Genomic DNA, 57,671 nt, shown 5'->3' with positions numbered 1-57,671 from the left:
ATCAATACCAAGGATGAGAAAAACCTGGAGAAATCTATAGACATTATGGCGGACTGGGCATTTGGAGTAACTTTCGACAGCCATGAAATAGATAAGGAACGAGGTGTGGTAATTGAAGAATGGCGCAGCAAGCAAGGGGCAGCGAACCGTTTAAGAGAGCAGTACTTGCCCGTACTATTTAATAAATCAAGATATGCCGAACGCTTACCTATTGGTAAAGTAGATATACTGAAAAGCTTTAAGCGCCAGACTATCGTTGATTTTTATGAGAAATGGTACCGTCCGGATCTAATGTCGATTGCCATTGTAACCGATATTGATCCTAAAAAAGTAGAGGAGTATATTAAAACCGAATTTAACCAGTATAAGGCTAAAAGCAAATCTCCAAGGCTTTATTACGAATTGCCTGCACACCGAGATACCTTGTTTTCTATTCTTACAGATAAAGAAGCCAATGCAATAGAACTAAGTGTCTTCAATAAGATCAAATCATTTAACTCCATTAAAACCGAGCAGGATTACAAAGATCAATTGATCAGGACATTTTTTAATGCTTTGGCCAAAAGTCGGTTTAGCAGAGTATCCCAATTGCAAAATGACTTTAAAGAGGGCAGCTTCTCGGTTAGCAATATTGTATTAAAGAACGGCATCGTCTCGGGTGGAGCATCCTTATACCATGATAAGGTTAAGGAAGGAATTGCCCAATACTTAACCGAAGCCCAACGGATATGCCGTTACGGTTTGACCAACGATGAGGTTAACAAATATAGAGACGAATACATTGCTGCAATTAAACGCTCAGTAGCTGCAGAAGATAAAACTGCTGGCGAGACCTATATGAACGAGATTCATGATGTCTTTTACAATGGAAGTACCATGCTGGCAAAAGAAGAGCGCAACAGACTTGCTTTAAAATATGCCCCACAGATTGATTCACTTACTTTATTGAATTTCTTAAGATCGGTAAACAAAGCCGGCAATACAGTAGTCTTACTTACAGCTCCAGAAAAGGATAAGGCAAATTTACCTAGCCAAACGGCTTTAAAGGCTATGTTTGCTAAAGCTGCCACTGAGCAGGTTGCTTCATGGACAGATCAGATTACTGTTCCCGCTAAATTGCTTGCACAAGAACCCGTAACAGGAAAAGTAGTTAAAGAAGAACTGCTTTCGGCTATTGGTGTCACCAAATGGACTTTGGCCAATGGCACCATTGTTTACCTGAAACCAACTGCAGAGCGAAAAAACTATATTTCCTTATCCGGTTTTAGGAAAGGTGGCATTTATGCACTTGACTCTTCACAGTATGTAACGGCACAATTTGTTAAACCGGTAACCGGTTTAAGTGGCGCTGGTGATTTTAGTCGCCGTGCCTTGACTCAGTTTCTTACCGGAAACTCAGCCTCCGCTACATTGGTTCTTTCCAGTTCAAGGGAAGGTGTAGTGAGCAGTGCCGACTGGAAAGATGCTAAAACTATGTTTCAGTTGATATACCTGAAATGGATGTACCCAAATGCCGATCCAATCACTTTTGAACAAGCAAAGCGTCAATCGTTGGAGCAGCTTGAAAATAACAAACTATCACCAAATTACACTTACACCAAAGCCATTAGCGAATTATTAAAAGGTGATGATGATTATGCATCAGAGATGTCCGCAGAAAGGCTAAGCAAGGAAGCGCACTTAAAAAACGTTATTCCTATTTTTAAAAGCCGTTTTGGTTCTGCTAAGGACTTTCAGTTTGTAATTGTTGGGGGCTTTAACCTGGACAGTATTAAACCTTTAATAGAACAATACATTGGAGGGTTACCTGCCGGGGATTACAACAATAAGTTCGAGTATAAAGGCCCTGTTGGCGGCAGTTCTGCAAAAGATATATTGATCTATGCAGGTGCCGCTCCAAAAAGCACAGTAAACCTTTTCCACCAAAGCAATAAGGTAAATTATGATTATCCAGATATTTTGGTACAAACGATGTTACAAGAAGTTTTAAAAGTAAAGTTACGTTTAAACCTTCGCGAGAAAAACTCAGGTGTATATGGAGTAGGTGTATCTATTTCTTCAACTAGCGTGCCCAATCCTTTAATCCGTGCAAGAATTTCTTTCAGTTGCGCTCCTGAATCAACAGATTTTCTGATTAAACAGGCACAAATTGAAGTTAAAAAGGTTGCCGATAATCCAGCTTATTTTGCCAGTGACCTAACTAACATCAAGGTACAGCAAATCGACGGATACAAGAAACAAGCAGATAAAAATCTCTTTTGGAGTTCGGCCCTAAGAAATCAGTTTTATTTCGGTTTTAAGGACTACAGCTATTTCAATGATTTCGAAAATATGATCAATAAAATCACTCCGGCAATGGTTGCTGATTATGCTAAAAAGTATCTAATAGATACCCCTGGGATTAAAGCCGTACTGTTGCCTGAAAATTTTAAGACACTAAACTAATTGTTATGAAGACTATTAAAAATATCACAACCCTATTCCTGCTTATTGTAGTTGGCCTTAATAGCGGTTGTAAAAAAGATCCTGTTATGTATGGCAAAGGAATCGAATCTTTTAAATTCATTGTTAAAGGTGCATCAAATACGGAAACGGAATACCCAGGTGTAATCTCAGGTGACGAAATTATAGTAGCACTGCCAACTGAAATTGATGTTACGAATCTGAAAGCCAGCTTTACGATAGATAACCCACGTACAATTGTACAGGTTGACGCTAAAGTCCAGGAATCAGGTATTTCTGAACAGGATTTTAGTCAACCTATATCGTATAAAGTAAAAGCTGAAGACAAAAGCACAAGAAGTTATTCAGTTCGGATAGAGAAGAAAATTGCCCTTCAATCTTTCGGATTCTTTAAGGCTGATAACCCAGGTGTCCTTGAAGAGGATTATCAGGCTGTAATCAGAGGCTTAACCATTGACATTTCCGTTCATGAAACCATTGATTTAACAAAATTGGTAGCAAGGTTTCAAACTACAACTGGATCTACCTTAAAAGTAGGCCCCATAAACCAGGAAAGCAAAGTAACATCCAATAATTTCGGGAATCCTGTGGTATATAGCTTTACTGATGCAGGCCTACCAGCCCCACTAAATTTTAATGTGCAACTTTCATTTATAGGTCCAAAATGGTGGATAATCGGTGAGAAAAGCATTGTTCCTTTCAAAACAAACGGAATTAAACTGGCAATACACCCTTTCAGCAAAATGCCGTATGTAACCTATTACAAGGGACCAAGCGATGATGCCGGCGTAACTGTTCCAGACTCATTAAGAAGGGTTGGTGTCATCAGTTATAACGGAACAGGATGGGAAAATCTGGGCAAAGTGACAGGAATTTCTCCCGGTAAAGCTGATGAACCAGTCATAGATTTTGGTGAAGAGGGCACCCCATACTTAGGATACAAAGACTATTTCAATTCTGACGAGAGAGCTACCGTAAAAAAATATGTAAATGATACATGGATAAATGTGGGAACAGAAAGATTTACACCAATGAAAGCTGACAAATACTCATTTGCAATTGGTGAAAACAATCAACCTATCATTGCACTATCTATTCAGACTACCCCAGGATTCACAAGGAGGTCCTTGTATGTGTCCAATTATACAAACGGAATATGGGGCAACGTAACTCCTGCTACCGCCAATCCTTTGTTAATAGCTTGTAGGATATTTAGAGGATTAAACGGGAAAACATACCTAGCTATCCTCGATAGAAGCTCCAACGTAAGCATGTTCAAGCTCGTGGGCAACACCTGGCAGCCCGTTGGCCCCGTAGGATTCAGGGCTTCCGATGGACTACCTGGTTACACCTCAGTAATAGGAGCAGTGGCCACAGATGGCACAGCCTATATTGGTTTTCAAACTGTATCCTCCAGTCAGCGTTTAAACAGGATTATGAAATTCAACGGTACAAACTGGGTAGAAATAGGATCAGCCGGAAGCAGTCAGGATCAGGATGAAAAATACGCACTCGCTATAGCTCCAGATGGTAAATTATATTTCGCTTATGCCAATACAACGGGACTTTACATGAGGACTTTAAACACCATCACCAATAACTGGAATACACCAAGAATTGTCATTTCCGGAAAGGTTAATGCATTCGACATGAAGGTGGCATCAGATGGCATCCCTTACCTTGCCTTAAGCGCTAACAGTGACGGTAGAATATCCGTTTATAAATACACAAATACGAAATAATATCTCTGCTTTTCATGGGTGCCTAAAAAACACCCATGAATACTTTTAAATCCTATTTAAATGAGAAAATTTAGTTTCTTCATTCTTATACTTACATCCTTCTCCCTACACGCCCAAACCACAGCCTCTGGCTACGTATTTAACGACACAAACGGAAATGGCAAAAGAGATCAAACAGAAAAAGGTATCCCTAACGTCTCGGTAACCAACGGACAGGAAGTTGTCCGCAGCAATAGCAAAGGTTTTTACCAATTACCTATTGGCAACGACAACATCATTAGCGTAATTAAACCTACCGGTTATCAGGTGCCATTAAACGCAGATAACCTACCTCAATATTATTACATCCACAAACCACAAGGCTCACCAATTTTAAAATACAAAGGAGTGCCACCTACAGGCCCTCTGCCAAAATCTATTGATTTTGCCCTAAAACCATCAACAGAAAAAGACAACTATACTGCACTTATTTTTGGCGACCCACAAGTATATAACCAGGAGCAGGTAGATTACTTTGTACGCGATGTAATTACCGAAGTGGAAGGCATTAAAGATGTCTCCTTTGGTATCAGCATGGGCGACGAAGTAGGCGATAAGCTTGATCTGTTTCCGGCTTATACTGCCGCGGTAAAACGCGTAGGGATCCCATGGTACAACATGATGGGTAACCACGACCTAGATGCTGATGCAACTACTGATTCTTTATCTGATGAATCTTTTGAGGCTCATTTTGGTCCCACCACCTATGCTTTCAATTATGGAAAAGTACATTTCATTGTACTCGATGATGTATTATATCCAGACCCACGTGACGGACGTGGCTATTACGGCGGTTTAAGAGAAGATCAACTGAAATTTGTAGAAAATGATTTGAAGCATGTCCCTAAAGACTACCTGATTGTAATGACGATGCATATTCCCATGAGTGAGCCTGAATTTCTTTTCAGTTCGTCCACCAGAAAAAGATTATTCAATGCCATTAAAGATTTCCCAAATACACTTTCCATTTCCGCACATACCCATATGCAGCGTCAGGATTTCTATGTGAAAGGTACAGAATGGCTTCAGGATAAACCCCACCATCATTTTAATATCGGAACAGCTTCGGGAGATTTTTATTCCGGCCTTAGCGACAAAAACGGCACACCCATTTCTACCATGCGTGATGGAACGCCTAAAGGCTACGGCTTTATTCATTTTAAAGGAAACCAATATGTAATCGATTATAAAGTCGCAGGTAAAGATGCTGCAGAGCAAATGAGAATCACAGCACCTGAAAAACTAAAACGGAATAGTGATACGCTAGCCTATGTCTATGTGAATTTTTACACGGGTGCTAAAAATGACAAAGTACAATACCGTATAGATGGCAACCAATGGAAAAATCTGGAACAAAGCACGGAATTTGATCCATTTTATCTTTCAGAAGTGGCGACATGGAAAAGCATAACCGATAAAAAACTGAAAGCCAGAAGACCTTCTAACCCTGCAAAAAGCACACACTTATGGAAAGGTCCAATTCCAACCAACTTATCAGCTGGTGAGCATACCATAGAAGTAAAAGCTACCGATATGTTTAACCGCCCCTTTACACAAAAAAACAGTTTTGTGATTACAGAGTAATCATAAAATAAGGCGAGGGTATAAACAACTACTTACACCCTCGCTTTATTAAAACAATCCCAGCAAATCCTTTTTGGAAAGTGTCTTATAGATTGACGTTTCCGTTTTGATCAGATCATCTACCAAATCCTTCTTGGTATCTTGTAACTTCATGATCTTATCTTCAATCGTATCCGGACAAATTAACCGAACAGCAACCACATTCTTTTCCTGCCCTATTCGGTAAGTACGGTCAATAGCTTGATTTTCTACCGCAGGATTCCACCATGGATCCACAATGTAAACATAGTCGGCCTTAGTTAAGTTTAAACCCACCCCACCTGCTTTTAAGCTAATCAGAAATACCCGAACCTCAGGATTGTCTTGAAATGAAGCCACTGCTCCCGCTCTATTCCTGGTTTGCCCCGTCAAGTATTCATGGGCAATCCCCCGTTCATAAAGCTCCTTCCTGATCAAGTCCAGCATTCCCACAAACTGCGAGAAAACCAATATCTTATGGTTTGGCGATTTATTTTCAATCTGCTCCAGCAATGTCTCCATCTTAGCGGAAGCATTACCATAAAACTTATCGTCTTTTAACAACTCGGCCGAATTACAAATCTGTCGCAATCTGGTGATGCCCTGCAAAATATGCATACTGCTTTTTTGCAACTCATCCTCCGCAACACCTTCTATATAATCTTTGATATCCTGCACCGCAGCCTCATACACCGTTCGCTGCTCAGTACCCATTTCGCAATAAATCACCATTTCCGTTTTATCCGGCAATTCTTTTGCCACCTGCTCTTTCGTTCTGCGCAGAATAAAAGGGCTAATCCTCTGCTGTAATTCCTTTGCACGCTTCGTCTCCTTAAATTGGTCAATAGGTACAGAGTACAATTCTTTAAACTGCTGCTTGCTCCCCAGTAATCCCGGACAGGCAAACGACATCTGTCCATACAAATCAAAAGTATTATTCTCTATCGGCGTACCCGTTAAAGCTACTTTGTTCCGAGACTGTAAAAGCCGTACTGCCTTGTAACGCTGCGAATCAGGGTTTTTAATCGTCTGCGACTCATCCAAAAACACATAATTAAACCGATAGGCTTTCAGAAAGTTGATATCAGCTAATAAAGTTCCGTAAGAGGTAAGGATCAGTTCGTACTGGTCAAATTCATGACTATTTTTCAACCTATCTGCACCATAAATGGTCCGTATTTTAATAGAAGGGGCAAATTTAGCAACCTCTGCCTGCCAGTTAAAAATTAAAGAAGCTGGCACCACAACCAGATTGGTGTTATGTGCCGATTTCTCCCTTTGAGTAAGTATAAAAGCAATGATTTGGATGGTTTTACCCAATCCCATATCATCAGCCAGACAGGCCCCGAAATTAAAATCATCCAGGAAGTTAAGCCAATTTACCCCGTCGTGCTGGTATCCCCGCAACTCTGCATTTAACGTATCTGGTATTTTTACCGGAATAATACTTTCCGGCCCAGATAATTTCCCACGATACATCGCCAGCTGATCTTTTACCGCTTCATCAAAAAGCTGCTCTTCATACAGCTCCGCGATCATATTGTAATTGATCTTATGTGTATGAATAGTATCATCAACCACCTCTCCGGCACTAAAGTAACTGGTAAATTTCTCTACCCACTCATCCGGCAAAATCCCCATCGTTCCATCATCCAGCTTGATAAATTTACTCTTGTTGCGGATAGATTTGTGTAGGTGTTTTAAAGAGATGGCCTCACCATTATATTCAACTTTTGCAACCGTTTCAAACCAATCAATACCACTAATCACCTTAATCGATATATCAGCTTTAAACTGACTCAGGTTATTATTATTCAACTTATTGAAGCCCATAATGGTAATACCTTTACTTCGCCAAGCCTCAAAAGCATCTAAAAACCATCCTATATCCAGGAAATGTTTGCGGTGCATATAAAAGCAATCCATTTTCATTTCCTCATCCAATTGTTCTTCAAAAAAGGGATGTTGTTTCGCAATATTGGATATAAACTGCAACTCCTCCTCTTCGTCTCTGCGCAGCTTAAATGTATTGCCATATTTATCCTTCCCAATGATTTGTTTTCTAGAAAGCACAGGGATTTCGGTATTGCTGTAACGCATTACAGGCGTAATCAGCACAAAATCTTCCGACTCGGATAAATAAATCAGTTGCTCATTTTCCAGGTCATACCCCTTTTCTTCGATCTGCGTTTTTGTAGCTGGTTTTAAATACGAATAATTGATTTTAACCTTCTCTTCCAACTTCGAAAGAATAGTTTCATAAAACTCATCAAACTTCGATTTATGAATCAGCATCTTATCATAATGCTTTTTAAAGAAATCAATTACCCGTAAAAAAGCAGGATTATCAATCAGGTATAAGTTGTTATCTAACCGAATAAAATAATGGTGCTTAATCACCAAATCCTCGATGGCTAGCGACTGTCCATCCAACATCAACCTACCCGACACCTCATAAAAATCCCCCTTTTCATTAACAGACAAAATCAGGTCGATACCGAGTACATTAAGTTTTACCCTAGTGATGGAACTAGCCGATATATTGGGCGACACCTTGCTGTCGTGCATGTAGATATCCAACCCTAGCGGATTTTTAGCCAAGGCCTTTAAGCCTTCCAAATCAGATTCAGAAGCCTCTGCATTATAATTGTTCTGAAACTTTAATATCCCGTTTAGGAATTTTAATTCGCTGCTATTTTCTGATCGCCAGATCATCTCTGATGGATCAAGGCTTTTTAAAGGGTTCTTTATCTTACCATCCTTGCTCGCCAAACCTTCGTAAAGGGATACAGTTAGGTGACTGTAAAAACGATGCTGACTAAAAACAACTATCGTTTTTACATCCTTCTTAATTAAACCGCCTGCTGATATTGGCCATTCTTTAGCTGGCAGCAGCGCCTCGCCGAGTTCCTGCTTCGTTTTTTTATTAATTGGAAATAAGGCTTTCACTTTGGGGCTGATCTCCAGCGCACCTTTTATATAATCGATCTGAAAATGATCATCCAGGTGCCCCTCATTTTCCAGTCCGTAATCAATTGCAAATTCTTTCAGCTTTTTAGACCGCAGAGTTTCATCAAAAAACAAGCGCAAGGGCTGCCGGTTCATGATGTTGTACAATACTTTGGCCTGGTACTCACACAATCCATTACTGCCCGACATACAGGTACATGACAACATTACCCGATCCCTGGTTTGGGTAATGGTTACCACCTGACTAGTCATCGAAACAGATGTATCATTAAAAACCGCGAAGTTTACCGCAATCTCCATTGGCGAAAGCTCATAAAACCCCTTCACTCCTGTATCTGCACCAACTTTACTATGTTTTAATATCTCCGATATGGTTAATGCCGAAATGTTAAAATTCGCTAAAGTATAATCATGTGTTAGGGCATTGATTTCTTTCTCCACCTGCAATTCTTAATGTAATCAATAAAAAAACTAAAATACGCTACGATACTTCTAAATCGATTTAATAATCTGTTTATTTGTATATACTAAACACACAAATATAAACTTCATTGTTATGCTACTGAGTATTTTAAACTCCATTTTTTGCATTGCCTTTATTTTATTCGCTTATGTAAACCTAAATGATAGTGATTCCTGGCTCTGGGTACCGATTTATATGATTGCATCCATCTGTTGTGGATTTGCCGTATTTAATCATTTTTACCCTACTGTGTATCTTGCGGCCATATCCTTCTATGTGATTTATGCTATAATCTTATTTTTTGTTAAAGATGGTGTACGAGACTGGATACTACGCTATAAAAGGCCTAGCCTGGTAGAAAGTATGCAGGCTACAAAACCTTATATAGAGAAAACCAGAGAGTTTTTCGGCTTACTAATCATTAGCGGAGCGCTTGCAATTAACTATTTTGTAGCTGTTAACTAAGTAAAATGCCTGTAATAGATATAAATCTGTATAAACTTTTCCAGCAAATCATTAAACGAAACCTAAGCAGTGATGCCTGGGACTGGCTGGAAAAAAAGATCAATTTAGTAAAGACTGAAGAAAGGTCAATGCAACTGAATCTTAGCTTTTCTCAGCTTTCAAGATTAACAGGAAGGAATATCGTTGAGCTAAATAGTAATGAAGTAATAGAGATCAACCTATCCATGTCCGGTCTGGAGCTTAATAACTGGACAATCGACAGGCTGTGTCGCGTTTGGCTTTTAATGCAAGTCCCGGCAGGAGACAAAGAAAACTATTTAAAAAAGATTAACGGCTTATTTGCGACTGCAGAGATGAATGAGCAAGTAGCGTTATATTCTGCCCTACCCATTTATTGTTACCCAGAAGAATGGATTGCAAGATGCGAAGAAGGGATAAGAAGTAACATAGGAATCGTATTAGAGGCCATTATGTACCACAATCCCTATCCCGCTAAATTCCTATCCACACCTTCATGGAACCAACTGGTGCTTAAAGCCTTTTTTACTGAAAAAGAGGTGGACAAAATCTACGGACTTTACGAAAGAATAAACCCTGCCCTGTCTGAAACCTTAATGGATTATATACAGGAACGTTTGGCTGCGCATAGAACTGTAGCACCAGAGATTTATCAATTGACACAACAAATGAACCCACAAATATAAAATGAACTATGTGCTGTAATGAGAATTTTGAGGAAAGAAACAAGGGCGAAAAAATACAAACTACCCTTGACCTGAACGATATCAGCGGAATGAAGTTCTTCGATCCGCATGTACACATGACCTCCCGAACTACGGATGATTATCAGGCCATGGCCGATGCCGGTATTGTAGCCCTGATAGAACCGGCCTTTTGGCTTGGACAACCGCGAACCGGTGTAGACAGCTTTACCGATTATTACAGTAGCCTGATTGGTTGGGAAAGATTTAGGTCATCGCAATTTGGCATTAAACACTACTGCACAATAGGACTAAACTCCCGTGAAGCCAACAATGAAAAACTGGCTGAGCAGGTCATGGAAATTTTGCCGCAGTTTATTTTTAAAGAAGGTGTAGTCGGAATCGGCGAAATTGGCTTTGATGATCAGACCGCAGCTGAAGAGAAATATTATCGACTGCAACTGGATCTTGCCCTTGAAGCTGGCCTTCCGGTACAAATTCATACCCCACACCGCGATAAGAAAAAAGGAACTCAACGAAGCATGGACATTGCCATCGAACAAGGTTTGGCACCGTACATGGTCATCGTAGACCATAACAATGAGGAAACAGTAAAAGAAGTACTCGACAGAGGATTTTGGGCAGCCTTTACCATTTACCCTTTTACAAAAATGGGAAATGAACGTATGGTAGAAGTGGTTAAACAATATGGATCGGAAAGAATCATGATCAATTCTGCTGCCGATTGGGGCATTAGCGATCCTTTAGCTATTCCTAAAACTGCCGCTTTAATGAAAAGATCGGGCATTAGCCTTGCCGATATTGAGCTAGTTACTTATCGCAATGCCATTACCGCATTTGCGCAAAGTGGACAAATCAATGAAGATGACTTTACTACGATTAAAAATATTGATCAAAGTCAGAAGTTTGCAAGCAACTCCATCCTACGTGGGGGGCAACAACCAAGAGTAGACAAGAATTCAATCATTATTTCATAATCTTATCATGAAAAAACTATTGGGATACCTGAGGCTAATGCGCCCAGCCAATGTGATTACAGCGGTTGCTGATGTAATGGCTGGAATGGCCATTGCAGGTTATTTTATACAACTGGCTCCTGGAACTTTCGGTTGGGGTACTGGGCCACAAATTTCTTTGCTCCCTGTTATCCTATTGTGTATATCTACGATAGGACTTTACAGTGGTGGAATTATCCTTAATGATGTTTTTGATGCAGATCTGGATGCCAAAGAACGTCCCGAACGCCCTATTCCGAGTGGACTAATCTCCAAAAAAGCGGCAACGATTTTTGGCGGCATCTTTTTCTTTATCGGCATTTTTGCAGCGGGCCTTTACAATTCAAATTCGCAATACCTGGCAGTGGCGATCATGGTAAGCTGCCTGATTTATAACAAATTCTTAAAACACAGTGCAATTTTCGGTCCCTTAAATATGGGGTTATGCCGTGGTTTAAATTTACTATTAGGCATAAGCATCATCCCTACAGCCATACAACAGTGGTGGTTTTTAGCCATTGTTCCAATCATTTATATCGCTGCAATCACCATGATCAGCAGAGGGGAAGTACACGGGGGTAGTAAAAAAACACTTTACTTTGCTTCAGTGCTTTATACTGTGGTTATTGCGGCTATTTTAGTCATTGCACAAACCAAGGGCAACCTCCTGTCTGCGCTTATTTTTATAGTTCCCTTTACCTTGATGATCTTTACGCCCCTACTCATCGCCATCCAGTTTCCAGTTGGTAAAAACATAGGAAAAGCCGTAAAATCAGGCGTTATTGCCCTAATTTTAATGAATGCATCCTGGGCCGCAGCCTTTGGTGTATGGAACGTTGCCATATTTATCGTCATTTTATTACCCATATCCATACTATTAGGCAAAGCATTTGCCGTTACTTAGTTCGCATTTTTATGAGTTTTTTAGAACAGTCTTTTAGTGTCAAATTTGACTACAAAATATATTTTACCAATTCCCTTTTCCAAAGCACCAATACTATCCTTGCTGACTTTTTTAAAGGAAGACCGGCAGAAGGAAGCCAAAAAATATTCTTTGTGATTGATGAAGGTGTAGCCATTACGCACCCAAATTTGATCAGTGATATCAAAGCATATTTTAAGAAGTGCAGCGAATTAAACCTGATCAACGACATCATGATCATTCCAGGCGGCGAGGCTTCAAAAAACGATCCCCAGTTATTTGACCAGCTCGTTGAGGCAGTAGATGTTCATGGTATAGACCGGCACTCCTATATTGCTGCCATCGGCGGAGGCGCCGTGCTTGATTTGGTCGGTTATGCCGCCGCAGTATCGCACAGAGGAATTAAACATATCCGTATCCCAACTACTGTATTGTCCCAAAACGACTCAGGAATCGGCGTTAAAAATGGCATCAATTACAAAGGGAAAAAGAATTTCCTAGGAACATTTGCCCCCCCTACCGCCGTATTTAATGACGAACAATTTTTACAAACCCTAAGTGACAGAGATTACCGATCCGGAATTTCAGAAGCCATAAAAGTTGCCCTCATTAAAGATCCAGCGTTTTTTTACTGGATAGAAGATCATGCAAATGAGTTGGCTTCAAAGCATACAGACAGCATGAACTACCTGATTAAACATTGTGCAAAACTACATCTAGACCATATTGCAGGGGCGGATCCTTTTGAAACCGGATCTGCAAGGCCATTAGATTTTGGCCATTGGAGTGCACATAAACAGGAACAGCTGAGCCAATTTACGGTTTTACATGGCGAAGCTGTAGCAATGGGGATCGCACTTGACAGTACTTATTCCTTTTTTGCAGGTTTGCTAACTGAGGATAAATTGCAGCGCATACTATCTGTAATGCTGCAGCTGTCCTTCGAAATCACCGATCCTATCATCCAGATTAAGGATACTCAATCACCTATTTTAAAAGGATTAACAGAATTTCAGGAACATCTAGGCGGTAAACTAACGATTACACTGTTAACAGACCTGGGCACTGGAAAAGAAGTACATGAAATGGATCATCAACTCCTGATTAAAGCGAGTGATTATGTAGCCAATTTTGCGAAAAACAACCTGGTTTTAAACTCCATAAATCACTAACATGAAAGTAAACACAGGCCATTTAACCTATTGTACAAACATTCATGCAGGCAAAAACTGGGAGGAAGATTTTAATGCCTTAAAACAAAACTTCCCGGTTATAAAACAAACCATTGCCCCGAACGAACCATTAGGGCTCGGATTAAGACTTTCTAATGAAGCCAGTCTGGAATTGAGAAATGAGGAGACTTTATTGCAATTTAAGCAGTGGTTAACAGAAAATGACGCCTATGTTTTTACCATGAATGGTTTCCCTTATGGAGATTTTCATCATACCGTTGTGAAAGAGCATGTACATACACCGGACTGGACTACCGATGAGCGCAAGGATTATACCATACGGCTGTTTCATATCCTGAAAGCATTACTACCCCAAGGTATGGACGGCGGCATTTCTACCTCTCCCCTTAGTTACCGACATTGGTTTAAAAATGAGGTAGATTTTAACAATGCAAAAGAAGCGGCTACACTAAATATCATAACCGTCATTGGCCTATTGATGACCATTCATCAGGAGACTGGACAGCTGTTACATCTCGACATAGAACCTGAACCAGATGGGATATTGGAAACGGGAAGAGAGTTTATCGATTGGTTTGAAAACGATCTTCTTGTTTTGGGTACTCCAATCCTGACAGAACAATTCAACATTTCAACTCAGGATGCTGCAGTTCACATAAAAAAGCACCTATGCTTGTGTTATGATGTATGCCATTTCGCCATCGGTTACGAAAACCATGAAGCGGTGCTCGCAGAACTGGAACAAAAAGAAATTGGGGTTGGCAAGATCCAAATCAGCGCTGCACTAAAGGCAGATATAAAGGGATCTATAGCAGAAAAATTAGCTATAAAAACGAGTTTCTCTACATTTAATGAATCTACCTACTTACATCAGGTGGTGGCCTTAAAAAAAGATGGTTCGTTAATCAGATACCCCGACCTGCCACAGGCGCTTGAAGACTTTGACCTCGAAAATATTGAACAATGGCGCTCGCATTTTCATGTACCCATTTCAATTAAAGAAATCGGATTACTACAGTCTACACAGGATGACATTACCACCCTACTTGAGCTACAAAAAAACAAACCTTTTACCAACCACCTGGAAGTCGAAACCTACACTTGGGAAGTATTACCTGAACAAATAAAATTACCGATCGCCCAATCGATCAGCAATGAGCTAAACTGGGTGATTGATACCTTGGCATAGATACAATTTATTTAGATGAAGAAAACTGTAGTTATAGACGTTGTTGGACTGTCCGCAAACCTGATTGGAAAACATACGCCATTTTTAGAGCAGTATATTAAAAATAAAAAACTGAGTACCATAGCTCCTATGTTACCTGCAGTAACCACTGCAGTACAATCAACCTACTTAACAGGCAAGCAACCTACCGAACATGGTATAGTTGGCAATGGATGGTATGACGAAACCGATGCCGAGATTAAATTCTGGAAGCAATCAAACAAGCTCGTGCAAGTTGAAAAGATCTGGGATCAGGCGAAAAAGGAAAACCCCAACTTTACCTGCTCAAATATGTTTTGGTGGTACAATATGTACTCCAATGCAGACTATTCGGTAACACCACGTCCAAACTACCTGGCCGACGGCAGAAAAATGCCAGATTGCTACTCAGAACCAGCAGAACTACGCGATATTTTACAAGAAAAACTAGGTCAGTTTCCTTTGTTTCAGTTTTGGGGACCAGGAGCAAATATAAAATCATCTAAGTGGATCGCCGATGCATCAATGCTAACCGATGAAATTTACGATCCCACTTTAACGCTAATCTATTTACCACATCTAGACTATTGTCTGCAAAAATTTGGGCCCAACTTTGATCATATTGGCAAAGAATTAAACGAAATAGATGCTATACTAAAAGAATTAATTGGCTTTTATGAAAGCAAGCATGCCAATGTGATCGTTCTTTCAGAATATGGCATTACCCCTGTAAACAACCCTGTACATTTAAACCGTGCTTTTAGGGAGGCCGGACTATTGCAAATCCGTACAGAACGTGGATTAGAATTGTTAGATGCCGGTGCTTCAAAAGCATTTGTTGTTGCCGATCATCAGATTGCCCACGTTTACATCAATGATAAATCTGTAACTGAACAGGTAAAAAATATACTTAATCAGAGCCCAGGTATTGCACTGGTTTTGGATGAAGAAGGTAAAAAAGCACATGGTATTAACCATGACCGGGCCGGAGATTTTGTATTGGTTGCCAAGCCAGAAAGCTGGTTTACCTATTACTTTTGGCTCGACGATGCCAAAGCACCCGATTATGCAAGGTGTGTTGATATCCATAAAAAACCGGGTTATGATCCCGTTGAAATGTTCATGTCATCTAAACCAAGGGCTGCCTATAAATTACTTAGAAAAAAAGCAGGCTTCAGATACATCATGGATGTGATCCCATTGGATGCAACACTGATAAAAGGCTCACATGGTAGCCTAAATACCCCTGCAGATTTCCATCCTGTTTTAATTACCGAGCCAGAGTTAAACTCGGAAAATAGAACTGCAACCCAAGTTTACGATGTCATTTGGAAGGCTTTGCAGGGCTAACCATCCTGACAAAAAAATCATATTTTGATAATAAATGCAGCATTTTATTATATAAAGATTATTGTTAAGTTTGGTTTAGCTAACACGATTAAAACCAAATGAACTCAAGAAGGGATTTTCTTAAAAAAGCAGCAATATTATCAGGCGCAGCGGGTTTACCCAATGTAATTCCCATGTCTATTCAAAAAGCCATGGCGATTAGCGCCGATCCGGGAAGCACTTTTCAGGATGCAGAGCATATTGTGTTCTTAATGCAGGAAAATCGCTCTTTTGATCATATGTTTGGGAAGCTTAAAGGTATACGTGGCTTTAACGATCCAAGAACTTTTACCCTTCCCGATCAAAATAAAGTGTGGCTACAAAAGGATGATACAGGTAATACCTATGCACCTTTCCATGTCGATATTAATAAAACCAAAATCACCTGGCAAGGTGGATTACCGCATTCCTGGAACGACCAATTAGCAGCACGCAATACAGGTCGTTATGATAAATGGGTCCCTGTAAAAACTGTAATGTCACTGGCCTATTATGACCGAACTGACGTGCCTTTTTATTACGCTATGGCAGACGCCTTTACCATTTGTGATCATCACTTCTGTTCGTCATTAACAGGTACAACACCTAACCGCTTATTCTTTTGGTCGGGAACCATCAGACCAGAACAAAACGGAACTGCCACCGCAGTTGTAAACAATGGACAAGCCGAATCAAGAAAAAATGTCTATGTAGACTGGCATACTTTTCCAGAACTTTTAGAAGACCATGACATCAGTTGGAAGATCTACCAAAATGAATTGTGGACTTCGGATCTGAAGGGCGAAGGTATAGACGACTGGCTAGGCAATTACGGCGATAACGCCCTTGAATATGTAAAACGTTACAACGTTAAGCTATCTGCTTATTTTAGAAAAAACGGCGACAATACGGTAAATCCACCATTAACGGCTGAACAGGTTAGAGCCAAATACGATAACCTATCTTCCAAAGAGAAGAACCTGATCGATAAAGCATTTGCAACAAACATTAATGCTCCAGAGAATTACCTGGCGCTAACTCCTTTTACTTTTAAAGATGACAATGGCCAGGAACAAACCATTGCCATCCCTAAACACGATATATTTCATCAATTCAGATCTGATGTGGATCATGGAAAGCTACCCACAGTCTCCTGGTTGGTCGCTCCCGAAAAATTCTCTGACCACACCAGCTCGCCTTTATATGGAACCTGGTATGTTTCTGAAGCAATAGATATCCTAACCAAAAACCCAGAAGTGTGGAAAAAGACCATCTTTATCCTCACTTATGATGAGAATGACGGTTATTTTGATCATGTACCCCCTTATGTGGTACCTAAACCAAATGCTGCCGATACGGGAAAAGTTTCTGCCAAGATTGATGTAGCTGTAGATTATGAATTGAAAAAAGATAGTCCAATTGGTCTGGGCTATAGAGTACCAATGCTCATTGCCTCTCCCTGGAGCAAAGGCGGATATGTAAATTCACAGGTGTTTGATCATACCTCATGCCTGATGTTTTTGGAGCAATTTTTAAGTAAAAAAACAGGAAAAACGATCAAAAGTAATAATATCAGCAGCTGGAGAAGAGCGATATGTGGCGATTTAACATCTGCTTTCAGGCCGGCTACTGGAAACCAATCAGGTGTACCGCCCCTATTAAATAAAGAAGAGGTTTTAATCAATATCACCAATGCAAGGAATAAACCGCCTCAGGTTAAACCCAATCCTTTATCACAACAAGACATAGAAAAGATCAACTCAAATCCTGCTTTCTCCCCTTTATCTTCATCCTTAATGCCACAACAGGAAAAAGGTACTAAACAGGCATGTGCACTTCCTTATGAGCTATTTGCAGCTTGCAGTCTGGATGCAAAAAAAGAAAACATAATGCTTCAGTTTGAAGCGGGGAAAGGAAATTTTGGTCAAAAAACTGTCCCTGTAGGCGCTCCATTTTTACTGCACACCTCAAATATTTATAACGGTATTGCAGGAAAAACCTGGAATTATGCGGTGCTGGCTGGCGACAAAGTCTCCGACAGTTTAAAATTATCGGCCTTTAATGACCATAATTACGACCTAAATGTTAATGGACCAAATGGCTTTTTCCGTCGCTTTAAAGGCAGTAAAAATGATCCAGCCATAAAAATCAATTGCGGGTATGAAAATGCCGGGACCTTAAGTAAAAAACCGACTGGCAACATCGAACTATTTCTGGAAAACAAAGAAAACAAAGAGGTTAAACTGGAGATTGCCGACCACGTTTACAAAAGCACCCATCCAAAGCACATTACCTTAGCACCTTTGCAGAAACTAAAGATCATAATCAATTTAAAAAACAGCAATTCATGGTACGATTTTACCGTAACAGCTGTCAAATACGAAGGCTATAGCAGACAATTTGCAGGGCATGTGGAGACCGGAGAAGTTTCTATTACCGACCCATTTATGGGCGGCTTGTTGTAACACTAGGGTCTGTATCTTCTTCATGCTTTTCAGGATCCAGCTGAACTTCTTCAGCATTTATCTTTTTAGCAAAAAAAATGGGGTATACCATCCATATTGCCCCTATTAAAAAGAGTAGACCAGAGAACTGAAGGATGTATACCGCCCAGTCTATTCTATTAGCCTCCATAATTTTATAGGCAATTAATCCTATAACACCCAAAATTATAAGGTATACAGCTTTTTGAAGTCTTAGAACTTTTATCATAATGTGAGGGTTAAGTTAACTTAAAGATAATGAACAAAAATCAAACCAAAATAAATAAAACCCTACAAGAAATATCCGATCATTACATTTACGCTCATATAGGTCATAACGAGTACGATCAGCACACCAAATACCGTTAGCACAATCGGATGTTTGTAATCGCCAACAATTCTGGTTTTATAGGAAGCAAACAAAATTGTGGCCAGTGTAACCGGTAAAATGAAGCCATTTACTACCCCCGCCATAATCAACAAGCTAACCGGCTTACCTACAAATGCGAAAATGAGGGTAGAGACCATGATAAAAATAATGATGACCCTATTTTCATTTTTAGCGATTGCCGGACTAAAGGATTTTATAAACGAGACCGAAGTATAAGCTGAACCAATTACAGAAGTGATGGCTGCCGAGAACATCACCAGTCCAAACAACCTATAACCGATGTTGCCTGCTGCCAATTGAAATATCGATCCTGTAGGATTTCCCGCATCAATAACCAAACCTTTGCTGATTATACCCAGAGAAGCTAAAAATAGAAATATCCGCACCAATGAAGCTACAGAGACACCCATCACCGCACTGGTGCTTACCAGCGGCAAAACACCTTTACCTTTTATACCTGCATCAAGCAAACGGTGTCCACCAGAAAAAGTAATGTATCCACCTACCGTACCACCCACTAGCGTAATGATGGTCATGAGATCAATTTTTGCAGGAAGAATGGTTCGTAATGCCGCCTCAGCAACAGGCGGATTAGTGGTGATCGCGATATAGATAATTACAATGATCATGATAAAGCCCATCACCTGTGCAAACCTATCCATTGCTTTTCCTGCTTCTTTAATCATAAAAATAGCAATAGCTATTGCCGCAGATATCAGAGCACCGGTTATGACCGGAATGCCAAACAGCGCATTTAGACCTAAGCCAGCCCCGGCAACATTCCCAATATTGAAGGCTAGTCCACCGAAAACGATAAGCAGGGAAATAAAGCTGCCTAAGCCCGGCAGCAACAAGTTTGCGATATCCTGAGCACGCTTTTCTGAAACAGCAATAACCCTCCAGATATTCAGCTGCACACCTATATCAATTAGTATAGAAGTAAGAATCACGAAACCAAAGCTGGCGCCCAGCGTTTGAGTAAATACAGTAGTTTGCGTTAAAAAACCTGGCCCAATGGCCGATGTAGCCATCAAAAAGGCTGCACCTGTTAAAACACTCCAGTCAATCTTTCCATTCATAGGACTATGGCGCTTGTAAAGCTATATTTTTCTCTTTAAACAATGTGTGGATTTTCGCTGCAAATGTAACCGCATGTGCGCCATCCCCATGCAAGCATATCGTGTCTGCCTGTATGGATATATTTCTACCACTAACCGCCGTCACTGCCCCCTCCCTTACCATTCGTAGAGACTGTGCGACTGCCCTGCCCTCATCGGTAATCAGCGCGTCAGCAGATCTTCTTGATGTTAAGGTGCCATTATCCTGATAAGTCCTATCAGCAAATACTTCATTGACCACCCCCAAACCAATATGACTCCCGGCCTTTATGAGCTCACTACCCGACAAACCATACAAAACTAGCTGGGGATTTATTTTATAAACAGCCTCTACAATAGCTTCTGCGAGATTTTTATTGGTCGCTGCCATATTATAAAGCGCCCCATGGGGCTTTACATGGTGCAGCACCCCGCCTTCTGATTGAACAAAACCATTTAATGCCCCTATTTGATACATTACCATATCATAAGCTTCTTCGGCGCTAACGGACATTTCCCTCCGGCCAAAACCTTGCAAATCTGGCAAGCCTGGGTGCGCACCTATTGCTACATTGTGTTTCAAAGCCAGTCTTACCGTCTTTTTCATTACAGCAGGATCACCTGCATGAAAACCACAAGCAATATTTGCAGATGTGATATAAGGAAAAATAGCCTCATCATTACCAATCTGATAGGCACCATAGCTTTCACCCATATCACAGTTTAGATCTACTGTATACCAGCCGCTATCCATAAGCTTTATATCTGTTTTAGTGTTATCGTTTGTTTTAATTGTTTAAGCTGCATTTCTGTATGGAGCATAGCCTGGCGGGCTTCTGCTAAAGTAACTAATTTAAAGCGGATTTGTTGTCCGCTTCTCATTTGCGCAAGCTTGGTCAAGTCGGCCGTAATGACCTGTAATATCCGGGGATAGCCTCCCGTCGTTTGGTGATCGGCCATCAACAAGATCGCTGCACCATTAGAGGTAACCTGTATGGTTCCAAATGTAACTGCAGAAGAAAGCATCTCTTTAGGCTCAGTCAACAGTAAAGCTGCCCCCTCCAGTCTATAGCCCATCCGGTCGGCCTCCTTAGTAATCATATAATATTCATTGAACAAGGCGGCTATACTTTGCCCGGTAAACAATTCATATTCCGGACCTTTCATCACTCTGATTTCATTGTCGTTAAACTCAGGGTAAAGTTGCAAACCTACTGACCAGTTAAAAACGCCCCCCTTAGGTTCATATGCTTTTTTAAATGACAATTCATCTTCATTTTTCAGTGCGCGCCCCTTGTAACCGCCAAAACCTGCTTTCAAATAAGTGGAATAACTTCCTAAGACCTTTGGTAAATCAAAACCACCAGAAACAGTCAGGTAACTACGACAACCAGCTACTGCCGACCCAAAACTCAATACAGAACCTCCTGGTATAAAAACCGGACGCCACATTTTTACAGGTTTATCATCCACCATGGGGCTTAGGTTACCACCTGTAATGGCCACCAACTGATCTGTTTCAAAAAGCAATTTTGGTCCAAGTAATGTACACTCCAGACCGGCTTCAGCAGCATCATTTCCAAGCAATAAATTGCCAATTTCAAGTGCCAGCGTGTCCATAGCCCCACTTACAATGATACCGTCTTTCCGGTATCCTTTTCGGCCCAGATCCTGCACCGTCGTGAGTAACCCTCCTTTTATAACTTTAATCCCCATCCGATTGCCTTTTAATTTTTTCAAACTCAGCCGCACTAATGGCTACAAAACGCAATTTGTTTCCAGCCTTTAACAAGGCGGGAGGTTGTCGTTCTACATCAAACAGTTTTAAAGGAGTCTGCCCAATAATCTGCCATCCCCCGGGCGTCTCTATCGGATAAATTCCGGTTTGCGCACCGGCGATACCGACAGCACCCGCAGCAATTTTGCCTCGTGGCGTTTCCTTTCTTGGGACAGCAATTTTTTCATTCAAACCACCCAGATAAGGGAATCCGGGGGCAAAACCGATCATATATACCAGGTATTCACCAGCAGTATGTAAAGCGATCACTTCAGCTTCGGAAATTCCCGCATGATTAGCTACATAGGACAGATCCGGACCTTGTGTCCCACCATATAAAACAGGAATTTCTACTATTGGAGCTTCCTCTTCTTCAATCCCCTCCATAATTTCCTGCAACATCTCCTCTAAGAGGGATTGCACACCCCCATAATCCGTAACCAAGGCATCATAAAATATAGTTATCGATGTAAATGCAGGCACATATTCAATAAGCCCTTCGAAAGAGTAATCTTCCAGAAAGCTACAGATGGATGAGATGTGGTGTTGAATACTTTCAGAAATTTCATTGCCCAATTGTATCACAATGGCATTATCTCCCAGAGGATAGTACTGGATGGGTTCAACAGTTTTCATTCGATTATTTGGTTTGACACATTGTAAAGATATACAATAACCCTACACGAAAAGGACCACATCGTGATTAATGATGCAGTCCTTTTTTTTATAATATTAAACATTATTTTTCCATTACACGTATATCGATTCGACGATTTTGTGCCCTACCTTCGGGTGTCTCATTACTTGCAATTGGATGCTCCGCACCATAGCCTTCCGCATCTAAACGCTTCGCATCTACCCCCATTTTCACCAACTCGTTCTTTGCAACATTAGCTCTTTCATTAGATATCTTTTTGTTTACTGCAGCATCACCTGTATTATCCGTATAGCCTCCTATTTTTAGCTTTACATTTGGATAAGCAACTAAAATAGCATCTATATTAGCTATCTGCCCCTGTGATTCTGCTTTTAACACACTTTTCCCAGGTTCAAAATATAACCTATCAAAAGTAAACCAGGTGGTTTTATCAACAGGTTTATCCTTGTCCTCAATAAACATAATCAGTTTGTTTTCCACCGAATTTTCGGCGACTTTAATTTCTTTACCATCAGGTAGTTTTTTAACAATCACAACACCTAAATCACGTACAAAATCTCCAGCTTCATTTAATTTACCTACAATAGCAACTTGAGCGGCCTCCGCTTCCGTTTTCATGACATCTGTTGCTGAATCCATGGTGCTACCTAAAGAGTCAATATTAGAACCAACAGTATTTTCTACTTTCGGACCGTTACATCCCATTTTACCCATTAACCACCAACCTCCGAGCAGGATGATCAGCAGTGGTATCAACCATTTAAAGATGCTCCCAGACTTGGGCTCCTGAACAACGCCATAATTTACAGGCGGCACTTTCGGTAAGTCCACGTTTGGCACCTCAACCTTAGGTATATTTACACTTGGCATTTTAACATTCGCAAGTCCCAAAGAGTCACTTAAGCCTTGTGGCAGGGCTGCAGCGATATCGGCTTTGCTTTCAAAAATTTTGCCTACCAAATCAGAAATTCCCCATCCTTTACTCGCCATTAATTTTGAAATATAACCGGTAATTAATGGAACAATCATCGCTAATAACCCTGCAGATTTAGTACCACTTAATCCTGTTGATGAGGCAACAGCACCACTAACCGCTTCAGAATCATTACCAAATAAACCGCCCAATAATGACTTTCCTTTCTCTAATAAATCTCCTTGATCACCGTTTAGCACTTCTTCGGGCTTACTGCCCAAACTACTTGCTCCAGATAACATTTTGCCCAGAAAGCCCGAATCTCCGCCGACCCCATTCTTTAGAATACCAGCTAAAACCGCAGGGATACCAGCAGAAATACCAGTCTTTACCTGGTCTTCGCTTACACCTGCTTTCTGGCTTAAAGATGAAATGACATCACTGCCCATTTCATTCTTTATCATTTCAATTAAATTCATGTTTATAGTTTTAGGTTAGAAATCTCAAACAAAAGCCAATTATAAAGGACATAACAACCACGGCAACAAAAAGTTTACGGAGTATCCAAACTACTATAGGCCTGATAATTAAACATAAGCTGGAGCACATTTAAAAACACTTCAATCTTTCATTCTAAAACCTTAACTTTGCATCCTTAATTTTTGGAGATACTTGATTGATGTATAGGGAATTTAAACAACTAGAATTAGCTAAAATAGGTAAAGAGATACTTGATTTTTGGAAGGAAGAAAACATCTTTGAAAAAAGCATTTCAAGCCGTCCTGAATCAAACCCTTTTACTTTTTATGAAGGCCCACCTTCGGCAAACGGAATGCCGGGTATTCACCATGTGATGGCAAGGGCTATTAAAGATATTTTTTGCAGATACAAAACCCTTAAAGGTTACCAGGTAAAACGTAAAGCAGGCTGGGATACGCATGGCTTGCCAGTAGAACTTGGAACGGAGAAAGAACTGGGAATCACCAAAGAAGACATTGGCAAAACCATCTCTATTGAAGAATACAACGAAGCCTGCAAAAGAACGGTAATGCGTTATACTGATGTATGGAATGATCTGACTGAGAAAATGGGCTATTGGGTTGATATGGGAGATCCATATGTAACTTACAAGCCAAAATACATGGAGTCGGTTTGGTGGTTATTAAAGCAAATTTATGACAAAGGCCTCCTTTACAAAGGCTATACCATACAACCTTATTCTCCAAAAGCGGGAACAGGATTAAGTTCACACGAAGTAAATCAACCAGGTGCTTACCGCGATGTGACAGATACCACGATTGTTGCCCAATTTAAAGCACTAGCCGAAACATTGCCTGCATTTTTACAGGGATTCGGCGACATACACCTGATGGCATGGACTACTACGCCATGGACTTTACCATCAAATACAGCACTAACTGTTGGTCCGAAAATCGACTATGTTTTAGTAAAAACTTTTAACCAATATACTTTCCTTCCAGTAAACGTGATTTTAGCGAAAAACCTGGTTGGAAAACAATTCAACAAAGGATATTTTGAAAGCACTGATGTAGCAGATTTTGAAAACTTCGCTGCCGGTGATAAAAAGATTCCTTACCAGATATTAGCAGAATGCAAGGGCACAGACCTTGTTGGTATTAAATACGAACAACTTTTAGCCTATACTCTACCTTACCAAAATCCTGAAAATGCTTTCAGAGTAATTTCAGGAGACTTTGTTACCACTGAAGATGGTACAGGTATCGTTCACACGGCCCCAACTTTTGGTGCTGATGATGCCAGAGTTGCAAAAGAAGCAAGTCCTGAGGTTCCTCCAATGTTGGTACTGGATGAAAACGGAATTGCCGTACCTCTGGTAGATTTGCAAGGTAAATTCACTTCACATATGGGCGACTTAGCCGGAAAATATGTAAAAAACGAATATTACAACGAAGATGAAGTTCCTGAGAAATCTGTCGACGTTGAAATCGCCATCCGCTTAAAAGAAGAAAATAAAGCTTTCAAAGTAGAGAAATATGTGCACAGTTACCCACACAGTTGGAGAACTGATGAGCCGCTGTTATACTATCCACTAGATTCTTGGTTCATTAAAGTTACGGACGTAAAAGACCGTATGTTCGACCTGAACGAGACCATTAACTGGAAACCAAAATCTACAGGAGAAGGTCGTTTTGGAAACTGGTTAAAAAATGCCAACGACTGGAACCTTTCCCGCTCAAGATATTGGGGAATTCCATTGCCGATATGGAGAACTGAAGACAAAAAAGAAGAAATGATCATCGGTTCTGTTGAAGAACTATATCAGGCCATCGAAAAATCAATTGAAGCCGGCTTCCAGAAAGAAAATCCATTTAAAGGATTTGAAATTGGAAACATGTCAGAAGAAAATTATGACCTGATTGATCTGCATAAAAACGTTGTAGATGGAATCACCTTAGTTTCTCCATCAGGAAAACCAATGGTTCGCGAAACTGACCTGATTGATGTATGGTTCGACTCAGGCGCAATGCCATATGCACAACTGCATTATCCTTTTGAAAACAAAGACAGAATTGACGGAAATAAGGATTTCCCCGCAGACTTTATTGCTGAAGGCGTTGACCAGACCCGTGGATGGTTCTATACCCTACATGCCATAGGCACACTTGTTTTTGATAAAGTAGCTTATAAAAACGTTGTTTCGAATGGTCTTGTGCTCGATAAAAACGGACAAAAGATGTCTAAGCGCTTAGGCAATGCTGCTGATCCATTTAAAACACTAGGAGAATATGGACCGGATGCAACGCGCTGGTACATGATATCGAATGCAAACCCATGGGATAATCTGAAATTTGATATTGAAGGAATTGCTGAGATCCGTCGTAAGTTCTTTGGCACACTTTACAACACCTATGCTTTCTTTGCCCTTTACGCAAACATAGATAAGTTCGTAATTGATGAGCAAAACCTTACGCCTGTTGCTGAGCGCAGCGAATTAGATCGTTGGATTTTATCTCTACTACAGACCTTAAATACTGAAGTTGATGAGAGTTACAATACTTACGAACCAACTAAAGCTGCAAGAGCAATCCAAACGTTTGTTGACGAACATTTAAGTAACTGGTATATCCGTCTATCTCGTCGCCGTTTCTGGAAAGGTGAAATGACAGCCGATAAAAAAGCAGCTTACGAAACATTATACACTTGTTTAATGAGTGTAGCACAAATGATGTCGCCAATAGCGCCTTTCTTTGCAGATTGGTTATTCCAAAATCTGGCTGTAGCAGATGATAATAATACTGCCGAATCTATCCACCTTACACACTGGAAAGTAGCTGATGCATCGTTAACTGATACAGAATTGAATGAGAGAATGCACCTTGCACAGGACATTTCATCCATGGTTTTATCCTTACGTAAAAAGACAAGCATCAATGTTCGTCAGCCTTTAGCTAAAATTTTAATTCCAGTACTGGATAATAAATTTGCAGAAAGAGTAGAGCTGGTAAAAGAACTAATCTTATCAGAGACCAACATTAAAGCAATTGAGTACATCACTGATACAGCGGGATTTATCAAGAAAAAAATCAAACCAAATTTCAAAACCTTAGGTCCTAAAGTAGGAAAAGACATGAAATTGGTTGCAGAAGCGGTAAACAACATGACGCCAGAAGAACTAGCAAATTTTGAAAATATTGGAAAATTTGAGGTTAACGGCACGGATTATGTAATTGAGCTGAGCGATGTGGAAATTATGGCTGAGGACATTCCCGGATGGCAGGTAACCAGTATGGGGAACTTAACAGTGGCGCTTGATGTATCGATCACCGAAGAGCTTAAACAAGAAGGCTTATCACGTGAATTGATCAACAGGATCCAGAACTTAAGGAAAGAGCTTAATTTTGAAGTGACAGACAGAATAACGGTGGCTTTACAAAACCATAACCTGATCAGTCAAGCAGTGGCACAAAATAAAACATACATTTGCTCGGAAATTCTGGCAGATAACATTAACTTAACCGAAACTTTAGACAACGGATACACAATAGTAATCGACGATGTTGAACTACATATTTTGATTACAAAACAATAATTTTATTATGGAAAAAGAAAAAACAAGGTATTCAGACAATGAACTACAAGAATTTAAAGAACTAATTCTTGAAAAATTGAGAATGGCTAGACAAGAGTTTCTTGATCTGACCAATTCATTGAGCAGCCCTAACTCTAATGGAACTGAAGATACTTCTGGAACCTATAAAACATTAGAAGATGGTTCTGCAACATTAGAAAAAGAGCAATTGAACCAACTGGCAGCACGTCAGAAAAAGTTCATAGAGAATTTAGAAGCCGCATTGGTACGCATTGAGAACAAAACTTATGGCATTTGCAGAGAAACAGGCAAACTGATCCAAAAAGAGCGTTTACGTGCAGTTCCTCATGCTACTTTAAGTATGGAAGCTAAATTGAAGCAGTCGTAATGAAAGGCTTTACAAAACCTTTATTAGTTATATTCTTTGTTTTACTTGCTGATCAGCTTTTAAAAACCTGGATAAAAACCAATATGTACCTTGGTCAAGAATTCAAGATCATTGGCAATTGGTTTATTATCCATTTTACCGAGAACAATGGAATGGCCTTCGGGTTAGAGTTTGGTGGCGAATTTGGCAAACTGGCTTTATCTTTATTCAGAATTGCTGCTGTTGCCGGAATTGGCTATGGCTTATGCTACCTGATTAAGAGAAAGTATCACAGAGGTCTGATTTTGAATGTTGCTTTGATCTTTGCAGGTGCATTGGGAAATATTATCGACTCCGTACTTTATGGTAAAATATATGGTTATGCAACCTTGTTCCATGGTCGTGTAGTAGACATGTTCTACTTCCCATTGGTACAAGGTGTGTTCCCTAAATGGGTGCCGATATGGGGTGGTGAAGATTTTATCTTCTTCAGACCGGTGTTTAACATCGCTGATGCGGCAATATCTGTTGGCGTAATCCTGATCCTTGTTTTTCAAAAATCATACTTCAAAGAAGAAGTTGTTGAAGAAATAAGCCCTAATAATGAGATGGTTGAAGATTAATTGACCCCATTTTGAAATATTGATATGGAATTGATCTAAAAGTTTCATCTATATATCAAATACACAAATGAAAAACACCATATTATGAAAAAATTATTAAGCCTTGCCATCGTTGCCTTATTTAGTGTTAGCGCTATGGCTCAACAAGTAGATTTACGGAAGAAAATCAATGTTAGCGGATCTGCCGAAACTGAAGTTACACCTGATATCATTTATATCAGCATCTCTTTAAAGGAATACCTAAAAGATGGCAACAGCAAGAAAAAAGTAGAAATTACAACCTTAGAGAACGAACTGTTTAAAGCAGTACAAAATGCAGGAATTGCAAAGGAGAATTTAACAATCACTAATTTATCCAGCTATACTGCAGTAGTTCAGAAAAAGAAAAATCCGGATTACCTGGCAAGCAAACAATATCGCTTAAAAGTAACCGATTTAAATAAATGGAATGCTATAATTGATGAGCTAGATCCAAAAGGTATTGCTTATACCAATATTGATAGCTACGATTATTCGAAAATTGAAAGCTTAAAAAAAGAGCTAAAAATTAAAGCACTTTTAGCAGCAAAAGAAAAAGCAACCTACCTGGTTCAAGCCCTTGGTGATAAGCTAGGTAGTGCAATAGATATTCAGGAAATAAACAACGAATCTTTTCCTCAGCCAATGTATCGTGCTAATGTAATGATGATGAAAGCAGAGAGTGCGGATATGGCAGGTGCACCACCAGCTGAGATTGATTTTAAAAAGATAAAATTAAGCTACCAGATGAATGTAGTATTTGAGATCAAAGGATTCTAATTCTGAATTTGAGATCAAATAATTTTTAATCTGACCAGAACACTATACAGTTTTCTTTAAAACAATGTAAAAAACCTACCAAATCATTTTGGTAGGTTTTTTGTTTTATAACTAACTACAAAAACAGAACATTATGAAGAAGTTAATTTACTCGTTAATCTTAATATTTACACTTGGAATAAGTGCAAATACAGTTAGTGCAGCTGAAAACAATAAGGCAAAGACTGAAATGACTGCAGAACAGAAGGTTCAGGTTGAACGGATTACTAACCGTGTGCAAGAGATCAGAAATATGGATAAATCTGATTTATCCAGAGCAGAGAAAAAAGAGCTTCGTAAAGAGTTGAGAGAATTAAAATCACAAGCTCGTGCATTAGGTGCAGGCGGCGTTTACCTTTCAGTAGGTGCAATCATTATCATTATTTTATTATTAATCCTTATTTTATAATTATTATTAACTAACCCTAACATTTACCTGTTAAAAACAAAAGCTTCCCTTAGGAGAAGCTTTTTATGTTTGTATCTGTTTACATTCAGCATTAATCCTCATCTGCATGCAGTGTGTTTTTATGATCCTCTGGCTTATAGGAAGCTTGTAATTCCGCCAGTTTCTTTTTGCCGTATGCAAATCTGGTAATCAAGACAAACAATACAGGAACGATGAATATCGCAAGTAAGGTTGCCGACAGCATCCCTGCCGCTACAGTCCAGCCAATAGTCTGACGGGAAACTGCACCAGCACCAGCAGACAGAATCAGCGGGATAACACCCAGTATAAAGGCTAATGAAGTCATGATGATTGGTCTAAGCCTTAACCTAACAGCTTCTATCGTAGCCGCAATAAGCTCCATTCCCCAGTCTACCCTTTCCTTCGCAAATTCGACAATCAGAATCGCATTCTTTGCAGATAAACCAATCAGGGTAATCAATCCCACCTGAGCATAAATGTTATTGTCTAGTTTTGGCAGGAAGCTTAAAGCCAGGATAGCTCCAAATAAACCTAGCGGTACCGAAAGTAATATCGAAAAAGGAACCGACCAGCTCTCATACAAGGCCGCAAGTAATAGAAAAACAAAGATGATAACCAAAGAGAAAATCATTGTAGTACTATTTCCAGCTTCCGTTTCTTCCAAACTCAAACCAGAAAAGTCATAAGCATAATTGGCAGGTAAAGTTTGGGCAGCCACTTCCTGTAACGCTTTGAGTGCATCACCCGAGCTACTCCCCGGCTTCGCTGCTCCCCCGACCTCTATAGAGCGGAAAAGGTTATAGTGACTAATGATAGATGCATTCTCTATCACCTTATAAGAAACCAATGAACTTAGTGGGACAGAAACACCCTGCGCATTCATTACCCGAAGATGTTTCAGGTTTTCAATATTTGTCCTATAATTGGTATCAGCCTGACTAACCACCCGGAAGTTCCTTCCATATTTAGTAAAATCATTGATGTAGCTACTGCCCAGATAAGTCGAAATCGTACTATATATTGCACCAATAGAAACACCCATTTTCTTCGCCTGTTCCCGATCCACCTGCACCTTATAGTTTGGTGTTCTGGAATTAAACAAGGTATAAGCCATGCCTATTTCGGGTCGTTGATTTGCCGCAGCGAGGAACTTCCCAACATTGGCTTCAAACATCTTAATGTCTCCACTCTGTTTCTCTTGAATCTGCAAACTAAAACCACCGCTAATTCCCAATCCCGGGATTGCCGGTGGCGAAACCACCAGAACGCTACCGTCCTTATCACCGGCAAACGATTTACTTACACCTGCCATGATTGTAGTCACATTCCTTTTACGCTGATCCCAATTTTTAAGCTGAACAAAGAAAGTAGCTGCATTTGATTTAAAGGACCTGTTCAAGATATTGATGCCACTTAAGGAGGTAATATTGTGTACTTCAGGGTAATTGTTGCGGATACTGTCTGTAATTCGTTTAATAAACGCATCTGTACGAACCATAGCGGAACCTTCAGGTAAAGTTGCACCAACTAAAAAGATCCCGGCATCCTCATTAGGGATAAAACCAGTTGGTTTTTTTACAAACATACCGCCAGTTCCCAGATAAATACAAAGCAGGATTATCATCACTAGTGGAATAGATTTTAAGGCCTTTTTAACCCCCATAGAGTAATTATGTGTAACCTTGGCAAACCACCTATTAAACTTAAAAAAGAACTTGTTCAACCCTTTAGAGTCTTTATTTAAATTCATTGGGGTTAACAAGATCGAACACAAGGCCGGGGTGAGAGAAAGCGCTATAAAAGCGGAAATTAATACCGAAACAGCAATGGTAATGGCAAATTGCTGATACAGCTGTCCAACCATTCCCGGAATAAATCCAACCGGAATAAATACCGCAGCTAAAATCAAGGCAATGGCAATTACCGGTGCCGTAATGTCATTCATCGCTCTCCTGGTCGCTTCCGGAGCCGATAAGCCATCATGATCCATATAATGCTGCACCGCCTCTACCACCACAATAGCATCATCCACCACAATACCAATCGCGAGCACAAAACCAAACATGGTCAATACGTTGATCGAGAAGCCGAAAAACGTGAAAAAGATAAAAGTACCTATGATGGAAACCGGAATGGCCAATACCGGAATCAATGTAGCCCGCCAGCTTTGGAGGAAGAAAAACACCACCAGTGTAACCAGAACCAATGCTTCAATCAACGTATGAACCACACCTTCAATTGACAATTTCACCACTGTAACCGTTTCATAAGGAACGGTATAATCCAGATCTTTTGGAAAAGACTTCTTTAATTGATCTAACGCTTTTTGAATACCATCAGCAGTTTGTACAGCATTCCCACCCGGAGTCTGATTAATCATCATCAGGGAAGCCACTTTTCCATTCACTTTAGAGTTAATAGCATAACTAAAGGCTCCCAATTCTATTCTTGCCACATCTTTTAGGAAAACTACAGAACCGTCCTGCCCGGTTTTGATCACAATGTTTTTAAACTGCTCTTCTGTATTCAAATCGCCGTCAAGGAGCACAGAAAATTCAAATGTCTGATTGTTTCGTTGTGGAGGAGCGCCTACACTTCCCCCAGGAACCCGAACATTTTGCTCCTGGACAGCTGCCGATACATTAGCTGGCGTAAGGCCATAATTGGCCAGTTTATTGGCATCAAGCCAAATCCGCATACTAAAAGGCTGACCAAAGGCTTGAACATCACCAACCCCCTGAACACGTAACAAAGCATCTTTTACATACAAGTTGATGTAATTTGAGATAAATTTATCATCGTAAGTCCCATTCGGCGAAAACAAACCTACCACCATCAAAATATCATTGTTCGCTTTCTTAGTGGTAACCCCCAAACGGGTAACGGCCTCTGGCAAGGATGGTTCGGCAATGCCTACCCTATTCTGCACATCTAATGCAGCGATGTCAATATTGGTCCCCACCTCAAACGTAACAGTTATCGAGGACCGCCCATCAGAGGTACTATTGGAAGATAGATACTTCATTCCAGGGGTACCGTTGATCTGACTCTCTATAGGGGTGGTCACGGTCTGCTCCACCGTTTGCGCATCAGCCCCAGTATAGGCTCCAGAAACGGTCACCGTGGGCGGCGCAATACTAGGATACTGACTGATTGGTAAGGTTGTGATGACAATAACGCCAATAACAACAATGATTATGGATATAACGATGGCCGTGACCGGGCGTCTGATAAATACTTCTGAGATCATAAGCTTAAAATTCTTTTAAAATTTTACCACGGCACCAGGCCTTACATTTTGGGATCCTTCATCGACAATCACCTCTCCAACCTTCAAACCTTCTTTCACGACTACACTTTTATCGAATTGCTTCCCTAGCTGAATGATGCGTTGTTCTGCCTTATTGCTATCAGCCACCACATAAACATTATATGCACCCAACTGCTCTATTACTGCTTTATAAGGAATCACCACTTCGTTTTCTGTAGATTTGTTTAATACTTTAAGATTCACCGTCATCCCCGCAATCAGCTTTCCAGCTTCATTCGGATAGCTTACCCTAACCTTTATCGTTCCTGTTGCAGGATCCACTGCACGGTCTATCGTTATAATCCTACCTTGACGCGTATATAAGCTGCCGTCCTGGAGTTGTATCGTTAAGAGCGAATCTTTTATCGCCCCTGGGTTGTCTTTCATTTTCTGGAAATGAGGAATATCCCCCTGATTTACGGAGATGTCTACTGCAATCGGATTTCCCTTAGAAACCGTATTTAAAAGCGTGGTAGAAGGCGCAACCAAGGCTCCCACTTTCACCTGCGAGATTCCTATTGTGCCAGTTAGCGGAGCTACGATTACCGCATTCTGAAGGTCGTTATTTGCCGCAGAGAGCGTAGCTTTTGCCGACGCCACCTGCGATTCCGCATTGGCGAGATCGGTTAAGGCGTAATCCACACGTTGCTTTGCGATCGCATCCTGAGCAGCCAGATTTTTATAACGCTCGGCATCCTTTTTAGCCTTATCACGATTGGCCTGTGCCATATTTACATTTGCTTTCGCAGAATTGTATGCAGCCAGATATTTTGTCCGGTCAATTTCGTAAAGCTTCTGCCCCTTGCTCACTCTTTGTCCATCGCGCACATAGATAGCAGTAATAAAACCACCAACCTGAGCTCGAATTTCCACTTCATCCAGCGCCACAACTACCCCTGGGTAAGTATCCACCGTTGTAACCGGTTCAGAAACCACCTTATAAACAGATACCGGCGTTGCCGGAGGAGGCCCAGCCTGCTGCTGTGCAGCCTTATCTCCACCGCATGACGCTAAAGAAATGGACCCCAAAATAACAATGCCTAGTTTTACGTGATTAATCGTCTTCATTTCAGTACTTTATTGGTTTACGGTAATTGTGCCTAATGCTTGTTGTACATCCAATCTGGAAGAAAGAAGACTGTACAAAGAATTCAAATAGTTGAGCTGAGCGGTACGCAGATCTGTTTCCGAGGTCATCAGATCCAGATAAGCTTTTATGCCCTCGTCGTATTGCAATTTGATGGTTTGGTATACCTGTCTGGAAATCTCCACATTTGCTCCCGCCGTTTTCCAATCATTCAAATTGGCTTTATAAGTGGCCATTGCCTGCTCATACTGACTTTTGATTTGATTTCTGGCGTTTGCCAAGTCAAGATCTATCCTTAGCTCCTGTAACTGTGATTTTCTAAGCTCCTGAATTCTTTTTGTTCCTTGGAAAATAGGCAGACTCAATTTTAGCCCCAATAAGGAACTCGGGTAATTTGTGTCATATAGATCGCCAAAATTATTATTGAGGTAATTCCAGTTGTAATTGATAAATCCGGAGATACTGGGCAGGAAAGACCATTTATTATAGCTTGTATTCAGGTGCTGCAATTGCTTTTGAGTTTGCAATAACCGATATTCCACTCTATTCTCATAGGTCTCCCTTTGATTGGTATCGATCAGAATTTCATTTTCCATCTTTACCGCATCAAAGTTCAGGCTAAAATCTTTATCGCCCCCATACCCTATCAACTCTTTAAGATAAGTATACTTGTATTTAATCAGCTCCTCAGCCCGCTTTTTATCCGCTTTAGAATTGCTCAGGCTGATCTGCGCCCGCTGATAATCCGTTTTGTCTACCAGTCCATTTTCATATTGTGCCTTCGCATCTTTGAGCTGTTTCTCTAATCGCGCAATATTTTCACCAATAATCTTTAATTGCTCCTTGCTGGTGAGCACATCAAAATAAGCCTTACTTACACTAACTACGGTATTGATCTTTGCATTTTCCGTACTTTGCTTATATTGTTGTCTGTAATATTTCGAAGCTTTGGAAGCCTGAATTAGCCCAGCATCCAGAAATTTCTGATCGGCCTGTAAAGTAAATGCAGAGGTATGTTTTGTGCCGAGCACCAATAGCGAAGTCTCACCATTCATCGTCAACGTACTTACCTGCTGTTTCAGGTTGTAATTGTAGTTGGCATCACCCTTAATTTGAGGAAACCAACCCGATAGCGCAGACATGATATCCCGCTCGCCTATCTCTTCATCTATCAAAGATTGTTTAACTCCGGGCTTATTGACTAAGGCATAATTTATAATCTCCTGAAGAGAAGCATTGCTGAGCACTTTATTACTATCTCCAGTTTGCCCATACGCAACTGAGCACAACAAACATGGTAAACCAAGGAGAAACATTAAAATCAATTTATGTAGTCTCATATATAGAAAAATGATTAGAGTATGCGTAGTTAGCTCACTATAAATACATTAACTACAAATAAGTTTCAATAAAGTTCTAAGATTTTAATAAATATAAATGGCATAAAAAAGGAGGGTATCATGATTATGATACCCTCCTTTTTGTCCGTTCGTCAAATAAAAAACACTAATCAATATATTCGAAGCCGGTATATTTTACCAAGGCTTCAGGAATTTTTATTCCTTTATCTGTTTGATTGTTTTCCAAAATAGCAGCAACAATACGAGGTAAAGCCAATGCACTTCCATTTAAAGTATGCGCAAGCTGTGTTTTCCCAGTCGCTCCTTTAAACCTTAACTTCAACCTGTTACTTTGATAAGTTTCAAAGTTAGACACGGAAGACACCTCTAACCAACGTTGTTGAGCAGCACTCCAAACCTCCATATCATAAGTCATAGCAGCTGTAAAGCCCATATCTCCAGCACATAAGCGCAATACTCTATAGTGCAAACCTAGTTTTTGCAACAAAGTCTGAACATAAGCACTCATATCTTCCAGCACCTGGTAAGAAGATTCAGGATGAACAACCTGTACAATTTCTACTTTATCAAACTGATGAAGTCTGTTTAAACCACGAACATGTGCACCGTAAGAACCTGCTTCACGACGGAAACAAGGTGTATATGCTGTATTTTTCACAGGCAACTCTTCTTCTTTTAAAATAACATCTCTATAAAGATTCGTAACAGGAACTTCTGCCGTAGGGATCAGATACAAATTATCAATCCCCACATGATACATTTGCCCTTCCTTATCCGGCAATTGACCAGTACCGAAACCAGAAGCTTCGTTTACAAGATGAGGCACTTGCATTTCTCTATAACCTTCTGCTGTAGCATGATCTAAAAAGAAATTAATCAGCGCGCGCTGTAAGCGAGCACCCTTGCCTTTATAAACTGGAAATCCAGCGCCGGCAATCTTTGTACCCAGCTCAAAATCTATAATATCATATTTAGCGGTCAATTCCCAGTGCGGCAATGCCTTTTCACCAACTGCTGCTGGTTCACCATGAACCAAAACAATCTCATTTTCTTCCGGTGTACTTCCAGCTTTAACCAAATGATGTGGCAGGTTAGGCAGCTGTACAATCAGGTTATGCAATTTACTTTCAGCAGCAGCAAAATCCTCAGATAAATTCTTTATCTGCTCTTTATTAGATGTTGTTTCTGCTTTCAATGCTTCAGCCTCATCCTTTTTTCCGTTGCGCATCAACTCACCAATTTGTTTTGCGCTCGAATTTGCGATAGCAGAGAGATTATCTAATGAAGTTTGGATTTGTCTTCTTTCTTCATCGGTTTTAATAATTTCATCAACCAATTCTGGCTGTTTAAAGTTTCTAAGGGTTAAGCCTTCCAAAACTTTCGCTCTATTTTCGCGGATATAGTTAACTTGCAGCATTATTTATTTTTTTAAACAAAGATAATAAGAGTTACGCGTTATTAGCAATGAGTTGCGAGTTTTATGCAATGAAAGCAATGATAACGATAAGCGATGAGTAGTAACCTTGAACGCATAACATGACAACTGGTAAACTTTTTCTTGTTCCTACACCCATTGGTAATCTGGAGGATATGACCTTTAGAGCCATCCGGATCTTAAAAGAAGCTGATGTAATATTGGCAGAAGACACCCGCACAAGCGCCCCAATGTTAAAACATTTTGGCATTGATAAAAAAGCCTACTCCCATCACCAGCACAATGAACATCAGGCAACTACAGAAATCATCCGCTTTTTAAAAGAAGGAAAAAATGTAGCGCTCATATCAGATGCCGGAACACCTGCCATTTCTGATCCAGGTTTTTTTCTGGTAAGGGAGACCTTAAAACACGACTTACAAGTAGAATGTTTACCCGGTGCCACAGCCTTTGTACCCGCACTGGTAAATTCAGGCCTACCCTGCGATGCATTCGTTTTTGAAGGATTCTTGCCAGTAAAAAAGGGCAGACAAACACGTTTTAAAAAGCTGGCCGACGAAGAACGGACCATGATATTTTATGAAAGTCCACACCGCTTACTAAAAACACTGGAAGAATTTGCACAGTATTTAGGGGCAGAAAGACAAGCTTCAGTGAGCCGAGAACTGACCAAACTATACGAAGAAACCGTTAGAGGCACATTAGCAGAAATTAAATCACATTTTGAAAACAATATATTAAAAGGAGAATTTGTAATTTGTATTGCCGGAGCCGAAGAGGTAAAGAAGAAATCAAAATACGATAAAGATTAATTGGGTTCAATTTTTGATACCCCTACATAAAAAAGAAACATCATGATTTTAATAGATAGATTTTTAAGTGACGAACAAGATCCAAAAGCCGTTGAGAAAGTATTAGGTAAACTGAACGACATGCTAACCAACAATGAGGAACTTATTTATATGGCAGTACAGAAAAAACCTGCCGTAAACTTGCTTCCTGATTGTATTGCCGTAAGTAACAAACGTATTTTCTATTGCGAACCCGGTAATTTTGGAATCACCATGAACTTCAAAGATATCTCCTGGAAAAGTGTGAAAGAGGTTTCCTTTAAAGAAGAAATCTTTGGTTCAAAATTTATCTGTGTACCCCTACACGGAGAGAACATCATTACAGAATACATTCCTAAAGTTCAAGCCCGCAAATTATACCAGGCAGCTTATGAGCAATTAGAAAATTTCAAAGAGCAACAAAGACAAACAGATCTAGAAGAAAGACGTTCTATCCCCTCACCAGTAACTGTAAATGCGGTTACGCCAGAACCAGCTTCGGAAGAGCCTGCAGCATTCTTCTCGCCGCCAGCCGCAACGCCTAGCCATGTGGAAGAACCTGAAGATGAAACCACGTTAAAGTTAAGAAAACTGAAAAGTCTGTACGACAAACACCTGATTACTCAGGAAGAATATGAAGCAAAAAAAGCAGATATATTAGATAGCTTATAAGCACCCATTAATGAATTTTAAAAATACTGCCCCCCTGGCCTTGTTAAGTGCATTTTTAATGTGGCTGGCTTGGCCACCAATCCCTTATACCACCCCAATCCTTCTTGTTGGTTTAGTCCCTTTGTTAATTGCACTGGACAAAATTCTGCTTAAAAAAGGAGAAAAAACAGGCAAAAAGGTCTTCCTTACTGCCGGTCTGACGTTCTTAGTTTGGAATACTGCTTCCATTTATTGGGTTTACAATGCCATCAGTGCGGTAAACAATCCGGTAGTATCCGCATTCGTATCCATCATTCCTTTTGGTTTAGGGGCTTTATTGATGACTTTTGCTTTCTGGTTGTATTATCGTCTACAAAGGATAACTAATACTAAAATTGCTTATGCTGGCCTGATCTCATTTTATGTAGCGATGGAATATCTGCACCAAAGCTGGGATTTAGCCTTCCCATGGATGACACTAGGAAATGGTTTATCGGGGATGCACCAATTGGCGCAATGGTATGAGTACACTGGCGTTTACGGTGGCTCAGTATGGATATTACTCAGCAACATTTTAGCTTTCGAAGCTTACAAACGTTTTAAATCCGATGCCAAAGGCTATTTAAAACTAAGACCTGCAATGATTTGGGCTTTAGTGGTGATCCTACCAATTGGTCTTTCACTGGCAAAATACTACCAATACGAAGAAAAAGTGGTTCCTGTAAATGTGGTCACCGTACAACCGAATATAGATCCTTATAAAAAATTCGGCAGTCTTTCTGCTGCAGATCAACTGAATATACTTACCCATCTATCTGACTCCATTGCACAGCCAAATACCGAATATTTTATCTGGCCAGAAACTGCAATCCCTAATTATGCAGACGAAGATAGAATCCGCAGTAACCCTGATTTTAATACCGTACAACAGTTTCTAGCAAAATACAAGAATGGAACTGTCATCACTGGCATTGAGAGCGTAAAATTGTACAACGACAAACAAACAGTATCCGCAAAACAAGATCAAAGTGGTGTGTTTTACGATAGCTTTAATACCGCTATGCAAGTCGAGAATTCAGCAAACGTACAATTCTACCATAAATCCAAACTAGTTCCAGGCGTAGAAAAGATGCCTTTCCCAGCTGCATTATCGATACTAGGACCTATTTTCGAAGGTTTCGGTGGTAGCGGAGGCGGATGGGGCTGGCAAGATAAACCCGGTGTATTTTATGCTTACAGCGGCATCGGTGTAGCCCCTGTCATTTGCTACGAATCTTTATGGGGCGAATGGATTGGAGAAGCTGTTAAAAATGGGGCTCAGTTCATCGCTATCATCACCAATGATGGTTGGTGGGGAAATACATCAGGCAAAGATCAACACTTAATGTATGCCCAATTAAGAGCCATAGAAAGTCGTCGTTATGTAGTCCGCTCAGCCAACACCGGGATTTCTTGCTTTATTAACCAAAAAGGTGATGTGATCCAACAAGCAAAGTGGTGGACAAGAACCGCATTAAAGACCGACATCAATCTAAATGATGAACTGACCTTATACGTTAAAACAGGCGACATCATCGCTAAGTTTTTATGCATAACAGCACTGCTATTGGCTCTAATTATCCCTTACAGAAAATGGTTTAAAAAAGCTTAGGAAAGGTACTTGCCTACAATAGGCATCCTTCTACCCATACCAAAAGCTTTAGGTGATACCCGCAGGATTGGAGGCGTTTGATAACGCTTAAATTCTGCGGAATTTACCAGCTTAATAATCCTTCTAACTAGCGCCTCATCATAACCTTGTGCAATAATTCCCGATGAGCTCTTTTTTAATTCGATGTATTGGAATAAAATCTTATCCAGGACATCATAGTCAGGTAAAGAATCAGAGTCCTTCTGACCCGGTCTAAGCTCCGCAGAAGGTGGTTTAACAATAGAATTTTCCGGAATCACAATCCCATCTTTATTGATATACTGCGCAAGTTGGTATACCTGGGTTTTGTAAATATCCCCAATTACCCCTATCGCACCACACATATCGCCGTACAAAGTCCCATAACCAACTGCACACTCGCTTTTGTTAGAGGTGTTTAGCAAAATATAACCAAACTTATTAGACATCGCCATTACAATCACCCCCCTACAGCGAGCCTGTATATTTTCTTCAGTAAGGTTAAAAGCAAGTCCCTCAAACGCAGGGGCCATCATACTATCAAATGCGTCAGCAGCTTCCTTTATAGGAATAATTTGATGTTGACAACCAATATTATTAACCAAATCCAATGCATCCTGAATAGAATGATCTGAAGAGTATTTAGAGGGCATCAAGACAGCCATCACATTCTCGGCACCCAATGCCCGACAAGCCAGTGCACAAACAACCGCCGAATCAATCCCACCAGATAAGCCCAGTACCGCTTTACTAAAACCAGACTTACTAAAGTAATCCTTAATACCCAACACCAAAGCCTCATAGATTTGATCTATATCCGGCATCGCCTGATGCTGCATCGGTTCATGTCCTTTGATGACATTGTCCTCAAATTCATAAATGCGCACCGCCTCCTCAAAATAAGGCATTTCATCAATCAGGTTACCTTTAGCATCAAAAGCCAAAGATCCACCATCAAAGATAATTTCCGTTTGCGCGCCAACCTGATTCACATACAGCAGCGGCATATTATATCGCTTCGCATTATCAGAAAGGACTACCACACGCTCTTCATCGTGCAGATAAGAAAATGGTGAAGCTGCAATGTTGATCATCAATTTAGGCTTTTGCCTGATCAGCTCATCCATTGGAGAAGAGATATACAATGGGTTATTGTTGATGTTCCACAGATCCTCACAAATGGTTACGGCGATCTTAATCCCTTTAAAATCGACACATTCAAAATGGCTTGCAGGCTCAAAATAACGGTATTCATCAAATACATCATAATTAGGCAGCAAAGCCTTTTTAACTACCCTTTTTAATTGCCCATCCTCCAGAAAATAAGCTGCATTATACAAATCTTTACCCGCTAATATTTCATTCTTAACAGGCAGGCCAACAATACAAGCAATGCCTACGCAATGTGTAGCGATCTCCAGGGCAGCCTTTTCGCAAAGGTCAATAAACTCATCAAACTCCAAAAAATCTCGTGGCGGATAACCACATATGGCCAGTTCTGCAAATACAACCAAATCAGCCCCCTTGGCTTTAGCCAGTTCAATGTGCTCGATGATCTTATTTGTATTGTATTCGAAATTACCTATATGATAGTTAAGTTGTGCTAGCGCGATTTTCATCAGTATATAGTTTGCTTTTTAAAGGTGATGAAGCTATCAAAAATGATGGTTTCATTGAAGTATATATTTTTAGATCGGTAATAAAGAGCTGTATGAATTAGAAGAAAACACCAACATTCAGGCCAATATAATGATTTCGTACTTTACGATCATTATCATCCACAATATTGGTAAAACCATTGTTCAAGGTCAATCCAAGCGTAAGACTAGTATGGTCAGCAATGTCAATTTCACCCCCAGCACCCAATATCAGTCCAGCCCTATAAAAGTTGATCTGCTTAGAAATGTTCCGATCATCAATAGCAGGTTTTCCAACAGCCTCGGCAGATTGCTTCGCACCAATATTGAAATCATTAGATAAACCAAACTGTCCGTACCACTTTACATCACCCATCTTACCAGTTTTTAGCTTCACAGTAAGCGGAATTTCAATGTATTGAAGCTTATACTTCAAATCATAAGCTGTTTGTGTTGGCGAACCATCATAATAAGGAGCAACATTAATTTCAGTACTCTTGCCATTGATGGTAGTGATCGTTAATCCTGTTGCAAAAGCATAGTTTTCAGCAAAATTAAAATCAGCCAGCAAACCATAAGAAAAGCCTAAAGAAACACCCCTGCTTTTGCCCGGTTCAGCCTTCATCCAACCAATGGTAGGATGTGCAGTCAATCCAAGTCTGAAATCATAATCGGGTACTGCAGGCATCTGCGCAAAAAGGTTACTGGTTAGAAATAAAAGCAGTAGGCCGACAAATGTTCTTTTCATAGTATTTTTATATTAAGGTGTTGAAGCTTGGATAAACTCGTTTATATTTGTTTATAATGAACTATAACGTAAAATTCAGCCAAAGCTATCTATTTTTTCTATTTATATTAACTTTTCTTTCCTGCAAACAAGGTACTAAACCTGACGTAACTGCAATACAGCTAGATGTAAAAATTGATCGTTTTGACAGAGACCTTTACCTTAGAAAAGACAAAGACATTAAACAAACAGACGAATTGCTGCAAAAGAAGTATGGTGCATTTTATGATGACTATATACACCGGATGGTAGGCAATGAAAGTTACAGCCCCGACGAAATCCTTGCTACCCTATTCAAAGATCAGGCTTACTATGATCTAAATAAAGAGGTCGATAGCATATTCCCTAACCTTGTTCCTATTGAAAAAGACCTCACACAAACATTTAAATACATAAAATATTATTACCCTAAATCCCAGGTCCCAAGGTTTATTTCCTTTGTTTCGGGCTTCTCTGTACAAACCCCTATCGGCAACGATTACATGGGTATCGGTTTAGATATGTTTTTGGGAAAAGATAGCAAATTCTATAGAGCCATTGTAGAGAGTGTGCCCCTTTACTTATCAAAACGCTTTAGCCCACAATACATCGTACCCAGGTTGACAGAAACCTATGCCAGAGAAGAACTTTTTGCCGAACGTGACGAAGACAGAACACTCCTTGCCAAAATGATCCACAACGGAAAAATCCTATATTTCATGGATAGGGTTTTGGCCGATAATGTTCCCGATTCAGTTAAAATAGGATATACTGCAAAGCAGCTAGAATGGTGTAAGACTTTTGAAAGCGACATTTGGGGCTACTACCTTCAAAATGATCTATTATTTGAAACAGATTACCAAAAAATACAAGTGTTTTTAAGTGAGGGCCCATTTACCCCCGGCTTGGGCGAAAGAAACGAGTCGGCCCCGAAATTAGGCATTTGGACCGGCTGGCAAATTGTTAGAAAATACATGGAAGAAAATCCATCAGTTACCTTACAGCAATTGATGGTCGAAAAGGATACACAAAAAGTCCTACAAGCTTCTAAATACAAACCCAAGTAAGGGGAACCAGTGCCTCACCTTCCAGAACAGGTATAGCGTTGCAGATATTAAGCTGTAAACAAAACTTCACATCCTCTTCAATATTCAATTCGGCCAGACGATGGCTATGTGATGATTTATGCAGATAGCCCCTCAAATCATCTTTAGCCAACAAATACAGATCTTCAGCAGCAACACAAGAATCACAAAAACGAGTAAAGTCTTTGCGCAGTTCGTTTACCACAGCACCAGCAAACAAGGTATCTTCCAGATTAAACTTATCTTTCCATCCGGCACAAAGCAACAATACATCCCTTTCCTGACCTTTAAGCCAGTTACATAAGGCTTTTAAATTCAGAAACGAACCAATCACCACCTGTGCAGACTGCGCATTAGCCATATGCAAGGCTTTAGTTCCATTTGTAGTGGTCAATACCACCGTTCTTCCTTTTACCTTATCACTGCTATAAGAAAATGGAGAATTGCCGAAGTCAAAACCTTCAACAACTTCTCCATTTCGCTCTGCTGCCAGCAAAAACCCTTTATCTGCATACCTCAAACAATCTTCTACATGAGCAACTGGTAAAATTGCATCAGCACCATTATCAATGCCATATACAATAGACGATGTCGCCCTTAAAATATCGATGACAACAACAACACTTTCTTTAGTATCGTAAAGATTTAATAATGCTGGCGTTAAACAAACTTCTATGCTTTTTTTATAGTGCATCAGTTTCGATTGGGTATAAAACAGGAGGGTTTAAAATACTATTATTTATAAAAAGGGAACTTAGCTACCTTAGCCTTAATTTTTTGGTTACGGATGTTGATATAGATTTCAGTACCTTCTTTAGCCATAGCTTTATCAATATAGCCCATTCCAATCGCTTTTTGTAAAGATGGCGATTGCGTTCCAGAAGTAACCTTACCAATTACATTTCCTTCAGCATCAACAATCTCATAATCATGACGAGGAATGCCTCTGTCAATCATCTCAAATCCAATCAGCTTACGTGCTACACCAGCTTCCTTTTCAGCCAAAAGGGCCTCAGAATTGGTAAATACCTTAGAGAATTTAGTGATCCAACCTAATCCAGCAGCAATAGGAGAAGTCGTATCGTCAATATCATTTCCATATAAACAGAAACCCATTTCCAAACGCAAAGTATCCCTTGCACCTAAACCAATAGGTTTAATGCCAAAAGGTTTACCTGCTTCAAAAATAGCATCCCAAATCACATCAGCATGTTCATTGTCAAAATAAACTTCAAAACCACCAGCACCAGTATATCCAGTAGCAGAAATCACTACATTATCAACACCAGCAAATCTGCCTTTTACAAAATTGTAATATTCCATAGAAGCCAAATCAACATCAGTTAAACTCTGTAATGCTTCAGCAGCCTTAGGACCTTGAATAGCCAACAAAGAAGTTTTGTCAGAAATGTTGTGCATCTCTACACCCTTGGTATTGAATTTCTGGATCCAGTTCCAATCTTTTTCTATGTTCGAAGCATTCACCACCAACATATAAGTTAACTCATCAATGCGGTAAACCAAAAGATCGTCAACAATACCACCATCTTCATTTGGCAAACACGAATATTGAACTTTACCATCATATAGCTTTGAGGCATCATTACTCGTTACCCTTTGAATCAAATCCAAAGCTTGTTCACCTTTCAGGATAAATTCTCCCATATGACTCACGTCAAAAACGCCTACACTTGATCTAACTGTAGCGTGTTCAGCATTAATACCTTCGTATTGTACAGGCATATTGTATCCTGCGAAAGGCACCATTTTGGCGCCTAATGAAATGTGTTTATCGGTTAGTGCGGTATTCTTCATACGGTATAATATCTATAAAAACGTGGCAAAGGTATATAAATTTAGCCACTAATTAATTTTTGATAGACATTCAGCATTCTTTGAGAAATCACATTGATATCGTGATCTCTTTCTACCGTTTTGCGTGCATTCTCGCCTATTTCACGCCACTTATTGGGATTAGTGATACACTGTAAAATAGAGCGGTAAAATTCATCTGCAGTATCTGCAATCAATATATCTTTACCATGTTCGCAGCGGATACCTTCGGCAGCCATACTCGTTGCAATCACACATTTGCGCATAGCCATGCCCTCTATAATTTTAACGCGCATCCCACTTCCGGATAATAATGGAACGATCATAATGGCTTTGGAATTGATAAACTCCACCGCATCAAATATTTCACCTTCCACCACCAGGTTATCTGAGTCATATTCAAAAAACTCGTGTTGCATATTCTTTCCGGCAATATAAAAGCGCAACTCACTATTTAATTTTTCAATATCCGGCCATATTTCATCCAGAAACCAAGCCAGACCTTCCTTATTCGGCCTCCAGTCCATTGCGCCAAGGTGAAACAACGTAGGGAAACTGGTTTTAGATGGATCAGTAACGTATTTTTCAAAATCAAGTGCTACCGGAAAAACATCCAAGGCAGTTTCACAACCAAACTTTACAATATTTTGCCTATCGGGTTCACTAATCGCAAACACCTGGTGAAAGCGGTTGATCTGCTCCGTTTCATAATATTTTAAACGACGTGCTAAAAACTGAAGATACTTTCTTCTGGGCGTAAAAGGTTCTCTCAACGCGATCCGTTCCCAAACATCAAACTCAATATTGTGTGCCCGGTAAATTACTTTCGCATCACTATTGGCTTTCACTATATCCAGATAGGGTACCACAAATAACCCTTCAAATTGTATGATATCGAATGTGGTCTCTTTTAAAATGTCCTCCAACAAACGCGCAGCATCCTCATCAAAAAATCTGGAAACGTTGTACGACTCATCGGAGAAAATATTGCTGAGGGCTCCCCACACATTGACCTCAGTATCGAGGTCAAAAGAATGAAATTTGATCTGATCAAAAACAGGATCATAAATATCATCAATATCTACACGGTGCTTGTTGGTATTGAGACTGAACAACGTCACATCAACCCCGAGTTTTACCAAGCCCTTAATGGTATTGTAAACCACTATGGGATATCCGCTATTCGGCGGAAAGGGGACCCTATTTGTCAGGATGAGGACTTTCAATTCACGTGAAAATACGAATTATCCCTCTATTTCCGAAAATAGCTTTAGCTGTGGCGCACTAATATTAAAAGTTTTACGGTGGTATGGCGATAAACCATGCTCAAGAGCAGCCGTTCGGTGAGCAATCGTTGGGTATCCTTTATTCTGTTTCCATTGATAATGAGGATATTCGGCCGAAATACGCTCCATAAATTCATCCCTATGGGTTTTAGCAAGAATAGAAGCAGCAGCAATATTTAAATATTTACCATCACCCTTCACAATACAAGCATGCGGAACATCCTTGTACTTTTTAAACCGATTGCCATCTATACTTAAATATTGAGGCTTAATATTCAATTTGTCAAGTGCCCTGTGCATGGCTAAAAAAGAGGCATTCAAGATATTAATCTGATCAATTTCAATGTGATCAACCTCAGCAACAGCCCAGGCTAACGCTTCTTTTTCGATGATCAGCCTTAATTTATTACGCTGTTGATGGTTCAGCTGTTTTGAATCATTCAATTCTCCAGCGACAAAATCAGGTGGTAAAATTACAGCCGCGGCAAATACCGGTCCTGCCAAACAACCCCTTCCTGCTTCATCACATCCGGCTTCAATTAGTTCTTGCTGATAACAGTTTAATAACATACAGGTCAAAGTTAGTAATTAAGGGGCTAAGCTACACAGATATATTTTGTGATTTAACATCAAAAGCATCGCGCAAACCAATAGCCAATAAATTAAATGCATATACCGTAAGCATAATGGCCAATCCAGGTAAAAGCGCAAGATAAGCGGCATCCATAATGATATACCCATAATGCTCCTTAATCATACTCCCCCAGCTTGGCATTGGGGGTTGTGCCCCAAATCCCAAAAAGCTCAATCCAGTTTCGAGCAAAATAGCAGAAGCAAAATTGGCAGAGGCCACAACAAGTATAGGTCCCGCAATATTAGGAAGAATATGCCTGATAATCGTTCTTGAAGTGGAGAAGCCCAATGCTTTAGAAGCCTCCACAAATTCGACTTCTTTTAAAGCCATAACCTGTCCACGTACAAGCCGAGATACATCCACCCAGGTGGATAAACCAACCGCAATAAATATCTGCCAGAATCCCTTCCCTAGTGCAAATGAAATCGCAATAACCAAAAGTAAAGAAGGCAAGGACCAGATCACATTCATAAACCAACTGATCAACGCATCCGTTTTCCCGCCAAAATAACCAGCTAATGCGCCCAGACAGACGCCAATAAAAAGAGAAATAAGTACCGCCATTAGTCCCACGGACAAAGAAACCCTAATTCCTAAAATCAAACGGCTCAACATATCCCGGCCATAAGTATCTGTACCTAGCCAAAATGTTTGCTGATATTGTTGATTGGGTAACTTAGAAAATACAGACTCTTCTGCTTGTTCGTCATCACCAATATATTCCCGCACATAAACCTTATCCGCTACTTCGCGGTAAGCAGTAATGGGAACACTTTTAAAACCGGGCTCCTGACCGTGTAACATCAGTTCCAGAAAATTTACCTTTTCAACATTACTCTTCCTGCTAACGATTAAAAAGTCGAAAGTTCTGCCAGGCTTTTTATTGCTGAGCTGAAGGTGCATGGTATTCGCCATCGGACTTTTATCCGGTGTAATCAGATAGCCTAAAATCCCCATCAAGCTCATCGTTAAAATAAACAACAATCCCCCAAAAGCCATTTTATTTTTCTTAAAACGCTTCCATATTTTGCTTGAAGGACTATTATTGATCTCCATTATTTTACCATTCTATCTTTCCAATTATATTTTCCGCTGTTCCCTGCAATGCCGATATACACAATGTACAAGATATGCAACACATTCAACACCGGCAAAAGCACCAACAAACTCTTTCTTTTCGCAAATGCTGTCACATCATATAAAAACAGCCACTCCACCACCATTTTAGCCAATAACTGAACTAAGGCCAAATTGAAATAAAACGCATTGAATGCACCCAAACCAACATTTACAAGAATACTTAGGTTAAACAACCAGATGCAAACGCCCAATACAATGATCGATTTGTTTTTATACCGCGTACTTTTAGAAGCCCAACGTTTACGCTGCTGAATAAACTCTTTTAATGTCGCCTTCGCATGTGTATAAACTACAGCATCTGAATGCTTTAGAAAACCGATAGCATCACCAAAGCGCGCTGCCATTTTATGCAACAGCAACTCATCATCTCCCGAAGCCAAATCATCAATCCCCTTAAAACCGCCTACTTCATAAAAAGCATCCCGTTCATAAGCCAGGTTAGCGCCATTGCAAGTTGAGGGCTTTTTATTCCCTATTGTCGAGGCACCAAGGCCAATTAAATATAAAAACTCCAGCGTTTGCGCACGTTCAAAAAAACTCTTTTCTTCAAAGTAAGCCACAGGCGAAGAAATCATTTTATACTTCTTCTCCTCATAAAAACTGACAATGGTTTTAAGCCAACTCGTCCCCATTCTGCAATCAGCGTCAGTAGTAATGATCAAAGTCCCACTAGCCGCCGAAATCGCGGTCTGTATCGCCTTTTTCTTGTAAGAGTTAAGTGCCCGATCCTCATTCAAGCGGATTAATTTTACACCCCTGGAGGCATAAGAACTGATAATTTCGGCAGTTTGATCCGTAGAGTGGTCATCAATAAATATAATCTCGGTCAACTCCCGATCATAGTCCTGAGCAATCAGGTCTTCGATTGTTTTTGCGATATTTTTTGCCTCATTACGGGCAGCCACCAGGATAGAAACTTTAGTAGTTAAAACGGTGGCCTCAGGTTTAAAATGCACCAACTTATGCCAACCTTTGATAAAGGCAATGACCACGATAACATATAAAACCGTTAAAAAAGATGAGATATAATTAATTACGCTGAATACTTCCAAAAAAATTGAGTTTAAACACAAAATAAGAACCTAATATAGCAGGAATTATAATATTTATGAGCCATATGCTTGCAGTACACGCAATAACGGCTACCTGGTGACCTGTTATATAACTAAAAAAGTAAGAGGCGGTAACACTCCGAACGCCTATATCAAAAAGATCAAGAGAAGGAAGTGTGGATTGGACAAAAAATAGAATACTTACCATCATAAAAATGTCCAGGTAATGGATTTCTGGTATCAGCCAAAAGAAAAGAATAAAGTATTGCGTGCTAAATACAACATAGCGGGCCAGACAAAACAAGAGAATATTTAAGAGCTCCTTTTTGCTATACCTTGCAAGAATGCTATAAAACTTCTTGTACTTCCGGGTAAAACGCATGGAAAGCAAAATTCCATTTAACCATTTGATGTTAAAATAGAAGATGATAAAGAAAGCACAGAACATTGCGGCTAAGGCAATCAGCGCATAAAAAAGCCTATAATCAATAGGTTCAAAGCGGTAAATAAATACGCATAAAGCGATTGCCCCAAAAACATTGGTCAACACCATCTGGCCAATATTACCTACCGCCATAGCTACAACCCCGATAATCCGTCGTTTAGGAGAAAGAAAAAATACCCGACCACCATATTCACCAATCCGATTGGGCGTAAATACAGCCCAGGTCAAGCCACAAAAAACAGATTCAATAGCCCGCCATACACTAATCCTTTCCACTCGCGCAATCAGTCGCTTCCATTTCAAAGCTTCGAGGCCCCAGTTCAGTAGCATCAATAAACAAACCAGCCCAAGTACCGCGATAATTTCTTGCAAAGGGATCTGCTTTAGCAAATTATTAAACGCTGCTAAATTCTCATTGGAGGAAAGTTTCCTGTATACAAACCAAAATGCAAATATTACAATTGCGCCTTTTAGAACGTATGAAAGTACCTTTTTGTAATTGGATGTCAATATTTTTAATTTACTCTGTGCAAATATGCTTAATATTGTTCTATGTTGGCTGAAAAAAAGGAAAGGGTGATTATGGGGATTGATCCAGGTACCTCGATTATGGGGTACGGGGTGATTCTGGAGAAAGGAAGTAAAATTGAGCTAATCACCATGGGCATTGTAAGGATGGATCACTTGGATGATCATTTTTTAAAGCTACAACGCATCTTCGAAAAAACTACAAAACTAATCGACGAATATAAGCCTGATACTGTAGCACTGGAAGCTCCATTTTACGGGAAAAATATACAGGTGATGCTAAAACTTGGCCGCGCTCAGGGAATTGCAATGGCTGCTGCCCTGGCCCGAAATATTCCGATCAATGAATATGCTCCCAGAAAAATCAAACAATCCATTACCGGAAATGGAAATGCCGGAAAAGAACAAGTTGCAGCCATGCTGCAAAGATTACTGAATTTTAAAGAAACCCCGGAGTTTTTAGATGCCACAGACGGACTTGCAGTAGCCGTGTGTCATTCCTTTCAAAAAATACCAACCGGAGGAAAGGGCAAAACTTACTCCGGTTGGGAGTCATTTGTTAGCGACAATAAAAAGCGAATTAAATAAGCTTCCGCTGTCTTTTATAATATCTATAAGCAAAATATCCAGCTCCTATAAGCACAAGTATCGACCAGATATTTAAAAGCATTAAGATCAATTCTTTAAAGATAAACCAGCCACTCTGCAGATTGATCACTACACGCTGAAAGAAGGGCGGGCGATAATCAGAGAGGTTATCATTTCCAACAACAATTTGCTTCACTGTGTGGTCCTGATAGAAGTTCAGCGTAACATCGCTGTATTGAACCCTGCTGTCAATCGACATATTTTTAACCTTCTGATCTACATATTCGTCTTTCAGCGCCAAACTTTTGCTGACATCCTTCGAAGCGATAGCTTCCTTCTTTTTATTGTCTTTCTTTTCTATTTGAGCTACGGCTTCAGCCCTGTTGATGCTCTTTAATTCGCTGGTGAGGTAACTAAGACTCTGATCGTCGAACTTCAGCGATTGATGGTCCACAAAAACAGCCATTCTCGCCACCTGATTGGTAAAATCATCTAACTTTTCTGAAGGAACCCTGGCCATAATCACCCCTTCTGTGCGATAAGCTGTAAGCTCCAACAGCGAATCTGCACTATACTTTACCTTTTCCGTATTTTGGATATTACTATTAATCGAAACCTCCCCTATGGTGCCCCCCTCTACTTTTAATATTGCTGAAATCTTTTCTTTTGCACTTTGAACATCCTTCACCCTAAACTTCATATCAGCAGTCTTAATGATCTTCGATTCCATTACGGTATCCCCGTTCTCAATTTTGTTGAGGATATCAGCAGACTCACCCATTTTCGACGCATTGTTGCAGCCGAAGGCCGTCATTGCGAATACGCAATAAATTAAATATTTTTTCATATTGTTAAAGATTGTATGTTTTACCTTAATACCAGATGCGATAATAAGTAACCTTCTAAAAATCGGATAACATAAATATTACAAAAAAAACCTCACCAGCATAAAGGCTATCGTCATGCTGAAGCGATCGTCATCCTGAATTTATTTCAGGATCCCTCTTGTGTATGTTTTGAATAGCAGGTGCGGGATCCTGAAATAAATTCAGGATGACGATCGAACATAAAAGGGGCTGTATCAGGATGACGAACGTACAAAAAAACCCTCATCAGCATAAGCTGATGAGGGTTTTCATTTCTAAAAATATATTTTTACCGCTTAAGCGTCTAATATTTTAAATACACCTTTGCACGCTACGATTGTACCAACCGCCAAGATTGCCCAAGAAACAATTGACAATGTAGTTGAATCACCTGCAAAACGCAAATAAACTCCTACCATACCAATTAGGACACCTAAAATTATCAATTTATAAATTGAAGTATCATTAGCTCTTTTCATGCTAGGCGTATTGTGTAGTGGTCTCTCTTCCATGCTATTTATAATTATGGGACAAAAATAATATTTATTACCTAAAAAGCAGTATTTAATCCATTACTTTTTAAATAAGTTATGGTGTATTAAAAAATAATAGCTGAATTATGGATTATAGTCCAGACATGCATCTCTTTTAAAAACAAAATCCATGAAAAGTATATATCTATTTTTGCTTATTGCTTTAAATACAAGCATCGTAAAAGCGCAACAACCACGTTTATTTCCTGCGGTACTTGAATCAGCAATTGTTTATCGTGCTGGGGCAGAATTGAATCATAAAGCCCGGATTAACATCCCTACTGGCACAAGCGAAATTGTAATCACCAATATCGCCAATACACTAGATGAAAACAGTATTCAGATCAGCGTTCCCCCAAGTGTTACGATCCTATCCACCAGCTTTAGCAAAGATTATCTGAAGCAAGACAACAATAGTCCCGCCTATCGCATCATTGACGACAGCCTAACCTCAGCTAAAAGAGAATTGGTTAAAGTTCAAAATAAAAGCATTGTTGAAACGAACCTATTGGGTTTATTAGATAAAAACCAGACTGTAGGTGGTACTAATATTGGCGTAAATGTAAATGAATTGATCAAGGTTGCTGATTACTATAAAAGCAAACAGCTAGAACTCCGGAATAGCATAGCCACATTACAAGAAACAGAACAGCACTGGCAAAGAAAAATTGCTAAACTGCAAAAGCAACTACAGGAACTTAGTCAGGACAAATCTGGCACAACTGGACAAGTCATCATTAACGTTTTAGCCACACAACCTGTCAATGGCGATTTTAACATCAATTACTTATCGCCCAATGCCCACTGGCAGGCGCTTTATGACCTCAGAGCAGAGAACACAGCTTCACCCCTAAAGATCCTTTATAAAGCCAGCATAAGTCAGTATACAGGCATAGACTGGAAAAAGGTTAAGCTTAGTCTTTCTACAGGCAACCCTACACAGAATGGAACAGCCCCTTTACTATCTTCCTGGTTTCTTCAATTTGGGAACCCTCAATATCAACTTGCAAAACAATTAGAAGGAAGGATTGCCGGAATAGTGGTTAAAGGTAAAAGCCTACAAGACCAGAATGAACTCAAAGAGGTTGCTTTTGCTGCTCCAAGTAATATCGGCAGTCATTTAACACAGGTAGAAAACCAATTAAATGTAGTATTTGATATCGATATCCCTTATGACATTGCTTCCAATAGCAAACCACATAGTGTAATGCTGAAAGAATCCGCTCAACCTGCCACATTTAAATATTACAGCATACCTAAGGTGGACAACGATGCTTTCTTAATGGCTGAGATTACAGATTACGAAAAGCTAAATCTTTTACCCGGAGAGGCAAACCTAATCTTCGAAAATAGCTACATCGGAAAATCTTATATCAATCCAAATGCTTTAACAGATACCTTAAAGTTGAGTATGGGGCGTGATAAAAAGATCATTATCAAACGCGAGAAAATAGCTGAGCAAACCGGAATAAAAACAATAGGAAGTAATAAGAAACAAACCTTCACTTACGAAATCACAATAAGAAATAGCAAGAAGGAAGCGATAAACCTACAGCTCAAAGATCAGTATCCAATATCGACTGATAAGGATATGGAAGTTGAATTACTTAGTTCAAATGGTGCTGAAGTAGATAAGGAAACAGGAATACTAACCTGGAACTTAAATATGAAAGCAGCCAGTTCGCAAAAAATCAGAATCAGCTATTCAGTTAAATATCCTAAAGATAAAGTCATCCCTAACTTATATTAACAAAAAAAGCCCTTATCATTACTGATAAGGGCTCTATATATTATGCTTACGCTTATTAACCGTTCAATGCAGCCGCACCACTTACAATCTCTGAAAGCTCTGTGGTAATCGCAGCCTGACGTGCCTGGTTGTAAGAAAGCTTTAACGCTTTAATCAAATCACCAGCATTCTCAGTTGCTTTATCCATTGAAGTCATACGTGCTCCGTGTTCAGAAGCATGAGAATCCAATACCGCTTTATACAATTGCGTTTTAATTGATTTTGGAATCAACTGCTCAACGATCGCTTCCTGAGAAGGTTCAAAGATATAATCAGCTTTTACTGCATTTACAGCTGTCTCTTCGTGATCTGCTTTAGGCAAAGGCAACAATTGCTCAGTCGTTAAAATCTGAACTGCAGCATTTTTAAACTTATTGTAAACCAATTCCACTTTATCAAACTCACCTTTTTCAAATCCAGCCATAATGCCTTCAGTGATTTTAGTTACATTTTCGAAAGTAAGTGCTGAGTATACTTCGTTATTGTTTCCTATAATATTGTAGTTGCGTTTCTCATAAAAATCCTGAGATTTCTTACCAATGGCTACGATACTTACATTACCTCTTTTCAACTGCTCGCTGTATTTCTCGGCAATTAAGTTGTTCGTAGTTTTAATTACGTTCATGTTGAACGCACCCGCTAAACCGCGGTTAGAAGAAACTACTACGATTAATACCTTATTAGGCTCACGTTCTTGTATAAAAGGTGATGATGATCCTTCTAAGCTACCTGAAAGATTTCCTAAGATCTCTTTCAATTTAGTAGCATAGGGACGTAATTGTACAATAGCATTGGTAGCACGTTTCAATTTAGCAGCCGAAACCATTTTCATGGCTTTGGTAATCTGCTGTGTAGATTGCACTGACGCTATACGAATTCTTACTTCTTTTAAATTAGCCATTCTTTTTTTGTCTCAGATCTAATATTAATATTTACTTGAAAGCTCTTTAGCTACAGTTTCCAATACACCTGTGATCGTGTCATCAAACTTACCAGCTTTTAAAGCGCTTAAAGTTTCAGCATGACGTTGCTCAAGTTGTTGTAAATATTCCGCTTCAAATTCCTTCACTTTGTCGATAGGAACAGAACGCATTAAGTTTTTAGTACCAAGATAAATGATCGCAACTTGTTTCTCAACCGTCATTGGAGAGAACTGACCTTGTTTCAAGATCTCAACGTTACGTGAACCTTTATCCAATACTGATTTAGTAGCTGCATCAAGGTCAGATCCGAATTTAGAGAAAGCCTCTAACTCACGGTATTGAGCCTGATCCAATTTCAACGTACCAGCAACTTTCTTCATCGACTTGATCTGAGCATTACCACCTACACGTGATACCGAGATACCTACGTTAATAGCCGGACGAATACCCGCGTTGAACAAGTTAGATTCTAAGAAGATCTGTCCGTCAGTAATCGAAATTACGTTAGTTGGAATATAAGCAGAAACGTCACCAGCCTGAGTTTCGATAATTGGAAGAGCAGTTAATGAACCACCACCTTTAACGATACCTTTTAATGATTCAGGTAAATCATTCATTGCCTGAGCGATCTCATCATTTGCGTTGATCTTTGCAGCACGCTCTAACAAACGACTATGAAGATAAAACACGTCACCAGGATAAGCCTCACGGCCCGGTGGACGACGTAACAATAGAGAAACCTCACGGTAAGCTACAGCTTGTTTAGACAAATCATCATAAACAATTAAAGCTGGTCTACCCGTATCACGGAAGAACTCACCGATTGCTGCACCAGAGAATGGAGCATAAAATTGTAATGGAGCTGGTTCAGCAGCAGAAGCTGCAACAACTACAGTATAAGGCATTGCACCGTTTTCCTCTAAAGTACGAACGATGTTAGCTACTGTACTTGCTTTTTGTCCACAAGCTACATATATACAATAAACAGGGTTACCTGCTTCGTAAAATTCTTTTTGGTTGATAATAGTATCAATACAAACCGCAGTTTTACCAATCTGACGGTCACCAATAACCAACTCACGTTGACCACGACCGATTGGAATCATACCATCGATAGCTTTGATACCAGTTTGTAAAGGCTCAGTTACCGGCTGACGATAGATTACACCAGGAGCTTTACGCTCGATTGGCATTTCATAAGTTTGGCCAATGATTGGTCCTTTACCATCAATTGGTTCACCCATTGTGTTTACAACACGACCTAACATACCTTCACCAACTTTGATAGAGGCGATTTTCTTAGTACGTTTAATAGTATCACCTTCTTTGATCTTGTCAGATGGGCCTAATAGTACCACACCAACATTATCTTCTTCAAGGTTTAAAACAATTCCTTGCAAGCCTGTTTCAAATTCAACTAACTCGCCCGATTGAACTTTAGTTAAACCATAAACACGGGCAATACCATCGCCCACTTGCAATACGGTACCAACTTCTTCAAGTTCTGCTTCTGATTTGAAGCCCGCCAATTGCTGCCTGATAATTGCCGATACTTCGTCTGGTCTTACCTCTACCATAATTTTATATTATTTCTTTTGTAAATTCAGTATTTGTTATCTCTATTTCGCTCTTGCTTAAACAATGCCTTGAGCAAATTCTTTTTTAAGTTTATTTAAACTGCTGGCAATACTAGCATCAAACTGCTTATCACCTACCTTTAAAATAAAACCACCTATTAGTTTGTCATTAACTTTTTCCTTAATCACAACCACATTGGCGCCAATTTCTTTTTTCACTATTGCTTCGATCTCTGCGCGGCTTTCAGCAGTAAGTTCAGTAGCTGAAGTTACATCTGCAGTAACAATACCTTTAATGGCATTGTATTGTGCAAGAAAAGCTTTTGCTGTATCAAATAGAATTGCAGAACGGCCTTTGTTTACCACCAACTTAAAAAAAGCACTGGTAACCTCATTAACCTTACCTACAAATAAACCATCCAGAATTCCTGTTTTCTTATTCAAAGGAACAATAGGGTTCTTAAGGATAGCTTCCAGTTCAGGGTTTTGATCTACCACCTGCACTAAAAGCACCATATCATTCTTAATTTCTTCCAAAGCATTACGCTCATTAGAAAGATCAATTAATGATTTAGCGTATCTCGATGCTGCTTTATTTTCTGCCATTTTTTCCGTTATATCTCGTTAACTAAACTATTGACTAGTTTAATTCAACATCTTTTAAAAGGTTAGCCACTAAATCTTCTTGTTTAGCTTTATCCTGAAGCTGGTTACGCAATACACGCTCAGCAATATCAAGAGATAAAGTTGAAACTTGATTTTTCAATTCAGCTAAAGCAGCTTTCTTTTGATTTTCAATTTCAATTTTAGCTTTCTCAATTAGTTTAGAACCTTCATTATGCGCTTG

48 protein-coding genes (2 of these 48 cut by a window edge) are annotated in these 57,671 nt (G+C 39.8%); 22 read left to right on the top strand and 26 right to left on the bottom strand.

The window, feature by feature from the left end; genetic code table 11:
• The 3 genes in view from EZ444_RS08315 to EZ444_RS08305 are tightly spaced (at most 60 nt apart) and all read left to right on the top strand, a layout consistent with a single transcriptional unit that may run on beyond the window.
• Positions 1–2,445, top strand: the 3' portion of a protein-coding gene (locus EZ444_RS08315) for a M16 family metallopeptidase (protein WP_131608261.1). The gene continues 375 nt to the left of window position 1, outside the view; the window shows 2,445 of its 2,820 coding nt (coding positions 376–2,820); its start codon lies beyond the left edge, outside the window; its stop codon occupies positions 2,443–2,445.
• A gap of 5 nt (positions 2,446–2,450) precedes the next feature.
• Positions 2,451–4,205 carry a hypothetical protein gene (locus EZ444_RS08310; RefSeq protein ID WP_131608260.1) on the top strand — a complete coding sequence of 585 codons (1,755 nt, stop codon included), beginning with the start codon at positions 2,451–2,453 and terminating at the stop codon, positions 4,203–4,205.
• A 60-nt stretch (positions 4,206–4,265) separates the two neighbouring features.
• A complete protein-coding gene (locus tag EZ444_RS08305; protein ID WP_131608259.1) occupies positions 4,266–5,828 on the top strand; it encodes a calcineurin-like phosphoesterase C-terminal domain-containing protein in 1,563 nt (520 codons plus the stop codon).
• A 48-nt stretch (positions 5,829–5,876) separates the two neighbouring features.
• On the opposite strand, the gene EZ444_RS08300 is transcribed toward EZ444_RS08305, so the two are convergent.
• Positions 5,877–9,257 (bottom strand): DEAD/DEAH box helicase, encoded by a 3,381-nt coding sequence (locus EZ444_RS08300; protein ID WP_225874670.1) that lies wholly within the window; start codon positions 9,255–9,257, stop codon positions 5,877–5,879.
• A 115-nt stretch (positions 9,258–9,372) separates the two neighbouring features.
• Between EZ444_RS08300 and EZ444_RS08295 the strand changes: the two genes are divergently transcribed.
• From EZ444_RS08295 to EZ444_RS08260, 8 genes are all read left to right on the top strand, one after another.
• Positions 9,373–9,744: a transmembrane 220 family protein gene (locus EZ444_RS08295; RefSeq protein WP_131608257.1), complete on the top strand. Its 372-nt coding sequence runs from the start codon at positions 9,373–9,375 to the stop codon at positions 9,742–9,744.
• Between the two features lie 5 nt (positions 9,745–9,749).
• Positions 9,750–10,448 (top strand): EboA domain-containing protein, encoded by a 699-nt coding sequence (locus EZ444_RS08290; RefSeq protein WP_131608256.1) that lies wholly within the window; start codon positions 9,750–9,752, stop codon positions 10,446–10,448.
• Between the two features lie 8 nt (positions 10,449–10,456).
• The gene (locus EZ444_RS08285) at positions 10,457–11,443 is read left to right on the top strand and encodes a TatD family hydrolase (RefSeq protein WP_131608255.1); all 987 of its coding nucleotides are present in this window, start codon (positions 10,457–10,459) and stop codon (positions 11,441–11,443) included.
• Positions 11,444–11,450: 7 nt separating this feature from the next.
• Positions 11,451–12,365 carry a UbiA-like protein EboC gene (gene eboC, locus EZ444_RS08280; protein ID WP_131608254.1) on the top strand — a complete coding sequence of 305 codons (915 nt, stop codon included), beginning with the start codon at positions 11,451–11,453 and terminating at the stop codon, positions 12,363–12,365.
• Positions 12,366–12,376: 11 nt separating this feature from the next.
• On the top strand, positions 12,377–13,555 hold the full coding sequence (locus tag EZ444_RS08275; RefSeq protein ID WP_131608253.1) for a 3-dehydroquinate synthase: 1,179 nt from the start codon (positions 12,377–12,379) through the stop codon (positions 13,553–13,555).
• A 1-nt stretch (position 13,556) separates the two neighbouring features.
• Positions 13,557–14,765, top strand: a complete 1,209-nt coding sequence (gene eboE, locus EZ444_RS08270) for a metabolite traffic protein EboE (RefSeq protein WP_131608252.1) — start codon at positions 13,557–13,559, stop codon at positions 14,763–14,765.
• A gap of 15 nt (positions 14,766–14,780) precedes the next feature.
• A complete protein-coding gene (locus tag EZ444_RS08265) occupies positions 14,781–16,133 on the top strand; it encodes an alkaline phosphatase family protein (protein ID WP_131608251.1) in 1,353 nt (450 codons plus the stop codon).
• Between the two features lie 98 nt (positions 16,134–16,231).
• Complete coding sequence (locus tag EZ444_RS08260; protein ID WP_131608250.1) at positions 16,232–18,616, top strand: phosphocholine-specific phospholipase C; 2,385 nt, start codon at positions 16,232–16,234, stop codon at positions 18,614–18,616.
• Here EZ444_RS08260 and EZ444_RS08255 read toward each other — a convergent pair.
• From EZ444_RS08255 to EZ444_RS08230, 6 genes are all read right to left on the bottom strand, one after another.
• Positions 18,597–18,863: an isoleucyl-tRNA synthetase gene (locus EZ444_RS08255; RefSeq protein ID WP_131608249.1), complete on the bottom strand. Its 267-nt coding sequence runs from the start codon at positions 18,861–18,863 to the stop codon at positions 18,597–18,599. The two genes, EZ444_RS08260 and EZ444_RS08255, sit on opposite strands and share 20 nt — an antisense overlap.
• A 62-nt stretch (positions 18,864–18,925) precedes the next feature.
• The gene (locus EZ444_RS08250; RefSeq protein WP_131608248.1) at positions 18,926–20,104 is read right to left on the bottom strand and encodes an NRAMP family divalent metal transporter; all 1,179 of its coding nucleotides are present in this window, start codon (positions 20,102–20,104) and stop codon (positions 18,926–18,928) included.
• A gap of 4 nt (positions 20,105–20,108) precedes the next feature.
• Entirely contained in the window at positions 20,109–20,876 is a 768-nt protein-coding gene (pxpA, locus tag EZ444_RS08245) for a 5-oxoprolinase subunit PxpA (RefSeq protein ID WP_131608247.1), read from the bottom strand.
• A 5-nt stretch (positions 20,877–20,881) separates the two neighbouring features.
• Positions 20,882–21,838, bottom strand: coding sequence for a 5-oxoprolinase subunit C family protein (locus EZ444_RS08240; RefSeq protein ID WP_131608246.1), 957 nt, complete (start codon positions 21,836–21,838; stop codon positions 20,882–20,884).
• A complete protein-coding gene (gene pxpB / locus EZ444_RS08235; RefSeq protein WP_131608245.1) occupies positions 21,828–22,535 on the bottom strand; it encodes a 5-oxoprolinase subunit PxpB in 708 nt (235 codons plus the stop codon). The genes EZ444_RS08240 and pxpB overlap by 11 nt, the downstream gene beginning before the upstream one ends.
• Before the next feature lie 103 nt (positions 22,536–22,638).
• Positions 22,639–23,949 carry an OmpA family protein gene (locus EZ444_RS08230; protein ID WP_131608244.1) on the bottom strand — a complete coding sequence of 437 codons (1,311 nt, stop codon included), beginning with the start codon at positions 23,947–23,949 and terminating at the stop codon, positions 22,639–22,641.
• 200 nt (positions 23,950–24,149) lie between these two features.
• Between EZ444_RS08230 and ileS the strand changes: the two genes are divergently transcribed.
• From ileS to EZ444_RS08205, 5 genes are all read left to right on the top strand, one after another.
• Positions 24,150–27,542 carry an isoleucine--tRNA ligase gene (ileS, locus tag EZ444_RS08225; protein WP_131608243.1) on the top strand — a complete coding sequence of 1,131 codons (3,393 nt, stop codon included), beginning with the start codon at positions 24,150–24,152 and terminating at the stop codon, positions 27,540–27,542.
• 7 nt (positions 27,543–27,549) lie between these two features.
• The gene (locus tag EZ444_RS08220) at positions 27,550–27,930 is read left to right on the top strand and encodes a TraR/DksA family transcriptional regulator (RefSeq protein WP_090785375.1); all 381 of its coding nucleotides are present in this window, start codon (positions 27,550–27,552) and stop codon (positions 27,928–27,930) included.
• The gene (locus EZ444_RS08215; protein ID WP_131608242.1) at positions 27,930–28,532 is read left to right on the top strand and encodes a lipoprotein signal peptidase; all 603 of its coding nucleotides are present in this window, start codon (positions 27,930–27,932) and stop codon (positions 28,530–28,532) included. The genes EZ444_RS08220 and EZ444_RS08215 overlap by 1 nt, the downstream gene beginning before the upstream one ends.
• Before the next feature lie 84 nt (positions 28,533–28,616).
• Entirely contained in the window at positions 28,617–29,330 is a 714-nt protein-coding gene (locus EZ444_RS08210) for an SIMPL domain-containing protein (RefSeq protein WP_131608241.1), read from the top strand.
• A 133-nt stretch (positions 29,331–29,463) separates the two neighbouring features.
• A complete protein-coding gene (locus EZ444_RS08205; protein WP_131608240.1) occupies positions 29,464–29,778 on the top strand; it encodes a hypothetical protein in 315 nt (104 codons plus the stop codon).
• A 91-nt stretch (positions 29,779–29,869) separates the two neighbouring features.
• On the opposite strand, the gene EZ444_RS08200 is transcribed toward EZ444_RS08205, so the two are convergent.
• The 4 genes from EZ444_RS08200 to serS form a co-directional block, all read right to left on the bottom strand.
• Positions 29,870–33,049 (bottom strand): efflux RND transporter permease subunit, encoded by a 3,180-nt coding sequence (locus EZ444_RS08200; RefSeq protein WP_131608239.1) that lies wholly within the window; start codon positions 33,047–33,049, stop codon positions 29,870–29,872.
• Between the two features lie 15 nt (positions 33,050–33,064).
• Entirely contained in the window at positions 33,065–34,177 is a 1,113-nt protein-coding gene (locus tag EZ444_RS08195) for an efflux RND transporter periplasmic adaptor subunit (protein WP_131608238.1), read from the bottom strand.
• A gap of 9 nt (positions 34,178–34,186) precedes the next feature.
• Complete coding sequence (locus tag EZ444_RS08190) at positions 34,187–35,536, bottom strand: TolC family protein (protein ID WP_205945227.1); 1,350 nt, start codon at positions 35,534–35,536, stop codon at positions 34,187–34,189.
• 166 nt (positions 35,537–35,702) lie between these two features.
• A complete protein-coding gene (gene serS, locus EZ444_RS08185; protein WP_131608236.1) occupies positions 35,703–36,974 on the bottom strand; it encodes a serine--tRNA ligase in 1,272 nt (423 codons plus the stop codon).
• 119 nt (positions 36,975–37,093) lie between these two features.
• Here serS and rsmI point away from each other — a divergent pair, with 119 nt between their 5' ends.
• Genes rsmI through lnt form a run of 3 tightly spaced genes read left to right on the top strand, consistent with a single transcriptional unit; the run spans position 37,094 to position 40,124 of the window.
• Positions 37,094–37,804 carry a 16S rRNA (cytidine(1402)-2'-O)-methyltransferase gene (gene rsmI, locus EZ444_RS08180; RefSeq protein ID WP_090785400.1) on the top strand — a complete coding sequence of 237 codons (711 nt, stop codon included), beginning with the start codon at positions 37,094–37,096 and terminating at the stop codon, positions 37,802–37,804.
• A gap of 42 nt (positions 37,805–37,846) precedes the next feature.
• Positions 37,847–38,494 carry a PH domain-containing protein gene (locus EZ444_RS08175; protein ID WP_131608235.1) on the top strand — a complete coding sequence of 216 codons (648 nt, stop codon included), beginning with the start codon at positions 37,847–37,849 and terminating at the stop codon, positions 38,492–38,494.
• A 10-nt stretch (positions 38,495–38,504) separates the two neighbouring features.
• A complete protein-coding gene (gene lnt / locus EZ444_RS08170; RefSeq protein WP_131608234.1) occupies positions 38,505–40,124 on the top strand; it encodes an apolipoprotein N-acyltransferase in 1,620 nt (539 codons plus the stop codon).
• Here lnt and EZ444_RS08165 read toward each other — a convergent pair.
• Positions 40,121–41,761: an NAD+ synthase gene (locus tag EZ444_RS08165; RefSeq protein WP_131608233.1), complete on the bottom strand. Its 1,641-nt coding sequence runs from the start codon at positions 41,759–41,761 to the stop codon at positions 40,121–40,123. The two genes, lnt and EZ444_RS08165, sit on opposite strands and share 4 nt — an antisense overlap.
• A 97-nt stretch (positions 41,762–41,858) precedes the next feature.
• Complete coding sequence (locus EZ444_RS08160) at positions 41,859–42,527, bottom strand: porin family protein (RefSeq protein ID WP_131608232.1); 669 nt, start codon at positions 42,525–42,527, stop codon at positions 41,859–41,861.
• Positions 42,528–42,583: 56 nt separating this feature from the next.
• On the opposite strand from EZ444_RS08160, the gene gldB reads away from it, so the two are divergent.
• On the top strand, positions 42,584–43,612 hold the full coding sequence (gene gldB / locus EZ444_RS08155; RefSeq protein ID WP_131608231.1) for a gliding motility lipoprotein GldB: 1,029 nt from the start codon (positions 42,584–42,586) through the stop codon (positions 43,610–43,612).
• Here the strand turns inward: gldB and EZ444_RS08150 are convergent.
• The 7 genes from EZ444_RS08150 to EZ444_RS08120 are packed head-to-tail and all read right to left on the bottom strand — an operon-like array spanning position 43,593 to position 50,530.
• Positions 43,593–44,324 carry a 2-phosphosulfolactate phosphatase gene (locus EZ444_RS08150; protein WP_131608230.1) on the bottom strand — a complete coding sequence of 244 codons (732 nt, stop codon included), beginning with the start codon at positions 44,322–44,324 and terminating at the stop codon, positions 43,593–43,595. The genes gldB and EZ444_RS08150 overlap by 20 nt on opposite strands.
• A 41-nt stretch (positions 44,325–44,365) precedes the next feature.
• Positions 44,366–45,445: a glycine cleavage system aminomethyltransferase GcvT gene (gene gcvT, locus EZ444_RS08145; RefSeq protein ID WP_131608229.1), complete on the bottom strand. Its 1,080-nt coding sequence runs from the start codon at positions 45,443–45,445 to the stop codon at positions 44,366–44,368.
• Positions 45,446–45,486: 41 nt separating this feature from the next.
• On the bottom strand, positions 45,487–46,689 hold the full coding sequence (locus EZ444_RS08140; protein WP_131608228.1) for a glycosyltransferase: 1,203 nt from the start codon (positions 46,687–46,689) through the stop codon (positions 45,487–45,489).
• An 18-nt stretch (positions 46,690–46,707) separates the two neighbouring features.
• Positions 46,708–47,319, bottom strand: coding sequence for a ribonuclease HII (locus tag EZ444_RS08135; RefSeq protein WP_131608227.1), 612 nt, complete (start codon positions 47,317–47,319; stop codon positions 46,708–46,710).
• Positions 47,320–47,350: 31 nt separating this feature from the next.
• Positions 47,351–48,439, bottom strand: coding sequence for an ABC transporter permease (locus tag EZ444_RS08130; RefSeq protein WP_131608226.1), 1,089 nt, complete (start codon positions 48,437–48,439; stop codon positions 47,351–47,353).
• Entirely contained in the window at positions 48,439–49,575 is a 1,137-nt protein-coding gene (locus tag EZ444_RS08125; protein ID WP_165503558.1) for a glycosyltransferase family 2 protein, read from the bottom strand. The genes EZ444_RS08130 and EZ444_RS08125 overlap by 1 nt, the downstream gene beginning before the upstream one ends.
• Positions 49,553–50,530 (bottom strand): hypothetical protein, encoded by a 978-nt coding sequence (locus tag EZ444_RS08120; protein WP_131608225.1) that lies wholly within the window; start codon positions 50,528–50,530, stop codon positions 49,553–49,555. Before EZ444_RS08120 ends, EZ444_RS08125 begins: the two co-directional genes overlap by 23 nt.
• A gap of 42 nt (positions 50,531–50,572) precedes the next feature.
• On the opposite strand from EZ444_RS08120, the gene ruvC reads away from it, so the two are divergent.
• Positions 50,573–51,136: a crossover junction endodeoxyribonuclease RuvC gene (ruvC, locus tag EZ444_RS08115; RefSeq protein WP_131608224.1), complete on the top strand. Its 564-nt coding sequence runs from the start codon at positions 50,573–50,575 to the stop codon at positions 51,134–51,136.
• Here ruvC and EZ444_RS08110 read toward each other — a convergent pair.
• Both EZ444_RS08110 and EZ444_RS08105 read right to left on the bottom strand, forming a co-directional pair.
• Positions 51,129–51,983, bottom strand: a complete 855-nt coding sequence (locus EZ444_RS08110; protein WP_131608223.1) for a DUF4349 domain-containing protein — start codon at positions 51,981–51,983, stop codon at positions 51,129–51,131. The two genes, ruvC and EZ444_RS08110, sit on opposite strands and share 8 nt — an antisense overlap.
• 315 nt (positions 51,984–52,298) lie before the next feature.
• Complete coding sequence (locus EZ444_RS08105; protein WP_225874669.1) at positions 52,299–52,481, bottom strand: hypothetical protein; 183 nt, start codon at positions 52,479–52,481, stop codon at positions 52,299–52,301.
• 184 nt (positions 52,482–52,665) lie between these two features.
• Here EZ444_RS08105 and EZ444_RS08100 point away from each other — a divergent pair, with 184 nt between their 5' ends.
• Positions 52,666–54,285, top strand: a complete 1,620-nt coding sequence (locus EZ444_RS08100; RefSeq protein ID WP_131608221.1) for a DUF4139 domain-containing protein — start codon at positions 52,666–52,668, stop codon at positions 54,283–54,285.
• A 55-nt stretch (positions 54,286–54,340) separates the two neighbouring features.
• On the opposite strand, the gene atpG is transcribed toward EZ444_RS08100, so the two are convergent.
• The 4 genes in view from atpG to EZ444_RS08080 are tightly spaced (at most 57 nt apart) and all read right to left on the bottom strand, a layout consistent with a single transcriptional unit that may run on beyond the window.
• Positions 54,341–55,225, bottom strand: a complete 885-nt coding sequence (atpG, locus tag EZ444_RS08095; RefSeq protein ID WP_131608220.1) for an ATP synthase F1 subunit gamma — start codon at positions 55,223–55,225, stop codon at positions 54,341–54,343.
• Positions 55,226–55,249: 24 nt separating this feature from the next.
• Complete coding sequence (atpA, locus tag EZ444_RS08090; protein WP_131608219.1) at positions 55,250–56,824, bottom strand: F0F1 ATP synthase subunit alpha; 1,575 nt, start codon at positions 56,822–56,824, stop codon at positions 55,250–55,252.
• Between the two features lie 57 nt (positions 56,825–56,881).
• A complete protein-coding gene (gene atpH / locus EZ444_RS08085; RefSeq protein WP_131608218.1) occupies positions 56,882–57,430 on the bottom strand; it encodes an ATP synthase F1 subunit delta in 549 nt (182 codons plus the stop codon).
• Positions 57,431–57,464: 34 nt separating this feature from the next.
• Positions 57,465–57,671 carry the 3' end of a F0F1 ATP synthase subunit B gene (locus EZ444_RS08080; RefSeq protein ID WP_131608217.1) on the bottom strand. 288 nt of this gene lie beyond the right edge of the window, so 207 of the gene's 495 nt are visible here — the last part of the coding sequence; its start codon lies off the right edge, out of view; the stop codon is at positions 57,465–57,467.

The sequence above is a fragment of the Pedobacter hiemivivus genome, from assembly GCF_004331685.1.
Taxonomy (GTDB): domain Bacteria; phylum Bacteroidota; class Bacteroidia; order Sphingobacteriales; family Sphingobacteriaceae; genus Pedobacter; species Pedobacter hiemivivus.
The sequence above is the reverse complement of the archived record's forward strand: the minus strand, read 5'-3'. Positions and strand labels throughout refer to the sequence as shown.

What these genes read in the sequence shown, in the direction of transcription:
- EZ444_RS08310 (WP_131608260.1), top strand. Translation starts at nt 2,451, where the DNA reads ATGAAGACTATTAAAAATATCACAACCCTATTCCTGCTTATTGTAGTT.
- EZ444_RS08305 (WP_131608259.1), top strand. Translation starts at nt 4,266, where the DNA reads ATGAGAAAATTTAGTTTCTTCATTCTTATACTTACATCCTTCTCCCTA.
- EZ444_RS08295 (WP_131608257.1), top strand. Translation starts at nt 9,373, where the DNA reads ATGCTACTGAGTATTTTAAACTCCATTTTTTGCATTGCCTTTATTTTA.
- EZ444_RS08290 (WP_131608256.1), top strand. Translation starts at nt 9,750, where the DNA reads ATGCCTGTAATAGATATAAATCTGTATAAACTTTTCCAGCAAATCATT.
- EZ444_RS08285 (WP_131608255.1), top strand. Translation starts at nt 10,457, where the DNA reads ATGTGCTGTAATGAGAATTTTGAGGAAAGAAACAAGGGCGAAAAAATA.
- eboC (WP_131608254.1), top strand. Translation starts at nt 11,451, where the DNA reads ATGAAAAAACTATTGGGATACCTGAGGCTAATGCGCCCAGCCAATGTG.
- EZ444_RS08275 (WP_131608253.1), top strand. Translation starts at nt 12,377, where the DNA reads ATGAGTTTTTTAGAACAGTCTTTTAGTGTCAAATTTGACTACAAAATA.
- eboE (WP_131608252.1), top strand. Translation starts at nt 13,557, where the DNA reads ATGAAAGTAAACACAGGCCATTTAACCTATTGTACAAACATTCATGCA.
- EZ444_RS08265 (WP_131608251.1), top strand. Translation starts at nt 14,781, where the DNA reads ATGAAGAAAACTGTAGTTATAGACGTTGTTGGACTGTCCGCAAACCTG.
- EZ444_RS08260 (WP_131608250.1), top strand. Translation starts at nt 16,232, where the DNA reads ATGAACTCAAGAAGGGATTTTCTTAAAAAAGCAGCAATATTATCAGGC.
- EZ444_RS08255 (WP_131608249.1), bottom strand. Translation starts at nt 18,863, where the DNA reads ATGATAAAAGTTCTAAGACTTCAAAAAGCTGTATACCTTATAATTTTG.
- EZ444_RS08250 (WP_131608248.1), bottom strand. Translation starts at nt 20,104, where the DNA reads ATGAATGGAAAGATTGACTGGAGTGTTTTAACAGGTGCAGCCTTTTTG.
- pxpA (WP_131608247.1), bottom strand. Translation starts at nt 20,876, where the DNA reads ATGGATAGCGGCTGGTATACAGTAGATCTAAACTGTGATATGGGTGAA.
- EZ444_RS08240 (WP_131608246.1), bottom strand. Translation starts at nt 21,838, where the DNA reads ATGGGGATTAAAGTTATAAAAGGAGGGTTACTCACGACGGTGCAGGAT.
- pxpB (WP_131608245.1), bottom strand. Translation starts at nt 22,535, where the DNA reads ATGAAAACTGTTGAACCCATCCAGTACTATCCTCTGGGAGATAATGCC.
- EZ444_RS08230 (WP_131608244.1), bottom strand. Translation starts at nt 23,949, where the DNA reads ATGAATTTAATTGAAATGATAAAGAATGAAATGGGCAGTGATGTCATT.
- ileS (WP_131608243.1), top strand. Translation starts at nt 24,150, where the DNA reads ATGTATAGGGAATTTAAACAACTAGAATTAGCTAAAATAGGTAAAGAG.
- EZ444_RS08220 (WP_090785375.1), top strand. Translation starts at nt 27,550, where the DNA reads ATGGAAAAAGAAAAAACAAGGTATTCAGACAATGAACTACAAGAATTT.
- EZ444_RS08215 (WP_131608242.1), top strand. Translation starts at nt 27,930, where the DNA reads ATGAAAGGCTTTACAAAACCTTTATTAGTTATATTCTTTGTTTTACTT.
- EZ444_RS08210 (WP_131608241.1), top strand. Translation starts at nt 28,617, where the DNA reads ATGAAAAAATTATTAAGCCTTGCCATCGTTGCCTTATTTAGTGTTAGC.
- EZ444_RS08205 (WP_131608240.1), top strand. Translation starts at nt 29,464, where the DNA reads ATGAAGAAGTTAATTTACTCGTTAATCTTAATATTTACACTTGGAATA.
- EZ444_RS08200 (WP_131608239.1), bottom strand. Translation starts at nt 33,049, where the DNA reads ATGATCTCAGAAGTATTTATCAGACGCCCGGTCACGGCCATCGTTATA.
- EZ444_RS08195 (WP_131608238.1), bottom strand. Translation starts at nt 34,177, where the DNA reads ATGAAGACGATTAATCACGTAAAACTAGGCATTGTTATTTTGGGGTCC.
- EZ444_RS08190 (WP_205945227.1), bottom strand. Translation starts at nt 35,536, where the DNA reads ATGAGACTACATAAATTGATTTTAATGTTTCTCCTTGGTTTACCATGT.
- serS (WP_131608236.1), bottom strand. Translation starts at nt 36,974, where the DNA reads ATGCTGCAAGTTAACTATATCCGCGAAAATAGAGCGAAAGTTTTGGAA.
- rsmI (WP_090785400.1), top strand. Translation starts at nt 37,094, where the DNA reads ATGACAACTGGTAAACTTTTTCTTGTTCCTACACCCATTGGTAATCTG.
- EZ444_RS08175 (WP_131608235.1), top strand. Translation starts at nt 37,847, where the DNA reads ATGATTTTAATAGATAGATTTTTAAGTGACGAACAAGATCCAAAAGCC.
- lnt (WP_131608234.1), top strand. Translation starts at nt 38,505, where the DNA reads ATGAATTTTAAAAATACTGCCCCCCTGGCCTTGTTAAGTGCATTTTTA.
- EZ444_RS08165 (WP_131608233.1), bottom strand. Translation starts at nt 41,761, where the DNA reads ATGAAAATCGCGCTAGCACAACTTAACTATCATATAGGTAATTTCGAA.
- EZ444_RS08160 (WP_131608232.1), bottom strand. Translation starts at nt 42,527, where the DNA reads ATGAAAAGAACATTTGTCGGCCTACTGCTTTTATTTCTAACCAGTAAC.
- gldB (WP_131608231.1), top strand. Translation starts at nt 42,584, where the DNA reads ATGAACTATAACGTAAAATTCAGCCAAAGCTATCTATTTTTTCTATTT.
- EZ444_RS08150 (WP_131608230.1), bottom strand. Translation starts at nt 44,324, where the DNA reads ATGCACTATAAAAAAAGCATAGAAGTTTGTTTAACGCCAGCATTATTA.
- gcvT (WP_131608229.1), bottom strand. Translation starts at nt 45,445, where the DNA reads ATGAAGAATACCGCACTAACCGATAAACACATTTCATTAGGCGCCAAA.
- EZ444_RS08135 (WP_131608227.1), bottom strand. Translation starts at nt 47,319, where the DNA reads ATGTTATTAAACTGTTATCAGCAAGAACTAATTGAAGCCGGATGTGAT.
- EZ444_RS08130 (WP_131608226.1), bottom strand. Translation starts at nt 48,439, where the DNA reads ATGGAGATCAATAATAGTCCTTCAAGCAAAATATGGAAGCGTTTTAAG.
- ruvC (WP_131608224.1), top strand. Translation starts at nt 50,573, where the DNA reads ATGTTGGCTGAAAAAAAGGAAAGGGTGATTATGGGGATTGATCCAGGT.
- EZ444_RS08110 (WP_131608223.1), bottom strand. Translation starts at nt 51,983, where the DNA reads ATGAAAAAATATTTAATTTATTGCGTATTCGCAATGACGGCCTTCGGC.
- EZ444_RS08105 (WP_225874669.1), bottom strand. Translation starts at nt 52,481, where the DNA reads ATGAAAAGAGCTAATGATACTTCAATTTATAAATTGATAATTTTAGGT.
- EZ444_RS08100 (WP_131608221.1), top strand. Translation starts at nt 52,666, where the DNA reads ATGAAAAGTATATATCTATTTTTGCTTATTGCTTTAAATACAAGCATC.
- atpG (WP_131608220.1), bottom strand. Translation starts at nt 55,225, where the DNA reads ATGGCTAATTTAAAAGAAGTAAGAATTCGTATAGCGTCAGTGCAATCT.
- atpA (WP_131608219.1), bottom strand. Translation starts at nt 56,824, where the DNA reads ATGGTAGAGGTAAGACCAGACGAAGTATCGGCAATTATCAGGCAGCAA.
- atpH (WP_131608218.1), bottom strand. Translation starts at nt 57,430, where the DNA reads ATGGCAGAAAATAAAGCAGCATCGAGATACGCTAAATCATTAATTGAT.